The 57671-nt window shown below is 42.6% G+C and carries 48 protein-coding genes and 4 pseudogenes (2 of these 52 only partly in view); 18 read left to right on the top strand and 34 right to left on the bottom strand.

Going from position 1 to position 57671, the window contains the following annotated elements; translation table 11 throughout:
- A pseudogene (locus tag R3O62_RS14675) lies at positions 1–6 on the top strand (GyrI-like domain-containing protein); its annotated part reaches 171 nt to the left of the window's first position; the annotation flags it as partial.
- Positions 3–131, top strand: a pseudogene (locus R3O62_RS14670) (epoxyqueuosine reductase); the annotation flags it as partial. The pseudogenes R3O62_RS14675 and R3O62_RS14670, both read left to right, overlap by 4 nt.
- Here the strand turns inward: R3O62_RS14670 and R3O62_RS14665 are convergent.
- Positions 116–478: pseudogene (locus tag R3O62_RS14665) on the bottom strand (phage integrase SAM-like domain-containing protein); the annotation flags it as partial. The pseudogenes R3O62_RS14670 and R3O62_RS14665 overlap by 16 nt on opposite strands.
- Positions 479–1021: 543 nt before the next feature.
- On the opposite strand from R3O62_RS14665, the gene R3O62_RS14660 reads away from it, so the two are divergent.
- Both R3O62_RS14660 and R3O62_RS14655 read left to right on the top strand, forming a co-directional pair.
- Entirely contained in the window at positions 1022–2149 is a 1128-nt protein-coding gene (locus R3O62_RS14660; protein ID WP_005777585.1) for a GyrI-like domain-containing protein, read from the top strand.
- Positions 2146–2847 (top strand): epoxyqueuosine reductase, encoded by a 702-nt coding sequence (locus tag R3O62_RS14655; RefSeq protein WP_317472561.1) that lies wholly within the window; start codon positions 2146–2148, stop codon positions 2845–2847. Before R3O62_RS14660 ends, R3O62_RS14655 begins: the two co-directional genes overlap by 4 nt.
- Positions 2848–2952: 105 nt before the next feature.
- Here the strand turns inward: R3O62_RS14655 and R3O62_RS14650 are convergent, their stop codons facing one another.
- From R3O62_RS14650 to R3O62_RS14640, 3 genes are read right to left on the bottom strand one after another with little or no spacing between them, the layout of a single operon-like run.
- On the bottom strand, positions 2953–3474 hold the full coding sequence (locus tag R3O62_RS14650; protein WP_005805932.1) for a DapH/DapD/GlmU-related protein: 522 nt from the start codon (positions 3472–3474) through the stop codon (positions 2953–2955).
- A 15-nt stretch (positions 3475–3489) separates the two neighbouring features.
- Positions 3490–4050: a flavin reductase family protein gene (locus tag R3O62_RS14645; RefSeq protein ID WP_005820162.1), complete on the bottom strand. Its 561-nt coding sequence runs from the start codon at positions 4048–4050 to the stop codon at positions 3490–3492.
- A gap of 6 nt (positions 4051–4056) precedes the next feature.
- Positions 4057–4593 carry a flavodoxin gene (locus tag R3O62_RS14640; RefSeq protein ID WP_233484126.1) on the bottom strand — a complete coding sequence of 179 codons (537 nt, stop codon included), beginning with the start codon at positions 4591–4593 and terminating at the stop codon, positions 4057–4059.
- Positions 4594–5058: 465 nt separating this feature from the next.
- On the opposite strand from R3O62_RS14640, the gene R3O62_RS14635 reads away from it, so the two are divergent.
- The 7 genes and pseudogenes from R3O62_RS14635 to R3O62_RS14605 all read left to right on the top strand — a co-directional run bounded on the left by R3O62_RS14635 (position 5059) and on the right by R3O62_RS14605 (position 13233).
- The gene (locus tag R3O62_RS14635) at positions 5059–7167 is read left to right on the top strand and encodes an AAA family ATPase (RefSeq protein WP_122143319.1); all 2109 of its coding nucleotides are present in this window, start codon (positions 5059–5061) and stop codon (positions 7165–7167) included.
- The gene (locus tag R3O62_RS14630; RefSeq protein WP_269109756.1) at positions 7164–8264 is read left to right on the top strand and encodes a hypothetical protein; all 1101 of its coding nucleotides are present in this window, start codon (positions 7164–7166) and stop codon (positions 8262–8264) included. Before R3O62_RS14635 ends, R3O62_RS14630 begins: the two co-directional genes overlap by 4 nt.
- An 843-nt stretch (positions 8265–9107) precedes the next feature.
- Entirely contained in the window at positions 9108–10685 is a 1578-nt protein-coding gene (locus R3O62_RS14625; RefSeq protein ID WP_317472562.1) for a sensor histidine kinase, read from the top strand.
- Positions 10682–11377, top strand: a complete 696-nt coding sequence (locus R3O62_RS14620) for a response regulator transcription factor (protein ID WP_005805762.1) — start codon at positions 10682–10684, stop codon at positions 11375–11377. Before R3O62_RS14625 ends, R3O62_RS14620 begins: the two co-directional genes overlap by 4 nt.
- Positions 11378–11519: 142 nt before the next feature.
- A pseudogene (locus R3O62_RS14615) lies at positions 11520–11744 on the top strand (hypothetical protein); the annotation flags it as partial.
- Positions 11745–11806: 62 nt separating this feature from the next.
- On the top strand, positions 11807–12328 hold the full coding sequence (locus tag R3O62_RS14610; protein ID WP_005805756.1) for a hypothetical protein: 522 nt from the start codon (positions 11807–11809) through the stop codon (positions 12326–12328).
- An 11-nt stretch (positions 12329–12339) separates the two neighbouring features.
- Entirely contained in the window at positions 12340–13233 is an 894-nt protein-coding gene (locus R3O62_RS14605) for an SDR family oxidoreductase (RefSeq protein ID WP_269111584.1), read from the top strand.
- 126 nt (positions 13234–13359) lie between these two features.
- Here the strand turns inward: R3O62_RS14605 and R3O62_RS14600 are convergent, their stop codons facing one another.
- Genes R3O62_RS14600 through R3O62_RS14590 form a run of 3 tightly spaced genes read right to left on the bottom strand, consistent with a single transcriptional unit; the run spans position 13360 to position 16563 of the window.
- On the bottom strand, positions 13360–14364 hold the full coding sequence (locus tag R3O62_RS14600) for an ABC transporter ATP-binding protein (protein ID WP_005777567.1): 1005 nt from the start codon (positions 14362–14364) through the stop codon (positions 13360–13362).
- A gap of 4 nt (positions 14365–14368) precedes the next feature.
- Positions 14369–15406, bottom strand: a complete 1038-nt coding sequence (locus R3O62_RS14595; RefSeq protein ID WP_022012794.1) for an iron ABC transporter permease — start codon at positions 15404–15406, stop codon at positions 14369–14371.
- A gap of 8 nt (positions 15407–15414) precedes the next feature.
- Positions 15415–16563: an ABC transporter substrate-binding protein gene (locus R3O62_RS14590; RefSeq protein WP_217737147.1), complete on the bottom strand. Its 1149-nt coding sequence runs from the start codon at positions 16561–16563 to the stop codon at positions 15415–15417.
- Positions 16564–16676: 113 nt separating this feature from the next.
- Here R3O62_RS14590 and R3O62_RS14585 point away from each other — a divergent pair, with 113 nt between their 5' ends.
- Both R3O62_RS14585 and R3O62_RS14580 read left to right on the top strand, forming a co-directional pair.
- Positions 16677–17381: a precorrin-2 C(20)-methyltransferase gene (locus tag R3O62_RS14585; RefSeq protein WP_005777562.1), complete on the top strand. Its 705-nt coding sequence runs from the start codon at positions 16677–16679 to the stop codon at positions 17379–17381.
- A 742-nt stretch (positions 17382–18123) separates the two neighbouring features.
- Positions 18124–19869, top strand: a complete 1746-nt coding sequence (locus R3O62_RS14580) for an SGNH/GDSL hydrolase family protein (RefSeq protein ID WP_005805745.1) — start codon at positions 18124–18126, stop codon at positions 19867–19869.
- 43 nt (positions 19870–19912) lie between these two features.
- Here the strand turns inward: R3O62_RS14580 and R3O62_RS14575 are convergent, their stop codons facing one another.
- The 6 genes from R3O62_RS14575 to R3O62_RS14550 all read right to left on the bottom strand — a co-directional run bounded on the left by R3O62_RS14575 (position 19913) and on the right by R3O62_RS14550 (position 28336).
- The gene (locus R3O62_RS14575) at positions 19913–20587 is read right to left on the bottom strand and encodes a MarC family protein (protein ID WP_005805743.1); all 675 of its coding nucleotides are present in this window, start codon (positions 20585–20587) and stop codon (positions 19913–19915) included.
- A 181-nt stretch (positions 20588–20768) separates the two neighbouring features.
- Positions 20769–22106: a HAMP domain-containing sensor histidine kinase gene (locus R3O62_RS14570; protein WP_317472563.1), complete on the bottom strand. Its 1338-nt coding sequence runs from the start codon at positions 22104–22106 to the stop codon at positions 20769–20771.
- Between the two features lie 17 nt (positions 22107–22123).
- Positions 22124–22798 (bottom strand): response regulator transcription factor, encoded by a 675-nt coding sequence (locus R3O62_RS14565; protein WP_005777552.1) that lies wholly within the window; start codon positions 22796–22798, stop codon positions 22124–22126.
- A 33-nt stretch (positions 22799–22831) separates the two neighbouring features.
- Positions 22832–25957, bottom strand: a complete 3126-nt coding sequence (locus tag R3O62_RS14560) for a CusA/CzcA family heavy metal efflux RND transporter (RefSeq protein ID WP_317472564.1) — start codon at positions 25955–25957, stop codon at positions 22832–22834.
- Between the two features lie 14 nt (positions 25958–25971).
- On the bottom strand, positions 25972–27060 hold the full coding sequence (locus R3O62_RS14555; protein WP_005805737.1) for an efflux RND transporter periplasmic adaptor subunit: 1089 nt from the start codon (positions 27058–27060) through the stop codon (positions 25972–25974).
- A 13-nt stretch (positions 27061–27073) separates the two neighbouring features.
- Positions 27074–28336, bottom strand: coding sequence for a TolC family protein (locus R3O62_RS14550; protein WP_005805735.1), 1263 nt, complete (start codon positions 28334–28336; stop codon positions 27074–27076).
- Between the two features lie 231 nt (positions 28337–28567).
- Between R3O62_RS14550 and R3O62_RS14545 the strand changes: the two genes are divergently transcribed.
- Positions 28568–28924 (top strand): thioredoxin family protein, encoded by a 357-nt coding sequence (locus tag R3O62_RS14545; protein WP_005777545.1) that lies wholly within the window; start codon positions 28568–28570, stop codon positions 28922–28924.
- Positions 28925–28992: 68 nt separating this feature from the next.
- Here the strand turns inward: R3O62_RS14545 and R3O62_RS14540 are convergent, their stop codons facing one another.
- The 11 genes from R3O62_RS14540 to purT all read right to left on the bottom strand — a co-directional run bounded on the left by R3O62_RS14540 (position 28993) and on the right by purT (position 40650).
- On the bottom strand, positions 28993–31533 hold the full coding sequence (locus R3O62_RS14540) for a helix-turn-helix domain-containing protein (RefSeq protein WP_317472565.1): 2541 nt from the start codon (positions 31531–31533) through the stop codon (positions 28993–28995).
- A 159-nt stretch (positions 31534–31692) separates the two neighbouring features.
- A complete protein-coding gene (locus R3O62_RS14535) occupies positions 31693–32565 on the bottom strand; it encodes a F0F1 ATP synthase subunit gamma (protein ID WP_022011735.1) in 873 nt (290 codons plus the stop codon).
- A gap of 18 nt (positions 32566–32583) precedes the next feature.
- Positions 32584–34167, bottom strand: a complete 1584-nt coding sequence (gene atpA, locus R3O62_RS14530) for a F0F1 ATP synthase subunit alpha (protein ID WP_005777536.1) — start codon at positions 34165–34167, stop codon at positions 32584–32586.
- 13 nt (positions 34168–34180) lie between these two features.
- Positions 34181–34741 carry a F0F1 ATP synthase subunit delta gene (locus tag R3O62_RS14525; protein WP_005777534.1) on the bottom strand — a complete coding sequence of 187 codons (561 nt, stop codon included), beginning with the start codon at positions 34739–34741 and terminating at the stop codon, positions 34181–34183.
- A 6-nt stretch (positions 34742–34747) separates the two neighbouring features.
- Positions 34748–35245, bottom strand: coding sequence for a F0F1 ATP synthase subunit B (atpF, locus tag R3O62_RS14520; RefSeq protein WP_005777532.1), 498 nt, complete (start codon positions 35243–35245; stop codon positions 34748–34750).
- Between the two features lie 15 nt (positions 35246–35260).
- Positions 35261–35518 carry an ATP synthase F0 subunit C gene (gene atpE, locus R3O62_RS14515; RefSeq protein WP_005777530.1) on the bottom strand — a complete coding sequence of 86 codons (258 nt, stop codon included), beginning with the start codon at positions 35516–35518 and terminating at the stop codon, positions 35261–35263.
- A 26-nt stretch (positions 35519–35544) separates the two neighbouring features.
- Positions 35545–36696, bottom strand: a complete 1152-nt coding sequence (atpB, locus tag R3O62_RS14510) for a F0F1 ATP synthase subunit A (protein WP_005805725.1) — start codon at positions 36694–36696, stop codon at positions 35545–35547.
- Complete coding sequence (locus R3O62_RS14505; RefSeq protein ID WP_005777520.1) at positions 36680–37108, bottom strand: hypothetical protein; 429 nt, start codon at positions 37106–37108, stop codon at positions 36680–36682. The genes atpB and R3O62_RS14505 overlap by 17 nt, the downstream gene beginning before the upstream one ends.
- Positions 37109–37138: 30 nt before the next feature.
- On the bottom strand, positions 37139–37384 hold the full coding sequence (gene atpC / locus R3O62_RS14500) for an ATP synthase F1 subunit epsilon (protein ID WP_005805723.1): 246 nt from the start codon (positions 37382–37384) through the stop codon (positions 37139–37141).
- An 11-nt stretch (positions 37385–37395) separates the two neighbouring features.
- A complete protein-coding gene (gene atpD / locus R3O62_RS14495) occupies positions 37396–38913 on the bottom strand; it encodes a F0F1 ATP synthase subunit beta (RefSeq protein WP_005777517.1) in 1518 nt (505 codons plus the stop codon).
- 570 nt (positions 38914–39483) lie between these two features.
- A complete protein-coding gene (gene purT / locus R3O62_RS14490; RefSeq protein ID WP_122143336.1) occupies positions 39484–40650 on the bottom strand; it encodes a formate-dependent phosphoribosylglycinamide formyltransferase in 1167 nt (388 codons plus the stop codon).
- 646 nt (positions 40651–41296) lie between these two features.
- Here purT and R3O62_RS14485 point away from each other — a divergent pair.
- Positions 41297–41542, top strand: coding sequence for an RNA recognition motif domain-containing protein (locus tag R3O62_RS14485; RefSeq protein WP_005805721.1), 246 nt, complete (start codon positions 41297–41299; stop codon positions 41540–41542).
- A 65-nt stretch (positions 41543–41607) separates the two neighbouring features.
- Here R3O62_RS14485 and R3O62_RS14480 read toward each other — a convergent pair whose 3' ends face one another.
- Entirely contained in the window at positions 41608–43125 is a 1518-nt protein-coding gene (locus tag R3O62_RS14480) for a DUF4301 family protein (protein ID WP_005777505.1), read from the bottom strand.
- Positions 43126–43232: 107 nt separating this feature from the next.
- Between R3O62_RS14480 and R3O62_RS14475 the strand changes: the two genes are divergently transcribed.
- Both R3O62_RS14475 and R3O62_RS14470 read left to right on the top strand, forming a co-directional pair.
- Positions 43233–45446, top strand: a complete 2214-nt coding sequence (locus R3O62_RS14475; RefSeq protein ID WP_005805717.1) for a RelA/SpoT family protein — start codon at positions 43233–43235, stop codon at positions 45444–45446.
- A gap of 2 nt (positions 45447–45448) precedes the next feature.
- Complete coding sequence (locus R3O62_RS14470; protein WP_005777501.1) at positions 45449–45835, top strand: diacylglycerol kinase family protein; 387 nt, start codon at positions 45449–45451, stop codon at positions 45833–45835.
- Between the two features lie 80 nt (positions 45836–45915).
- Here R3O62_RS14470 and R3O62_RS14465 read toward each other — a convergent pair whose 3' ends face one another.
- From R3O62_RS14465 to R3O62_RS14445, 5 genes are all read right to left on the bottom strand, one after another.
- Entirely contained in the window at positions 45916–47082 is a 1167-nt protein-coding gene (locus R3O62_RS14465) for an MFS transporter (protein ID WP_005777500.1), read from the bottom strand.
- A gap of 7 nt (positions 47083–47089) precedes the next feature.
- Positions 47090–47911 (bottom strand): 3-methyl-2-oxobutanoate hydroxymethyltransferase, encoded by an 822-nt coding sequence (gene panB / locus R3O62_RS14460; RefSeq protein ID WP_005777498.1) that lies wholly within the window; start codon positions 47909–47911, stop codon positions 47090–47092.
- A 91-nt stretch (positions 47912–48002) separates the two neighbouring features.
- Complete coding sequence (locus tag R3O62_RS14455) at positions 48003–48731, bottom strand: alpha/beta hydrolase (RefSeq protein ID WP_032536053.1); 729 nt, start codon at positions 48729–48731, stop codon at positions 48003–48005.
- A gap of 14 nt (positions 48732–48745) precedes the next feature.
- Positions 48746–49741, bottom strand: coding sequence for a quinone-dependent dihydroorotate dehydrogenase (locus R3O62_RS14450; protein WP_317472566.1), 996 nt, complete (start codon positions 49739–49741; stop codon positions 48746–48748).
- 72 nt (positions 49742–49813) lie between these two features.
- Positions 49814–50476 (bottom strand): HAD family hydrolase, encoded by a 663-nt coding sequence (locus R3O62_RS14445; protein WP_080546188.1) that lies wholly within the window; start codon positions 50474–50476, stop codon positions 49814–49816.
- Positions 50477–50583: 107 nt separating this feature from the next.
- Here R3O62_RS14445 and R3O62_RS14440 point away from each other — a divergent pair, with 107 nt between their 5' ends.
- On the top strand, positions 50584–51948 hold the full coding sequence (locus R3O62_RS14440) for an MATE family efflux transporter (RefSeq protein ID WP_022011727.1): 1365 nt from the start codon (positions 50584–50586) through the stop codon (positions 51946–51948).
- Positions 51949–52031: 83 nt separating this feature from the next.
- Here the strand turns inward: R3O62_RS14440 and R3O62_RS14435 are convergent, their stop codons facing one another.
- The 4 genes in view from R3O62_RS14435 to R3O62_RS14420 are tightly spaced (at most 23 nt apart) and all read right to left on the bottom strand, a layout consistent with a single transcriptional unit that may run on beyond the window.
- On the bottom strand, positions 52032–54341 hold the full coding sequence (locus R3O62_RS14435; RefSeq protein WP_317472567.1) for an ABC transporter permease: 2310 nt from the start codon (positions 54339–54341) through the stop codon (positions 52032–52034).
- 11 nt (positions 54342–54352) lie between these two features.
- Positions 54353–55027, bottom strand: a complete 675-nt coding sequence (locus tag R3O62_RS14430; RefSeq protein ID WP_005805698.1) for an ABC transporter ATP-binding protein — start codon at positions 55025–55027, stop codon at positions 54353–54355.
- A 15-nt stretch (positions 55028–55042) separates the two neighbouring features.
- On the bottom strand, positions 55043–57337 hold the full coding sequence (locus tag R3O62_RS14425) for an ABC transporter permease (protein WP_317472568.1): 2295 nt from the start codon (positions 57335–57337) through the stop codon (positions 55043–55045).
- A 23-nt stretch (positions 57338–57360) separates the two neighbouring features.
- Positions 57361–57671 carry the end of an ABC transporter permease gene (locus R3O62_RS14420; protein WP_269109742.1) on the bottom strand. 1999 nt of this gene lie beyond the right edge of the window, so only the last 311 of its 2310 coding nucleotides appear in the window; the start codon falls outside the window, past its right edge; the stop codon is at positions 57361–57363.

The raw sequence follows: 57671 nt of genomic DNA, 5'->3' as shown, positions 1-57671 counted from the left end.
ACATGAAATACTTAAACCAAGAAATAGAAAATGAATTAAAAAATCATGGAGTAGGACTGGTTCGCTTTGTCGGCATATCGCATTTGGACGAAAGGCAAAACAGACAACTCCCGAACCGATTGTACACCGCCTTCAAATCACGCATGTAGGTAGAGATGGTATTGAGGCTCAACCCTTTCGGCCCCCTATCTATCTTTTGCGCCCCTTCCTTGCCGGAGCTTCTCTTTCGCGCCCCTTCCAGTTTCATCCATTCCTCATACTCCTTCAACCTGCCCGGAGTGAAAACTTCACCCACCGGCATCGGTGTTCCTTCACCCCCGTAAAACTCCGTAACAGACTTCAGCGCATACGTGTACGTATGTACCGCCGAACGTTTCTTGTCCGCTTCCAACTGTCCGATCACCGACTGCATGTAACATGCCAGATCCGGTAAGTTCGTGGTTAGCGTCCCTCCTACATTCCTTTCTTTTTCATCCATAATACTCTGATTTTTAGTTCCGCATCGCGCGTATGTCCTGAAACAGGCACGACGACGGGAAAGTTTTGGGATGCAAAGTAAAGAATGTGAGGAAGTGATAAAGAACACAAAAGGGGAAATAAAAGAACCCGGCAAATATTCAATTTCAGGCGTAGGCTGTATAATTTATCTATTCCGGATGTCCAGGTTGGACACCGAAATAACCACCAACTTTATCCGCCGCTGTTCTTTCACTTATCACGATAAAACGATCTGTTTTTGCTTCTTCTCCTAACACAGAGATAAGAGCAAGTTTGGTTAAGTGATGCAAGGGAAAATCAATAATGCTAATTTATAGTTAAGGGGTACCCTCAAATTATTAAATAGAATCCTAACAGAAAGAAATTTTACACTAATGAAAATATAATCACCCATTTCTATATGTAAAGTATTGAATCTATAATTATATTAAGGCATTCCCTATTTTCTTTTAAAAGAAGACTACTTATGGTAACCTTTAGCACAATCTATTGATTAACTTTGCACCCCAAGAACAAGAAATATATGAAAATCAATGCTGAAACAAAATATTGCCAAACGTGTGGAATCCCATTAGACATAGATTATACCAATCTTAAAGCAAACCAAAATGTGGAGTATTGCGACTATTGTTTGCACAACGGGGTTAAACTCTATGATTTCTCAATGGATTATCTCATTTATCTTTGGGGGCTTTTCCCCGAAGAATATTATAAAGAGACAGGAGTCAATCTCACTTCGGAAGAATTGAGAGCGGAAATGTCCAAACGACTTCCGAATATCAAGAGGTGGAAACAAAAGATCAATACGGCTCATGTGCAATATGATTTGATTATAAGAGTTCAGGAGTATATCAACCGCCATTTGTTTGACGACCTTGATTCCGAAAAGCTATCGCATGTTGCAGGTATCTCCAAATATTATTTTCGCAGGCTTTTCAAAGCAGTTTGTGGCGAAAATATGGGAATGTACATTCAACGACTGAGATTAGAGTACATTGCATTTAAGCTAATAACAACTGATATAAGTGTCCCGAAACTTCTCGGGCAAATCAATTATCAGAACAAGCATACACTTTCGAGGGCATTCAAGAGTTATTTCAATTGTTCCATTCCGGAATTTCGCAAAAAGCATTCAAACGTCAATCCTGAAAGAAAGAATCCGATACGAATTGAACCAAGTATTGAAAAAATATCTGGTATCCGAATCGCATACTTGAAATTGGAAAGAACAAATAATGTCATCCATAGCTTCTCTGTTTTGTGGAAGCAGTTGCTACAATTTTCCGAAAAATATGAATTGTCTTCAAAAGGATGTAAATACATAAGTTTGACTCTCGATTATCCGTATATCACGCCCGAAGAACAAAGCCGTTTTATGATTGGGGTAATATTGCCCAAATCATTTGAAACGCCGAAAGGCTTTGGCGTTTATGAGATTCATGCGGGAGAATATGCAATCTTTCGTTTCAAAGGGTTTTATCATGAACTGAATAAGGTGTACCGCCATATTTACCTTGACTGGTTGCCGACAAGCGATTATACCCTGCGAGAACAGCTCACCTTTGAGACTTACATCAACACTCCCGAAAAAACTCCGGCTTCGGAGCTTATAACAGATATTTATATCCCTATTACAAAAAAAGAAACATGAAATACTTAAACCCAGAGATAGAAAACGAATTAAAAAATCAAGGAGCAGAACTGATTCGCTTTGTCGGCATATCACATTTGGATGAAAAGCAAAACAGACAACTCCCGACCGCCATCGTTTTTGCACTTCCGCTAACCGCAGAATATGCTAAAATGGTATTTAATATTCCCGACTACGTACAAGCACGGATAGCGGATAATTACAATTTCGATGATGATGAATATTCGCAAACCGAACATAAGGCGGGAGAAATAGCAGACGAATTAGCCAAGTTCATCACCGGAAAGGGGTATAAAGCCATATCGCAATCCGATACAGGATTAGTGGCTGACGGCGTATTCAATTTTGAAACAAAAGAATCAATATTGCCCCATAAAACCGTTGCACTACTTGGCGGATTAGGGTGGATTGGGAAAAACAACCTGTTAATTACTCCTGAATATGGTGCAGCACAATGTCTCGGTACGGTTTTAACTGATGCTCCACTGGAAACGGTATTGCATGAACCTCTAACTCCAAAATGCGGAAATTGCATTACTTGTGTCAATATCTGCGAGAGAAAGGTCCTTAAAGGTAAAGTTTGGAGTAGATCTGTTTCAAGAGATGAAATCGTTAACATACATGGATGTAGTACCTGTTTGAAATGCCTTGTGCATTGTCCCAGAACACAAACATATATAAAGAGGAATATTGTCTGAATCTCCACAAGCAACAAACGAAGGTTCACAAGAATAAAAACGGAAGAGAAATCAATCCCTTCCGTTTTCATTCTTATATTTTTCCATAACCAATAATCGAAAAATCTAAATCCTTCGAATTACCCTGGCGGGGTTACCTGCCACAATCGTGTTCGGTTCTACATCGCTGGTCACAACACTACCCGCTCCTACAACACTATTCTCACCGATTGTAACTCCCGGAAGGATCGTAGCCCCTGCTCCTATCCATGCCCTGCTACAAATATGTACCGGTCTACAAGTAATAATCGAGCGATTGTCAAGATCATGATTATTCGATATCAGTTGTACGTTGGCAGCTATCTGAGCATCATCGTCAATCGTAATACCACCGGCAGACATCATCAGGCAACCATTCATAATAATGACATGGCGGCCAATCTTCACCTCATGGGGACGAACGACAGTAAGCGGAGTATTCACACGACTGCCTTCCCCCATATCCGGAAAAAGACGATGAAGCAGCTCATCATATTCGTCCGTCATCGGCATAGTATGGTTCAGGCGGAATACCAATTGTGCCTGTTCTTTCGCCAAAGCAAGTTCCGCCTCACTCTGGTGTGCGCAGTCTATTCTTATTTCTTTCATATATAATGCTACTCCTTATTTCAATCTCTTCCCATCCGAAAAGGCGTTACCTACCTTTTTACCCACTTCCAGGTAATCGTTATTGAACGGATCGAATATAATAGGAGACACTTTGGATACATCCACCTTACCATTTTCGTCGAGAACACGTTCATCTACACTTACGTTTATTATCTCACCACGCAAAATGCAGGTTTCAGGATTATAATCCTTCAACTTACATTCCAGCACTACAGATAATTCGTCGATCAACGGTGCATCTACAAACTCCGAACGAGTAGCATGGAAACCTGCACGAGCAAATTTATCCGAAACCTTATTGCCGGAAACAATACCCACGTAATCACAGGCAACCACCTGTCCGACCTCTGCCATACTTACGGTAAAAGCCTTACGCTTCAGTATATTGGCTGTCGTTTTATGTCCCTCACTAATACAAATACTAATTTCATGCATCTCGCTGATACCACCCCAAGCCGCATTCATAGCATTGGGAGTACCATTTTCATCATAAGCAGCGATAATAAACACCGGCTGCGGATAAGTAAAGGGCTTTGCCCCAAAATTCTTTCTCATAACAATTTATTTTTTAGTCCATTTCTTAATATCTTCTTTCGTCGCACCATTCAGAAGTTGACCCTTCTGCCATTTCATATCAGGATAGGTTTCCTGCAACTCTTTTTCCGCATTAGAAATACTACTGCTACCCGATGTAGCAAACGGAATAATCATTTTACCTGCAAAATCACCGCTTTCAATAAAAGTATTGATGATTCTCGGAACTGAATTCCACCAAATAGGGAAACCAATATAAATGATATCGTAATCTGCAAGATTCTCCGGTTTAGATTTTAATGCAGGGCGTGATTTAGCATTTGACATCTCCACACTGCTACGTGAAGACTTGTCATGCCAATCCAAATCAGCAGTGACATATTCCTTTTCAGGTTGTATCTCGTAGAGCGTACCACCTGTAACTTCTACAATCAACTTCGCTGCTTTTTCCGTCGTTCCTGTTGCCGAGAAATAAGCCACCAATGTTTTATTACTCTGTTCCTGTGCATTTATAGTGATACATAACATCATGATCACTACCGTAATCATACTTTTACTCTTCATTGCCCTTTATAGTTTTAGTTTCTATTATCATGGTACAAAATTACAAAATAGCACCCATCATAAAGGTATATAAATCACTGATTATCTAACCAAAATCACTGATAAAACAGAAAGCCAAAGCAGAATAAATCATTTATAGAATATGGATGTATATGTAAGATGATTATTTCTGTGATAATTTTAAATTGGTGGAGAAACTGGTATGTGTAAGTTGCAACCCTATAATTTTGTCATAGCAGAATAGCAGGTGCAAAGCTCAATCCTTATTTATCAATATAAAGTTGCTCTTACACCTAGAATATACACAAACTTTTTTTCTATATTTGTGGTCATATAGATTAAGATGCCAAGAAAATGTATTTTTGAGAAGATGTGATCCAAGCCACATATTAATTGAACCCTAATGGTGAAAGTTCAAAAACACATTATTATGAACAAAATAACTCATATTAAAAATAGTGCCGTATGTTTACCTTTAATAGCATCCGATTTTATGAAGGATGCAAATATTTGAAAAACCTTCATGTAGGAATAGATTATTCAATTAAGCACAAACTGGACAAAGACTTCTTTGCACCAAATATCTGCATTTCAGCAATCGTTGGTCAAAATGGTGCTGGAAAGTCTTCCCTGCTGGATATGATTTTCCGTGTCGTGAATAACTTGAGTTATTGTCTTTTCAACAAAGTAGAAAGAGAAGCTTCCTCCCCTTTAAGTTATATCATCGGGATTCAGGCAGACTTAACGTATTTCGTCAATGATAAGATTGGCGCAGTTCGCGTTCGGGATGGAATACTTGGCTTTGATTTTGGAAAATTGAAATGTAAATTCACAATCTATAAGTTGGAAAATCAAAGCAGCTCAGAGGTTGACGATATATTTCGTGAGTATAAAGATTATACAAATTTAGACTTCATCCAGCAGAAAGAAGTAGCTAAGGCATTTTTCTATACTGTGGCAACCAACTATTCTATGCAGTCCTTCATTGCACAAGATTATTCTAACGAAACTGCAATTTATACGATAGATAAGGATGACCCAAAGAATATTATTTATTCGAAATCATGGCTAAATAGTCTGTTCCACAAAAATGATGGTTATTTGAGCCCAATCGTCTTGAATCCTTACCGTGAGAACGGAAGTGTTGATATGAGTAATGAGGAACATCTTACCACATCAAGACTGGCTGCTCTGTTGATTGAAGAAAATCCTGAACAGTCATTACTTGATGGTTACAGTTTTGAAGGCATGAATTTTCATTGGAAACCTCGTAGGCTGCAGGCAAAGTTCACATCAATTGTAGATGATAGAGTAAAACTGTACCCAAGTAAGGAAGAGGTAGAGGAACATAACCGCTATAATATCGAAGAGAAGGACCATTTGATTTATAAGGAAAATGCGGACTTGGAAAATTTTCGGGATTTGGCTTTGGAAAAAGATTCATTTGCTCATATCATTTTAGCTGCGTTAAGATGCAGCGTGACCCCTACAATGAATCACCTACAGCTTTATGTGAGAATGTACGTGGTGTACAAAGTGCTGAGTGTCGCTGAGAAATATCCAAGTTATACCTATTTTAAAAAGAACTTTGGGAATATCAACTACACATTCCATTCTATTCCCATAGAGAACAGAAAAGCAGTGATAGCCCAACTTCAAAAGTTAGCCAAGATGGTGAAATGCGACCCGTCTCATATAGGTTTGAAACTGAGACAAGCACTAAACTTCATCACAAAAGGTAAAAATCTGACGGATGTGGATTTAGCAGAGGGAATAACCTATGAACAATATGCAAAACTGTTAGGTATTACTCCGAAAGGTATGTCCATTAAGAAGCGTATGGAATGGTTGCCACCTGGTATTTTCAATTCAGAGACATGTTTAAAGGACAAAAACACGAATGCAAAAATCCCTTTGAATCAGTTGAGTAGTGGCGAGCGTCAGTTTATCTATCTAACAAGTACTTTGCTTTATCATGCAATGAACTTGAATTCTATTCCGAAGAATGGCACGAGAGTGCGTTACAACAAGCTGAATTTTATTCTTGATGAAGTGGAAATTTGTTTTCATCCAGAATATCAGAGGCGGTTTGTCAAAAAGCTGCGAGATCTGTTAGTAAGAGTAGAGTTAAATAAAAGTTTTGATATAAATGTACTGATAACAACCCATTCACCTTTCATTTTAAGTGATATCCCTAAAGATAATATTTTGTGTATGGATAAAGGAAAGGTGTGCGAAGGTGTGTTGAAACAGACGTTCTGCTCTAATGTCTATGACTTACTAAATAATCAATTTTTTATGAGTCAATTTGTTGGCGACATAGCTACCGAAAAACTTGATAATTTGGTTCATAAGATTAATGAGTTGTCGGAAAAATATAATGCTAACCCCATTAGTGAAAAGACAATTAAACGCCTGCGAAACAATATTGACATGATAGGTGACGACTTTATCAGAATGAAACTTCTGGAACAGTTAAAAGCACTGACGGAGGATGATCCTTTGAAAGTGGAATATGAAATGCTGAAGGAACGTTTACGGATTGTTGAAGAAAAAATAAAGAAGACACGATGATACCGATAGAATATGACAACTCTAAATTGGATGAGTATAATGCTTTCATAGATAAATTTTTAGAAAATTTGGATCATTATCTCACTAATGGATATATAGGCAATCGTAAAAGCATTAAGGTTTTAGAAGCACGGAAGTTTTATAATAGTTTGTCCGCTTCACAAAAAAATATATTTAACAAATCGGCCAAACCTAGACATTGGGAGCGTTTGGGAGATAATGAAACTGTGCTTGTTCCCCTATCACCTATGGAAGACAATACAATTGCCTTTTTCACAGAAGTCAAGAATGAACTTAAAGACTGGATCAACTATCGGCCGAATGAAATAAAAAACTTATCAAATAGGATCAAAAGTTCTTACCCTGACTCTGATGATCAAACTTCCAGTTTATATGATGTAATCCATCACATGTTTATTGAGAATGGATATGAGAAAAATGGGGAACCCAAATTTCCGAAGGATAAGCTGATTGAAGCTGTCGGTACGGATGTTTGCCCCTATTGCAATCGAGTTTTCATCAAGAATGTAAATGCCGATGACGGAAAGCAAGTAAAGGGTCAGTTAGATCATTTTTACGATAAAGACAAATATCCTTATCTTGCTATTCTAAAATACAACCTAATTCCGAGTTGTCCTTTTTGTAATGGCCCTACCGGTAAACATACAAAGAATGCAGAAGACGAGGGATTGATAAGTCCATTTATGCTAGAGGATGCTAATGCAATGAAGTTCAGTACAGAAATTACTGGCGATGGTTTTACAAATATGGACACATGCGCAAAAGCTATTTCTCTGAAAGTGAATTACTATGAACCTAAGATGGAGAATAATGCTAGAGTTTTTCATCTAGAGGAGCTATATAAGACACATACAGACTATGCAGCTGAGATATACTTCAGACATCGTATGATGGGTTCAGAGGCTTATCAAGAGTTTGTTCAGAAAATGATTGGCGAAGGTTCTGTTATGTCGACAAATGATTGGAATCGTATGATACTTGGATTTACTAACAACCCCGAAGATTTGGGTAAAAAGCCAATTTCCAAGTTCTGTAAAGACCTCTTGGAGGATTTTGAGGATAAAGGAATAAAGTAAATACTTCTAAAAGAATAATCTGTAAAGTTTTTCTAGGACAAGATAAGAACTAGGTGCAACTCTATATCTATATATAGGTTGCACCTTGCACCTAAGCAAATAATTGATTATCAACACCATATCTTTAATAATTAAATTTACATTTATGAAACTCTCTACATATACGGACAAATCCGGTCAACCCACAACAACATAGGGGTCTCGTTTTCACTCCTTCTACAAGAATATTGAGATATAAAAAGGTCTCTATTATTCTTCTATAAACATCTGCAAAACAAAGCAGTACAGTGAAGCATATTCAAACAAAAGATTCGTTATCTATTCAAAATACATATTATGTAATATTCTCATTTATAGACAAATATCTTTATGTATCATTTTTTTAACTGATAACACTCTAATTACACAAAAAAGTTATCTCTTTGAAAATAGAGAGCTCTTTGAAAAACAAAGCAAGACCATGAAATGATTCCTAAAAATAAAATCGTTACTTACTCGTTACCTGTTTTTTATTCGAATTTCATAAATATCATTCTATCAAAACATTAGCTACACTATCGAGTACTCATTCGGGTTATCTACTGTTATTGATACAAATGAGAAAAATGAAGCGAAACAAAGACGATAAAGAGTTAACAACCTAATAATAAGCCAATTATTACGTTTAATAACGAAAGCAACAGGCATAAATTTATTTTTAGATTAAAATCGTTACTAACTCGTTACCTACTTTTTTTCAGTGTCTATAGGTATCTGTGTAACAGACTGTTAATTTCACTTTTCTGTGTTATTTAGTCTTATCAGATGTGATAATCCAGAAAGTTTACTATTATCTTTGTTTGCATGAAACTCCCCATAAAACATATTGCCATACTCGTAATAGCCTCTTTGATAGCTATTTTTGCCTACCAGACATATTGGTTGGTCAGCATGTACCATACCATGAAAACAGACATGGAGCATTCCATTACCGAGGCTATGCGCACATGTGATTATAATGAAATGATGCTACGCATAGAATGCATGCGCCGTGATGACAAAGATCATGGTGAGATCTCTGTCTCTGCCGGGTACAATGATGAAGGTGGAACACTGGTTCGCAGCAGCACTACAGTTCATAAAGAGAAGGTTCCCAAAGGTATGGATGTACAACAGGACACCATTCTTAGAACCGAAAAAAAACTGGACACCCTGATCGTAGTCCGTAATGATCAGAGGGAAATAAAAGTAATCCCCCAGGACTCTACTTCGCAGGAAGTGAAAGCTGCCATGCTACAAACGAAAGGTGGTCTGGACCTATTATTGAAAGATCAGAGTAGCATGCTCGAACTGGCTACTTATTTTCAAAGGGGATTACATTCGGGACTTGACATAATCATGGATCCCGACTTTCAGTCCTACGACAGCCTGCTGACACTAAGCCTGCAAGAAAGGGGAATAACACTTCCATATCGGATAGAATATCTGCGTTTCAGCCACACTCTCGATTCTACTCAATTTTTTACCGATACATTGGGAGTTGCCGGTACAGCGGACTACATCCCCGGACCGGATGCACATACTTACGACTATACTTTCGACATCCATTCACACTCGCTCTACCGCCTCCGGATGGATTCTGTAGCCGGAGTTATTGTCCGGCAGATGGCTGGTATACTTATTACTTCATTTATCATTTTGTTGATATTAGGATTCTCTTTCTGGTACTTGATCCGTACATTGCTGAAACAGAAAACACTGGAAGAAATGAAAAGTGATTTCACCAACAACATCACGCATGAATTAAAGACCCCTATAGCTGTGACATATGCCGCCAACGACGCATTGCTAAACTTCGGACAAGCTGATGAGAAAGAAAAGCGAGACAGATATCTAAATATCAGCCAGGAGCAACTGCAAAGACTCAGTGGGCTGGTCGAACAGATACTAACGATGAGTATGGAACAGCGTAAGACTTTCCGACTCCGCCCGGAAGAGATAACTCTTATCCCTTTGCTCGAAACATTAGCAGAGCAACACCGACTCAAAGCAAAGAAACCCGTCAGCATTGACTATAAAACAGAACCGGAAGATCTTACGGTATTTGCCGACCGGACTCATTTCAGCAATATTCTGAGTAATCTGATAGACAATGCCGTGAAATACTCACCAGAGAAAGCCGTTATCCATATCCGCTGTCGTGAAACAGAAGTTAACGGAAAAGTAGAAATCTCAGTCACCGATGAGGGAATAGGTATCGCACAAGAGAAACAAAAACATATATTCGACAAATTTTACCGTGTACCGACCGGAAATCTCCACAACGTAAAAGGATACGGTCTGGGACTCTACTATGTGAAAACAATGATTGAGAAGCATGGAGGCACAGTTTGTGTAGAAAGCGAACCAGGACACGGTAGTACATTCACCATTATGTTATGAAAGAGAAAATTAAAGTATTATTAGTGGAAGACGAACTGACCCTCGCCATGATTATCAAGGATACACTTGAAGAGAATGACTTCACCCTCACCATTGCTGCCAACGGTGAAGAGGGATTGCGTATGTTTTTCGACATACGTCCGGATGTACTGGTAGCCGACGTAATGATGCCACGTATGGATGGCTTTGAGATGGTAAGACGTATCCGCCAGACCGATAAACAGACCCCGGTACTTTTCCTGACAGCCCGTTCGGCCATCAATGACGTAGTAGAAGGTTTTGAATTGGGCGCCAATGATTACCTGAAAAAGCCATTCGGAATGCAGGAACTGATCATCCGTATTAAAGCATTGGTAGGTAAGGCATTCAGTTTTGCAGAAGAAAAGAAAATAACCACACGGTTTGAGATAGGCAACTATTTGTTCGATACCCTTGCACAAACACTGACACATGCCGGATTGAAACAAGAGCTCTCCCATCGGGAAACAGAAATTCTAAAACGGCTTTGCGAAAATCAGAATCAGGTAGTCAACACACAGAATGTACTACTCGACCTTTGGGGAGACGATAGCTTTTTCAATTCACGGAGCTTACATGTTTTCATCACTAAACTCCGACATAAATTATCGGCTGACGAACGTATACGCATCGTAAATGTCAGAGGAATCGGATACAAATTGATATTAAACTAAAAAAACAGCATGATAACCTCAAAGATATACAGCACATTTATACTGGCAATCATGTCTACGATAGCCTTTGCACAAACGGAACAACCGCAAGACAGCGTCACAGGTCATCGCAGGACTGTGCCCGAAATCCGTCAGGAATTCCTTGAACGTATTCGGACAATATTCACTTAATGGCCAACGTAACTCTAAAATGGGGTATATGGTTCCCGATCTCTATATGCAGAGCCATTTCGAAGGTACACTCGACTACATGTTCAATGATAAATTCGGTATTACCGGGGGAGCTGTCCATGAATTTAATCCAATAAAAGGGCACTGGGAAACCACCCCTGTTTTCGGTCCCGTAATTCATCTAAAAAAGAAATAAAGGATTCACGGCAAGCTGATTATTTTCATATCTTTGCGACACTAAAGATAAACCCAACGGATATGAAGAAGCTGATATTCTTTTTGCTGCTGTTACTGAGTACGGCCTCACTTTCTGCACAGTCGGAATTACCGTCCGACAGCATCCGGCATTTGCCCTCTACCGTCAAACAATACGGAGACTTCCTGATCGACATGGGACTGTTTATGGCAGCTCCTCCCAAACTACCGGAATATAAATTCGAGCTGCCCGATGCGAGCAAAGATTATAGCCGAATATTCAGTCTAAATCCCGACATTATAATGACACAAGGGTTATCCAATGTATTCACGCCCTCTCTTTCATACGGATTTGGTGGTTTCTTCTCGTCTCCACAACAACTCCAGATGGGATCGTTTAAACTGAAAAACGGCATGCGCCTGAATACATACGGAGAATATAATGCCAAAGGCCAGAAGGTGCCTAACCATGGTGCCATGCCATGGGAAAAGAATAACTTCAAAGGTGCTTTTGAAATGAAATCTTCCGATGGTAATTTCGGTATCCGCATCGAGGTTCAACAAGGACGCTACTATCCATATTAAAAAAGAAAGAAATGAAAAACATACTGATTATCGGTGCAAACGGATTTACGGGCCGCCGGATACTGAACGATTTGTCGGCTAAATCTATCTACAATGTCACCGGATGTTCTTTAAGAGATGATATCTGCCCCGGAAAGGGTTACCGTTTTGTACGTACAGACATTCAGGACACAGATGCCGTACAAAGGTTATTCAATGAATCCCAACCGGACATTGTAATCAATACTTCTGCCCTTTCGGTGCCGGATTATTGTGAAACTCACCATGCAGAAGCTGAAGCCACGAATGTAACGGCTGTTGAAACCATTTCACATGCCTGTGAACAGTATGGCAGCCGTTTCATCCATCTGTCAACTGATTTTGTATTTGATGGTAAAAGCAATCAACTCTACAAAGAAGAAGATGAAGCCTCTCCGGTCAATTATTACGGAGTTACGAAACTGAAAGCTGAAAAAGTGGTGGCTGATTGCTGCAGCAATTATGCAATAGTGCGTGTAGTTGTTGTTTATGGAAAGGCTCTCACGGGGCAGCATGGCAACATTCTTCAGTTAGTTGCCAACCGGTTGAGAAAAGGGGAAACAATTCGTGTTGTATCCGACCAATGGCGTACACCGACTTTTGTAGGAGATATTTCGGAAGGAGTAGAAAAACTGATGTTTCACTCCTCCAACGGAATCTATCACATTTGCGGGAATGAATGTCTCACGATTGCCGAAATCGCCTACCGGGTAGCCGATTTTCTGAAACTGGACCGTTCTTTGATTGAGCCCGTCACTACCGAAGAAATGCAAGAGGCTACTCCCCGTCCCCGCTTTAGCGGATTGAGCATTGAAAAAGCTAAAACTGAAATCGGATACAACCCACACACATTGGAAGAAGGAATGGCAGCCTGCTTGTCTGAATAGTATCGACACTTATATTTTTTCACCACAGAGGAGACACAGAGGGCACAGAGTTTTAATGTTCTTATTTGACGTATTCGCAAAATCAGATATTAATCCTCTGTGTCCTCTGTGGTGAAAAAGCGGGCTTCATCCTAACTTCTCCAACAATTCTTCAATACTCCCCACCGTCACCACTTCTCCTTCCTGCAGATGCATAATGAATCCATTACCCTCTTTCAAATCACCGGTTTCGATATAAATATCGGACTCAATGTTACGATTTGCCAGAATTCCATTACGCTGCAAGGCTTTACGTACCATGGCATATTTCTGTCCGTGCCCTACCAGACGTATTCGTGATGTATATTCATTATCTACCCGGAACAAACCGGTCTCCAGATCGAATACAATACCTTTACGAGCGAAGAAACTACTCAATTTACCACTTAGGGAAAGATCCTCGGGAGTGCCGATAGTCACTCCATTCATCTTATCCATCAGCCATATTTTATCGGCAATCTGTAAAGCCAACTCTAAGTCGTGGGTAGAAAGAAAAATCGTTTTGTTGGTCTGCCGGCTCAGTTGGTGGAGCAATTGCATCATCTCCACTTTACTGGGAAAGTCGAGAAAGGCTGTCGGTTCATCCAGAAAAATCACCGGGGTTTCTTGTGCCAGTGCTTTGGCAATCATTGCTTTCTGGCGCTCACCATCACTCAGGGTATGTACCATGCGGTGTGCCAGATTCTCAATCTTTACCAGAGCAATAGAACGTTCAACCACCTCTTTGTCTTCTCCACGAAGTGTCCCCCAAAAACCGGTATACGGACTCCGGCCTAAACCTACAAGCTCGTGTACCGTCATATTGCGTATGTCACATTTCTCGGTGAGCACCACACTAATCACAGTCGACAACTCCTTGTCGGTATACGCATCGATTTCCTTACCCACAATCTCTATCTTGCCTCCCAGTTTAGGCTGAAAAGCCGAAAGCGTACGCAACAAAGTAGACTTCCCCACTCCATTAGCGCCCAGTAAGCAAGTCAATTCGCCACAGTTAATGCCGGCATTGATGCGGTCGGCCACCACTTTGACATCGGTCTTACCCAGATAGCCTATCGAAAGGTTCTCTATATGAATGGTCTTCTGCTTCATATCTTTATTCACTTAATTCACTTTTACGTTTACGGAACAACACAGATGCCACGACCGGCGCACCGACCAATGCTGTCACGGAGTTGACGGGAAGTGCCCCCTCGAACCCCGGCATACGGGCCACCAGATTACACACCAAAGCCAGTGACGCCCCCGCCAGCAAAGTAGCCGGCATCAGGATGCGGTGATCTGAAGTGTGAAAGATGGCACGGCAAAGGTGGGGAACCGCCAAACCGATAAACATGATCGGACCACAATAAGCCGTCACAATGGCGACAAGCACTCCCGAACAAGAGATTACCAAAAGCCGGGCACGCTTTATGTTCAATCCCAGGTTACGGGCATATCCATCGCCAAGCAACATCAGGTTCATGGTTTTAATCAACAGGAAAGAGAGCGGAATCAGTACGACCATAATGCAGACAAACAAAGTCATCTGATCTCCGGAGACACGGGCAAAACTTCCCAGTCCCCAGATCACATAGGCACGGATATCTTCTTCCACACTAAAATATTTGAGTACACCGATGATAGCACTTGCCACATACCCAATCATCACACCGATTATCAACAGTGTGACGTTCCCTTTCACTTTTTGCGACACATATACAATAAGTGCCATAACCGACAAGGCTCCGATAACAGCCGCTAACGAAAGTGCCACTTCACCCATATATCCCAGTTTGCTAAGTGCCACACCTCCCAACGCACCGGACAGCAATACGACAAAAGCTACCCCCAGACTGGCACCGGAACTGATTCCAAGTACGGAAGGTCCCGCCAGCGGATTACGGAATACGGTTTGCATCTGCAAACCACTGATGGAAAGCCCGGCACCGGCCACTAAAGCTGTCAGGGCCTGTGGCACACGTGATTTCCAGATTATATTCTGCCAGATAATGGACTCATCTGTCCCTCCCCAAAGTATGTTCCATACCGAACCGATAGGGATGGAAACCGAACCCAAAAGAAGGTTCAACAGGAAAAAGATAAAAATAGATGCCGCTATAAGCAACATAAGAGGTACTGTCGGTCGTTTCATCAGGCAGATCAATTGAGGCGTTCGTAATAAACAGGAGTATAATCGGGCAACAAATCCGGATGAAAAGCTTTAATCAAATCCTCCAGTACAACTTCCGGCTGGGTAGGCATACTTTCATAAAACGGCTTCTCCCGCATATTGCAATAAATCACCCCTTTATCACGGAAAGCCCGGAAATCGGCATATCTCGGATCTTCGCTTTTCAGTGCATCATAAGAAAAGGCTCCGTCGAAACTATTGACGATGCGCCAATAATCGGCATTCTCTGCCTGGCTATACACCGTTTCAAAATCGAGCGTGACACCTCCTGAACGGGGATCGTCTTTCAAGAAATAGTCGGCTCCTGCGTCACGGAAAAGTTGTGCCAGAAAACTCTTACCTCCTACAGCATACCAGTTGCCTCCCCGGATTTCTCCACTGAAAACTACCGGACGCTTTTCTACATGGGCAACCCGCTCTTTCAGTTCGTTATAATGCTTTTCAATAGCCGCAAACTTCCGGTTGGCCGCTTCTTCTTCACCTATAAAAAGTCCGATAAACTTAATCCACTCGGCCTGCCCCAACGGAGTCATCTCTTTGTAACCCAGATGCGGAACCAGCGGAATACCTACTTCACGCATGGCATCGTATCCGCCTCGTTTGAATGGTGAGATGAAAATGACATCGGGATTTACACTCATGATTACTTCGTTATCGAAATTCCCCTCAATACCTATCTTAGCTGTTTTCCCTTGCTTCAGACGTTCGTTCATCTCTTTGTTGAAAAGATGGCGGGTGCTCGTAATACCTACCACATGACTTAAAGCATCCAGTTTAATGAAATTTGATAACTGCAAGGAGGTCATACAGATAACACTTTTAACAGGCGTTTCTATGACCGTATAGTCAGCAGGAATATTTTCGGATTTCACGCCTCTGGGTACAAGCGCATAATGAAAAGACTCGCCGCCTTCCTTCTGAGGATCACTGATATCGACCAAACGGCACGTAGGTGTATAAGTCACTCTGAATCCTTTGGCATAAACAGGTGTGATACGGATGGAAGAAGTATCGGCCGCCTCACAGGTTACAGTTGTTACGTTCTGGTTGTTCTTCGGACGGCAACCGGCAAAAGAAATACAGGCCAGCAGTGCGCATCCAATCAGGAATTGTTTCATCGGTATTCGTCTTTTAATTCAGATTATAGCGGTCAAAGATACTTAATAATTCTTGTTTCATAGGGATATTTTCCTCACTTTTGCAGAACATTAAGATGATAAACCGATAGCAAATGACAACATCACACCCCATACGTTTCGTATCTTTAGGACCGGGTGAACCGGACCTGATAACGCTGAAAGGATTCAAAGCCCTGCAAACGGCCGACTGTATCTTTTGTCCTGCCACCATGACCCGCGACGGGAAATCTTCGTCACGAGCACTTTCCATTCTGGATACTCTCGGATTCTCGGACACCGTACAATGTTTCCGGCTTCCAATGGACAAAGATCGGACACAAGCTCTAAAAGCCTACGAAGCTGTATACGAAAGCAGCAAAACACTCCGTGCGGAAGGAAAAAACATTGTAATTGTGGCGGAAGGAGATGCAGGTCTCTACTCTTCCATCCATTATATTTACGACAAGTTGCGGGAAGACGGTATCCCTGTAGAACAGATTGCAGGTATTCCCGCTTTTATAGCTTCCGGAGCAATGGCAGGCATGCACATCGTCAGCCGGGAAGAACGGCTGATTATACTACCCGGACTTGTCACAACCAAAGAGCTGGAAAATTACCTGAAGCAACAAACCGTAGTGGTCATTATGAAACTCTCGCAATGTGTAGAAGAAGTACACCAATGCATAAACAGCCATCCGGAATATCAGTATCACTATTTTGAGAATGTAGGAACAGAGAAGGAATACTACTCTTGCTCCAACGAAGAACTCCGTGAGAAGAGATTCCCCTATTTTTCAGTAATGATTATCAGGTTCTGACCGGACTTTATCCGGTGAAGGTCTTGAACTACCTATAGACGAGTTGTGTACCCCGGCATATACCGGTTGTACAACTCGTCATGGACCAGTTGTGTAACTCGCACGAATCTTTCATACCCTGCCTTCCTCTCATACAAAAAGCGCGTTTCGATCTTCCATCTTCCACCTTTTAGAGTGCATATCGTTGATTGTGAGATGTATAGATTGGTGGAAGATGCGGTTTTTATGCCATTTATCTTCCACCCCCATCTTCCATCTTCCACCCGCTGTTTTAGGGGATATTTCAATAGTAACGATTTGGAAAACAAATGGATATGTCCAATTTCTTATCCGTTTATCTCTCTAAAAGCATTTCATTTCCCTTACTCTCTTTAGTGCAAATGGTCGGATCTTTATCTCAGCTCGGGCATGCGGGCTCATCGGCCCGGGTATGCGGGCTCATCAGCCCGGGTATGCGGGCTCGTCAGCCCAGGTACGCGGGCTGGGATAAAGAGTTGTATGACAATGGTTAATCTACTACACTTCTCCGGTAATAGTCGGCCGGATTCTTTCTTAAAAAAGAAACAACGAAGCGCTGTTTCCACATCGCTGTGTGCGAATGGAAGGTTTTGTGGGGAGGGACAAGGGAGGAAGACGGTTGTTAGATGAAAAAGCCGTGTGTAACTCGTCTATTATTGGTCAGGACGATTGCATATTTGAGATGGAATAATTACCTTTACATGCCCCTAATACGATGATGATTATGAAAACAACCAAACTCCAACTTTCCCTTTTAGCCCTTTTCCTGGGATGTGTTTCTCTGCAAGCACAATACAAATGGGCAAATCCATTAAACCAAGATATCCATGTGGTGCGCGGACAAGCATGGCAGAGCGAATTAAAAGATTCATATGCCCGACTGCCTCTACGGGCCCGGGATAAAGTGCACAAGCCTTTATGGGATTTGGCGCAGCAAAGTGCAGGACTGTCTGTTGCGTTCCGTTCCAATGCACCGGAAATAAAGATTCGTTATGTGGTGAAAGGCGGACTCTCTATGCCACACATGCCGGCAACCGGAGTTTCGGGTGTAGACTTATACGCTACGGACAACAACGGACGGGAACGATGGTGTGCCGGACGATACTCCATGGGTGACACGATAACCTACAGTTTCAGCGGACTTTCATATGCAGCCAAATCCGGTAACGGGTTCGAATATCAATTATTTTTGCCGTTATACAATAAAGTATCGTGGATGGAAATAGGAGTTCCTGCCGATGCCTCTTTCCGTTTTCTACCGGTCTCACAAGAAAAACCACTGGTTATATACGGTACTTCTATTGCACAAGGAGCTTGCGCTTCCCGCCCGGGCATGGCATGGGGAAATATTTTAAACCGGAAATTGGGACATCCGGTCATCAATCTTGGTTTCTCCGGCAATGGAAAGCTGGAAGAAGCGCTCTTTGATCTATTGTCTGAAATCGATGCGCAATTGTATATCATCGATTGCATGCCCAATCTGTCGGGAAAGAAAGAATCCGCCGTTGTATACGAGCGCACTCTGAAAGGAGTGAAAAAGCTGCGTGAAAAGAGCCGGACCCCTATCTTGCTGGTAGAACACGACGGTTATAGTAACGAATATAGTTCCGAAAGTGCGGAAGAATCTTATCGTGTAGCCAATGCAGAACTGCGCAAGGCATATGAAACGTTACAAAAAGAGCAGGTTCCGGCTGTATACTATCTGACCAAGGAAGAGATCGGTATCCCGATGGATGCCATGGTAGATGGTGTTCACTCCACCGACCTGGGTATGCAACAATACGCTGACAGCTACCAGAAGAAAATACGTGAAATTTTGCGTGAAGACAATCAAGGACCTGCTTCGTGCATCCCATGCAAACAACAAAGAGATCCGTATGATTGGTACGGCCGTCACGAAGAAATCTTGAAACTGAACAAACAAAGTGCTCCTGAAATAGTGATGATCGGCAACTCGATAACACACTTCTGGGGAGGCGAACCCATCGCGCATAACCAGTTTGGCAAAGAATCCTGGGAGAAATTATTCAAAGGGAGAAGTGTACGCAACCTCGGATTCGGCTGGGACAAAACAGAGAATGTACTATGGCGCATCTATCACGGAGAACTGGACGGTTTCCAGGCTCGCAATATATTTCTGCTGATAGGTACCAATAATCTGTTATTCAACAGTGATGAAGAAATTATAGAAGGTATCTGCCGGATCGCAAAAGCCATTCATGAACGTCAGCCGCAGGCAAAACTCTGTATCATGGGCATCCTGCCAAGAAAAGGGATGGAAGCCCGCATTGCCGGAATCGATGCGGAATTACAAAAACAACTGGCAGGCAAAGACTGTACTTACATTGACCTTGCTCCGCAACTGACGCAAAAAGACGGATCGATAGACTCTTCTCTGTTCCGTGACGGACTGCATCCGAATGCAGAAGGATACAAACGGATCGCAAAGGTGCTGAAAGGGTATCTATAAGCAGAGATCCGGTTGCTGATAAATACATATCAACCTTTCATCATTACAAGATATTCAGATGAAAGATCTGAGATATACCTGTTACCGAAATCTGTATGCCGATGCAAAATGTAAAAAAGGCTACGAGCTTATTTATAATCTGATTGCCTACAGGCCCGAGTTTCTGAATAATCCTCTGCCCCTGTGAGAGGAAAACATACAGTATCGCAGCCATACAGATGATGACAAGTGCGATAACAAAATAGTTGATTCCGGTCTGCAGTAGTTTCCCTTTGACACTGGCAGAGGCCATCAAAGTGAATATGACAGATATACTGCCGGGACCGATGCTGATGGGGAATGTGATGGGGTAAAATATCTTTTGTTCTATATTCTTCCATTTAAAGCTATCCAGATTCTGGTTAGACTCTCCCTTATCAGAAGAACCGGAATCGGCAAGCAATTCCATTGCCGTTTTACAAATCAGTATGCCGCCTCCAAGCTGAATCACAGGAATGGCCAGACCGAAAATCAACAAAAACAGATGCCCTATCACCAAAGTACCGACACCGATCATTATAAAGTTGAAAATCAGCTTCTGAATGGCAGTCTTTCGCTGTTTTGGGTCCAGGTCTGTAAAAAAGCCATTTACGACAAAACCGTTTCCCAAAGGGTTTACTACGGGAAACAAAGCCATAAAGGAGGATGAAAATATGATTAGCAGATTACTCAACGACATAGTTCTTGCTTTTTAAAACACTTTATTAAGAATGCAACACTCATCTACAAACACAGATTGCCTCTTATTGATGTTATAAATGTAAGAAACATCTTCTTATTGTGATATTTTAACAGTCCGTCATATACGTGCCAAAGCATATGCTAACGTACGTACCCCACTTAGAAATCCGGATGATGCGTCACCCGAAAATGACCTTCACTTCCGTCCCCTTCACTTCCTCGGAAGCAATCTCTATTTTTCCTCCGTAAACAGAAAATATTTTCGCTGAAAGGCTGAGTCCAACCCCCTGACCTGTATATTCTCTCGTATTACTTCCCCGGTAGAACGACTGGAAGATATGTTCTATCTCGTCCTTGGGAATTCCGATTCCGGAGTCCCCGACCGCTATTCCCCATCGTTCCCCCTCTTTGTAAAGCCGCACAATCACCTCTTCTTGCGAATACTTGCAGGCATTGTCTATAATGTTCTGCAAGGCTATCTTAAACAAATAGGGATTTGCATCGACCACAGCACTCTTTACGCCCTCCTCCGGATATTGCAACCGGAGGCGGGGAACAGCAGTACTCATCTCCTGTAATAAGTCTGCCAGATAAATCTTTTCGACGTTGTTTTTCCGGATATCCTCTTCCTGCCTCGACAAAAACATCAAATGCCTGATCAAGTTAGAGAGACGTTTGCTTTCCCCGGCAATTCGTTGAAGGGCTTCGACATATTCCTCCGTGCTACGCTCCTTTAACAAACTGATTTCACACTCACCCTGAATGGCGGTAATGGGATTATTCAATTCGTGGGAAGCATGGCTGACAAACGATTTTTCTGCTTTGAACGCAGTGTCGATACGGTCGAGCATACTGTTTAATGCTTCTATCAAATGATCCAGTTCATCTTTATTGCCGGTAGTCTTCAGTCGGCGGTTCAGGCTATTGCCCCGTATCCGCTGCAGCTGCAATAAAATATGTTGTAAGGGGATTAGTATTCTCGTAGAATAAAGTTGCCCCATGAAGAAGATCAATACTGAACTGCTGAGTATCAGGAAGGTAGATAATACCAGCAAATGTTCCTGTATTTTAACCCCATAGCCATTATGCGACATTACGATTACGATAAAGTTTCCCTCATTGTCAGGATAGTACAAAGCAACTCCCAGCATATCTTTATGGACAAAAGATACCGATGACATCTCCTTTGAATCAAGGAGCAGTTTTTGTTGCCCGGCAGAAAGATATTTATTCAACGTATCACGTACCACGACGTCACTGTCCATATTCAGCAAAATCTCTTTGGCCTCCGGCAACAGTTCATCATACTTCCGTTGAATGGCCAGATAGCTTTGTTCGTCCACCTCATCCCGTTCCCAATGTTTCTGGGCAGTCAGAAAAGCTTTTTCCCGAAGATACGACTGATACAATCCGTCGATATACCTCGAACTGAAGAGATAAAACACTCCAATGACGATCATGGTGGTCAACACTGTTATCAACGTATAAAAGAGGGCAATCTTACGTCCGATTTTCATAGTCAGGTGTTTTTTAGTCAGGCATACATGATATATCCGGAACCAACTACAGTATGAATCAGTTTCTTACTAAAGTCTTTATCAATCTTACCACGAAGGTAGTTTACGTATACATCCACTACATTGGTATTCGTATCAAAATTCTTATCCCATACATCTCTCAATAATGTCAGGCGCGAAAGTACCAATCCCTGATGGGTCATAAAATATTCCAGTAAACGGTATTCCTTGACGGTGAGGTCTATCTCCGCTTCTCCACGTCTGGCACGGCGGCTGTTACAGTTAAGCACCAAATCATCACATACCAACTGCCGGGCGGAATCTTCTCTTCCTCTACGCAGGATGGCCTTGATCCGGGCTTCCAGTTCCTGAAAGCTGAAAGGCTTCACCAAGTAGTCGTCAGCTCCCGCATCCAATCCTTTTACGATATCCTCCGTCGTACCCAGCGCAGTCAACATAATCACCGGAACCAGATAACCATACTGACGGCGATAGAGACGGCAAAGCTCCAAGCCATTCATTCCGGGCATAATAATATCTATGATCAGCAGATCGAATACTTCCTGCCGGATCAGTTCCCATCCGGAATTACCGTCATTGGCAACTGACACTGTATGTCCGAACTCCTTCAGTCCCCGTTCTATGAACGAAGCTATATTCACTTCATCTTCTACCAATAATATCTTTGCCATAACTTTTGAGTTTTAAAGTGACAAATATACGGTTTACACTCGTCTTTGCCGCAGCTTTCCATCTTTATCAAACAAAGTTTTACCATAAATAGCCTCTACAATCAGCGGAAAAATAAAAAGCGTAAAGAAAGTATCACACAATACGCCACCGATAATAACAATGGCAAGCGGACGCTGCGACTCGGAGCCGATACCATGGCTCATGGCTGCCGGCATCAGTCCGATAGCAGCCATAGTAGCCGTCATCACAACCGGCCGGACCCGCGAATGAACCGTACTCTTCACTGCTTCGGCCAAAGACATGTGCGAATGCACATTCGACTTAATACCCGAAATCATAATCACTCCGTTCTGAATGCAGATGCCGAACAAGGCTATAAAACCAATCCCGGCAGAAATTGAGAAGTTGAAGTGAGTGATCAACAGGGCAATGATACCGCCGGCCGCCGCAAATGGGACATTCAACAATACCAGTCCTGCATCCCGGGCATTGGAAAACAGGATGAAGAGGATAACGAATATAATGGCAATACTGACGGGAACAACCTGTGCAAGGCGTTTGCTGGCACGTTGCTGATTCTCAAAATCTCCGGTCCATTTCAGTGTATATCCGTCCGGAAGATGTACCGAAGCTTCCACTTTCTTTTGTGCTTCGGCAACGGCAGACCCCATGGCACGACCACGTACAGAGAACTTAACAGCACAAAAACGGGTATGGCTGTCACGGAATATAAGCAATGGTCCTGTAATGGTCCGGATATCTGCCAATTCCTTGATCGGGATCATCGCACCATCCATCGCTGGTACCAGAATCTTACCTATCTGCTCTTCGTTCTGGCGGAACTCTTCATTATAACGAACCATGATATTGAACTTACGCTCGTCTTCATAGAGCAATGAAGCAGATTTACCTCCGATGGCCATCTCAATAATAGATTGTACATTTTCTTTCGATACACCATAACGGGCAAGCTGTTTTTCGTTCAACTCGATGCGAAGTTCCGGCTGACCTATATTCCGGATCACTCCCAGATCTTCAATACCCGCTACGGTTCCCAACACTTTGTTTATCTGTACAGCCAGTTTCTCTGCCTCATATAAATCCTTCCCGAAAACCTTAACGGCAATAGAACCTTTTACACCCGAAGCGGCTTCCTCCACGTTGTCGGTAATCGGTTGTGAGAAATTGAAATCGGTACCGGGATAGAGAGCAAGGGCAGATTGCATTTTTTCAATCAACTGTTCTTTACTGAGTCCGCTCTCCCACTCTTTCTCCGGATAAATATCAACATGAAATTCCACATTGTAAAAACCGGTAGCATCAGTCCCATCATTCGGGCGCCCGGTTTGCGAGAGCACCTGCTTTACTTCGGGAAAAGCCAACAGCTCTCTACGCATTCTGTTGGCAAGTGAAACTGACTCATCCAGAGAAATGCTTTGCGGAAGGGTAGCACGAATATAGATGGCTCCTTCATTCAACTGCGGCAGAAACTCCATCCCCAGAAAAGAGTAAAGAAACAGCCCGGCTCCTCCGACCAAAGAAGCTAATCCGATGGACAGCTTACGATGAGCATGAAAAATGGCAAATAAGGCCGAACTTTTCTCTCTAATAAAACTCACCAAAAAATTACTTTTCTCACTCACATTTTTCCTTAACAGGATGGATGACATGACCGGAACCAGGGTCAAAGTAAAAATCAAGGCCCCCAGTAAAGCAAACCCCAATGTATAAGCCAAAGGAGAAAACATTTTCCCTTCCACCTTTTGAAACGAGAATATGGGGATTAACGCCGTAATAATAATCAGCTTGGAGAAAAAGACCGCTTTGGCCTTTTCTTTGGCAGTATTCCGGATCAGCCCCATCTTCGACATCCGGTTGAAAACGGGCATCCCCACTTCTCTCGCTTTCCGATCGAGAGCAACGAATATACCTTCTACCATCACTACGGCCCCGTCTATTATGATCCCAAAGTCAATGGCTCCCATAGAAAGCAGATTGGCGTACATCCCCATTACATGCAAGCAGATAAAAGCAAACAACAGGGATAAAGGGATAATGACAGCTACCACTACCGTTGTCCGCCAGTCCGCCATAAAGATGAATACAATGAAAGTTACCAATAGTATGCCTTCCACCAGATTGTGCGTTACTGTATGTACAGCAAGATCCACCAGGTCTTCCCGATCATAAAAAGGTACAATCTTTACATCCGTCGGTAAGATGCTTTCGTTCAATTCATCTATTTTCATCTTCAGCCCGGATATCACTTCACCCGGGTTCTCTCCCTTGCGCATCACTACAATACCTTCCACGACATCATCCTCGTCCATTCGCCCTACCTGTCCCAGACGAGGTAAACAAGATTCACGGACATCAGCCAGATTCCTCACCAGAATGGGAGTACCATTGATATTTTTCACTACAATGTTCCGCAACTCCTCCAAATCGTTAATCAGCCCTATACCTCTTACGACATAAGCCTGGGAGCTTTTGGTTATTACATCTCCGCCCACATTAATATTACTCTTCGAAATGGCATCATAAAGTTCCAGCGAGGTGATGCCATAATTGATTAACTGGTTTGGGTTGACACTTACTTCACAGGTTTTTACTTCACCACCGAAACTGACAATATCCGCCACACCCGATACGGCACGCAGATTGCGATCGATCACCCAATCCTGAATCGTTTTCAGTTCGCGTACACTCCGTTTGTCACTTCGCAGGGTATAGCGGTAAATCTCTCCTGTAGGTCCGTAGAGAGGCTGCACCTCAGGAGTTACTCCTTCCGGCAGATCGGCATCATTCAATAAATTATATACCTGTTGACGAGCAACAAAATCATCCACATGATCCTCAAACAGCACATTGATGACTGACAACCCAAACAAGGTTGTCGAACGGATATCTGTCTTCTTCTGTACCGAATTCATGGCTATCTCCACCGGAATCGTAATAAACTTCTCTACCTCTTCGGCACTGCGTCCCGGCCACTGGGTAATGATGGTCACTTTCGTATTCGTCACATCGGGAAATGCATCGATCGGAGTGTGTCTGAATGAAACCACACCGGCGATGATGGCAATCACCGTACAAAAAAAGACGAAAAACTTATTCTTCAACGAAAAAGCCACAATATTGTCTATAAACTTATGCATAGTTTTTTTCGCTTTTAGTCTGCATTCAAAGCATTGTAGACCAATAATACATTTTGATTCAACACTCTGTCACCTTCTGAAAGTCCGGAACGGACATAACATTCCTTACTCAGCTGTTTGTAAACATCAATCTCCTTAATCGATAAACGGTGGTCCGTAGCCACTGCCACAACATAGTTTTTCCCTCCTTCGAATATCAGGGCATGTGCATCGATCCGGGGCATTTGTTTCCCGGACGACTTACACTCCACACCGACATTGGTAAACATACCCGGCTTCAGCAAGTAATCTTCATTACACAATTTAATGCGCACATTCATCGTCTTACTTTCGGTATCCAGCATGTGATAGACTTTATCGATACTTCCGGAAAAGACCTTATCGGGATAAGCCAAGGTAGTGATATGTACGGGTGCTCCTTCAACTACTCTGCTAATATCACTTTCATAAACATCTGCCATCACCCATACATTTTCCAGGCCGGAAACAGTGAATATCTCCTCACTCTGATCGGAGCGGAGTTGCATGTCTTTACTCACCTTTTTGTCTACAATAAAACCGGAAACCGGAGATTTGATTTCGTAAAATGATCGACCGCTGAAATGGTTGATGGAAAAGATTTCTTTGATGCGGTTCTCTTCCGCCTCTGCATTAGCCAATTCCTGTCGCACCTGCAATACGTCTTTATCAGACGCCAAGCCTGAATCGAACATATCCTGAGTAGCATCCATATTTCTACGGGCAATGATAACCTGCTGGTTTGCTTCCTTCATTTGTTTCTCGTAGTCAGCCACTTCACCGCTACGGATCACCGCAAGTATATCTCCTTTTCGTACGTAATCCCCTACTTCGGCATGAAGCTCCGCCACAGTACCGCCAAACATAGGATAAATGTGCGCTACCTGCTCCTGATTGAAAGTCACACGCCCGTTTAGAACCAGTTCATCCGTCACATCATGCAGATGTACCGTATCGACAGAGACTATTTTCAGTAAACTATCTGTCAGACATAAATTTGTATGCACCTCAGATTGCTTCATCTTTGATGAACAACCTCCCAACCCCAGAATCAATATACATGGAAAGTATTTTGTCCAATTCATAAATTATATGGATTTAATTATTAAAGACATGTTGCCCGACTACTGCATTCAGATTCTCAATGCCGAGAAATACGTTTTTCTTTATATCATAAAGCTGAATGCAGGTCTCTTTATAGCTATCGTAAAAATCGATAAACTCTAAAAGACTGATATTACGTTTGATAAAGTTTTCATTGGCTCCGGCTATCAGTTTCTCAAAGTTATGTTCCAATCCCCTATCTACTGACCGATAAAGCCTGAACGCTTTATCTAAGGCAGTATAGGCAGCATACAGTTCTGTCTCAGCTTTACTGCGAATATATTCCTGCTCCCGGCCTGCCTTCAGGAGATTGAAGCGTGCCATCTTGATATTCCCTTGGTTACGGTTAAAGATAGGAACAGACATACTAAACCCGATAGCGAAATAATTATTAATAAAATTACCTTGACGATCATAGTTACCTTTCACTGAAAATTCAGGAAAGGCCAACGATTTCTGTAATTTCAGATCGGCTTGCGAAGCAATGATATTACTACGTGCCATCTTTTGGTCAGGCCTCACGGATACCATCTCTTGTAAACCGGCATAAGACAATCCATTTATGGTCAGACGTTTAAGCGAACCTTCATCTACTATTGGCTCAGTGCGAAAATCAATGGGCAAGTTCAATAATAAATTCAACTCTCCCCGCCGTGATAGATAATGGCTCTCACATTCGCTCATATCCTTTTTCAAGGAGAACAGCATTGACTCGAGACGGGTCATCTCCATTAAAGAAACATTCCCCTTCACATGCTGTTCCTTAATTCCTGCCAACAAATGTTCAAGCGAACTGACCTCTTTATCATAAACCGATAATGACTTTGACAGATAGTAAACTTCGATAAAAGCTTCCCCAAGCTCCTGACGTAAAGTCCGCATTACCTCCTCAAACTGATAGCCGGCAATTTCCCGGTTTATTTTCTCCAACCGTATTTGCTTATTCCGTTGTCCGGCAAGACGGATCACCTGTTCTATCTCTACAACAGATTCACCGCTCTTACCAAAATCAAAATAAGTGCCATTAAGCCGGTTGTAAACATTTTGTTCGAATGAGATCACCGGGTTATCAAATAATCGAGCTTGAAGCAACCTGGCTTGTGCCATATCTATATTGTAGCGTTCGGCCAATAGGGATAAATTACATTTCAGGAAACGTTGCTCGGCCTCTTTCAGCGTCAAGCTCCCGGAGGGTTGCTGTGCTCCGGCAATTCCGAAAAATCCAAGAAAAAAGAGAATAAAAAACTTTCTGGTCATAGTCCTTGTTATTTTGATGACAAAAGTACAATTCACACTTCACGCAGACCGTTTGAAAGCAATTATAAGATACTCAGATGAGATTAGAAAGTTATTAGAAAGCGGAAAAAGCAGGACAAGGAAGAATTGCTAATACAATAGGAGAAATAGCTATCTGCCAATAACTCCGATCTTCCTATCTTTGCAACATCAAAGAAACAAACAAGTAGTAACCCTTTAAAAAATAGAAATATGAAAGTCATCGATTTAACCAAAGAAAGTTTTGTAGAAAAAGTTGCAGATTATCAAGGATATCCGAAAGAATGGAAGTTTAAAGGCAACAAGCCCTGCCTGGTAGATTTTCATGCTCCCTGGTGTGTATATTGCAAAGCACTGTCACCCATACTGGATCAACTGGCTGTAGAATATAATGGTAAAATAGATATTTATAAAGTGGATGTAGATCAGGAACCGGAATTGGAAGCGGCTTTTGCCATTCGTACAATCCCTAATCTGCTGCTTTGTCCTGTTGGAGGAGAACCGACCATGAAATTAGGAACCATGAATAAAACGCAACTAAAAGCGTTAATAGAAGAGGCACTATTATAATTTACCTGACTAAGCATTGGGTACGTCAGTCAACCACGGTAAAACGTAAGCTGACTGACGTACAAATCTTATGATTCTTTTTTTTCGGCAGCAAGTACCAGCCTTATATCTGCATATGAAACCTCATCACCCAAAGCAGCTTTAATTGCCGTAAGTCCTTTGTCACTTCCATTAGCTTGCACATAACGGGTAATTTTCATAATCTTTTCTTTCGTAACGAGCTGCTCTATCTTAACTGCTCCCAAGCGTACATAATGCTCCAGATGTCCGGCTATAGTCCCTGAAACCAACTCACGTTCCTTGGCTATCTCTTCGATATTTTTCCCCTGCCTGAAAAGACGATAGGTTATCTCTTTGGTGTCAAGTTTTGGCTCCTTCACGGGTTTAGTTTCTTTTAGAGGCTTTGGCTCTTTCGGTTCCTTAGTTTCTTTTTTGAGGGTCAATGTTATTGCAGGCATTGGTGGACGTTCTATTCCCTGTTCCTTTACATACCGGCTCACCATTTCAAGCAAAACATCGCCGTACTTTTCGGCACCACGCTTCCCAAAATATGGAATACGCACTAACGAAGCCGTATCACAGGGCAATAAATTCACAATGCCCAGTATTGCTTTCTGTTGTATAACAGTGTAAACAGGAAGATTAGCTTTCGAAGCTTCTGAATTTCTCCATGCAATCAACTGTTTATACAGTTCCGGATGTAGGATATCGGTAGGAACTTCTATTTTTTCAGCAGTTCGGGGTTTACGTTCCGATCTTCCGGACGAGGATGTACTTTCTCCTCCGGAAACGGATAAGGTCAGGACAGCCTTATGTTTTAGAAAAGCTGATACGGTAAAACCTTCTTTTTCGGTATAATAGAGTGTTCCCAGCTTCACATGGAGTGTCGTCTTCAATGTATCTAACGCTTCGGAAAATTTCTTTTTCAGTTCTTTATTATCCGTTTCTACCTTTGTAGAAACCATCAGTGGGTTTAACAAATCCTCCAGGTGTTTACGGAAATAATGGGCACCGGCCACAATTCGTTCATTCAGTTTCGGATTTGCGTCATAGTCCTCCACCTCCATCAACAGAGTCGAATATTGCAACTTGAAAGTATCGGCAACCTTCATTATCTGAGCTTTATACAGATCGATCGTTTCTTTATACCGTTCCAGCAACTTTGGATAGAGTCGGTATAAGTGTTCATCGAGCAGACGCAGAACACGTGCGAAATGTTGCTCAAGAGGATGAAAATCGAATTGTTCACATAGCAACTCGTAGAAATAATGTTGACGCAGCAGAGCCAGCTTATGCTTATCAGGGGTCAGTTCTCCGGCATTACGGGTGAATTCGTCAATCGTGTCGTCACTGATAATAGACTCTCTCCTTAAAGGAGAACTGAGTACCAGTCCCTGAAGAGATTTACAACGACTCAGCGCAACATAAACCTGCCCATGAGCAAAAGAAGCGTTTGCATCAATGATGGCACGTTCAAAAGTCAAACCCTGACTTTTATGGATCGTTATAGCCCATGCCAAACGAATAGGATACTGCCGGAAAGTACCTTCAACCTCTTCCGTTATCTCTTTCGTCTGCGGATTCAGACTGTATTTACTATTTGTCCATTCTTCCGTTTCAAGTAAAAAGTCCTGCGATTCTCCATTTCCTTTCACCCGGATGCCATCTTTACCAACAGCCGTAACCAAACCGATCATTCCATTATAATATCGATGTTCCCCGGAAGAGTCGTTTTTAATAAACATAATCTGAGCCCCTTCCTTGACAGTGAGCATTTCATCCGCCGGATAAGCCGATTCCGGGAAAGTACCTTCTACCCTCGCCTGAAAGCTGAAAGCCCTGCCGGAAAGAGAAAGCAGCTGTCTGTCATTATATTGCTGGGCCTGATAATTATGTGTCGTCAGCCGGATGTACCCTTCTTCTTCTCTCGGACGAAACTCCGGAAGATAACGTTTATTCAATTCTTCCAGCACAGATTCGTCGGCCTCTTTGTCTCTGATTTTATTTAATAATCCGACAAAAGCCGTATCGCTCTGCCGATAGACTTTCTTCAACTCTATAGTGATATATTCAGTCTCTTTCAGTGAATGACTGCCAAAGAAAAATGCCGTGTCATAATAAGAGGTCAACAAATTCCAGTCTTCTTCCTTTACTACCGGAGCCAACTGCTGTAAATCGCCTATCATCAGAAGTTGAACACCTCCAAAAGGTTTCGAACGATCCCGATAACGACGCAACACTGAATCCACCGCATCAAGTTGATCGGCACGTACCATACTGATTTCATCGATCACCAACAGATCCATGCTGCGGATGATATTGATTTTTTCTTTCCCGAATTTATGGAAGCTTTGTTGGGCAGAATTGAATGTACTCTCCGGAATATAAGGCGCAAAGTTTAATTGGAAAAAAGAGTGTATGGTGACACCTCCGGCATTAATGGCAGCAATCCCCGTAGGAGCGACCACTACCATGCGTTTGGGAGTTAATTCCTTTAACCGACGAAGGAAGGTTGTTTTTCCGGTTCCGGCTTTTCCTGTCAGAAACAGATGGGTACCGGTATTTTCAATGACTTGCCAGGCTAATTCTAATTCGTGATTTTCTTCCATGAAATAATACTTTGCTACAAAGTTATAGCAAAAGAAAGAAGAAACCAATATAATAATAAGTTATTTTGCCACAGAAGATACAAAGGCTACGGACGATGATTAGTTGTCAGTTTCTTCATTGATAACAACTCCGCAACCTTTGTGCCCCCTGTGGAAAGTTTAAGCCATACTACCGCCCACAATATCAAGCAACTCGTTTGTAATGGCTTGCTGGCGGGTCTTATTATACTGCTTTGTCAGTTCCTGAATCAGTTCATTGGCATTATCCGTTGCTATTTGCATAGCTAAAGTACGTGCGGCATGTTCGGATGCATTAGAATCGAGAGCAGCCGTAAAGATCTTTTGACTCAAAACCTGCGGAATCAGATCTGCTATCAACTGGGCTGCGGAAGGTTCTATGATATAGTCATTTACCATTCCGGTTTTCCCGTCTTCATTCTGAACGGCAGACAGATCAATCGGCAAGTATCTTTCACGCAACAGCTCCTGTATTCCCATCGATCTGAAATGATGATAAATCAACTCCACCCGGTCGATGTTCTTCTCCAGAAAAAGTTCCATCAACAATTTGGCCAACGTAGCAGCTTCATCGTACGAAGGCTTATCTGCCAGTCTCTGATAGCTCCCTTGAGAAAAAAATCCTAATTTTTTCACAGCTTCCTCTATTTTCTTGCCAACCGGATAGATCAGGATATTATCCTGCCCCAGCTCACGATATTCTCCAACCGTCTGCAAAAACATCTTTAGTACGTTCGCATTGAAAGCACCACATAAAGAGCTGTTGGAAGAGAAAGCTACAATAGCAATACGCTTGACAGGGCGTTCCGCACAGAATGGAGACTCTACCGGAAGGTCAGCACTCAGAAAGTTGGTCAATATCTTATTCAGTTTCCTCTGATAAGGCAGCATGTTTTCAATGGCTCCCTGTGCCTTGTGTAACTTGGCAGAAGCCACCATCTTCATTGCTGAAGTGATTTTTCGGGTACTCTGTACCGAATTTATTCTGGTTTTTACTTCTTTTAGTGAAGCCATAGTCTTTATGGTTTATAATTAACTAAACTGTTTCGCAACCATCGTTGCTGTTTCCTCAATCGCTTTCGTTACTTCATCATTGATTACTCCTGTCTTCAATACGTCCAGTACATCCGACTGATGATCGAGAGCGAGTGTATTGAGAAATGCCGCCTCAAAGTCTTCTACCTTATCCAGTGGAACATTTCTCAGCAATCCGTTGATACCACAATAGAGAATCGCAATCTGCTTCTCTACCGGCATCGGAGAATATTGAGGTTGAACCAATAAACGGGCATTCTTTTGTCCTTTGTCAATGGTCAGTGCGGTAACCGGATCCATGTCTCCGCTAAATTTGGAGAATGCTTCCAGTTCACGATATTGCGCCTGGTCTATTTTTAACGTACCGGCCACTTTTTTCATAGCCTTAATCTGAGCATTACCTCCCACACGGGAAACTGAGATACCGACATTGATAGCCGGACGGTTACCTTGATTGAATAAATCCGTATCAAGGAATATCTGACCGTCTGTAATGGAAATCACATTAGTCGGAATATAGGCAGAAACGTCTCCGGCCTGTGTTTCGATAATAGGCAATGCTGTCAGTGAACCTCCGCCTTTCACTTTTCCTTTCAGACTCTCGGGCAAGTCGTTCATTTCACGAGCCACCTCTTCCTGATTGATAATCTTGGCTGCACGTTCCAGCAAACGGGAATGCAAATAGAAGATATCACCCGGATAAGCTTCACGACCGGAAGGACGACGGAGAATCAAAGATACTTCACGATAAGATACCGCCTGTTTGGACAAGTCATCATAAACCACCAACGCATGACGACCGGTATCACGGAAATACTCACCGATAGCAGCCCCTGCAAACGGAGCGAAATATTGAAGTGCAGCAGGATCTCCGGCTGTGGCAGCTACTACAATAGTGTAATCCATCGCACCATATTGGCGTAAAGTATTCACAATAGAAGCCACTGTAGATCCTTTCTGTCCGATAGCTACATAAATGCAATATACCGGATCGCCCGCTTCGTAATTACTACGCTGGTTTATTATCGTATCAATAGCTATCGATGTTTTTCCCGTCTGCCGGTCACCGATAATCAACTCACGCTGTCCACGACCGATAGGAATCATTGCATCAACTGCTTTCAGACCTGTTTGCAACGGCTGATTTACCGGCTGACGATAGATTACCCCCGGAGCTTTACGCTCCAAAGGCATTTCATAGAGTTCACCGCCGATCAATCCTTTTCCGTCCAACGGTTCTCCCAACGGATCGATAACGCGTCCCAACATACTTTCTCCCACACGGATAGAAGCGATTCGTTTGGTACGTTTCACTGTGAAACCTTCCTTGATCTTATCCGTAGGTCCGAGCAAGACGGCACCCACATTATCTTCTTCCAGGTTCATAACAATGGCCTTGATACCATTATCAAACTCAAGCAGTTCGTTGGCCTCGGCATTGCGCAGACCGTAAATACGTACCACACCATCACTCACCTGCAGCACCGTACCGATTTCATCAAGCTGCACCTTGGTCTCGATTCCTTCAAGCTGTTGGCGCAGAATCTCAGATACTTCGCTTACTCTTATATTTTCAGACATAATTTTTCACTAATTATACAATTCTTCGATTCTTATCAATGAACTGTTGTTTCACTTTCTTCAACTGTGTAGCAATACTGGCATCAAGTCGGTAATCGTTAATATCGAAAACAAAGCCACCTTCTATAGAAGGGTCGATCACTGTTTCCAACTCCATATACGCATGCAAAATATGTGCAGCAGTTTGTCGGATACGCTCTTCAGTAGCCTTATCTACCGGGACAGCAGTGATCAGTTTACCTACACCAATATGCTTCTTCTTCCGGTAAAGATCCAGATACATCAGACTCATGAATTGCAGATAAGTCTCCCTTCTCTCCTTGAGTACCAGACGGACAAAACGAATAAACTCTTCACTCGGTTTATTGTCTCCATCGGCTGCCGTACAGATCAGACTGAACTTTTCGTCAACAGAAACAATGGGATTATCAAGTACGGCACAAAATCCCTTCACTGTACGGAAACTGTGTGCCAGCGTGACAAGTTCATGATATAGCCTGTCTTCCGCTCCTCTCTCTTCCGCATAAGCCATCAGAGCTTTCGCATACCGCATTGAAATTATTCCGACTTCCATTTTCTCTTAGTTCTTCGTTAATACTTCATCAAGCATACGGTCTATCATTCCCATCTGCTCTTGTTTATCAGCCAGATTCTTACGAATAACTTTCTCAGCTATATCCACAGATAGAAGAGCTACCTGACGACGAATATCGCGTATGGCTTCTTCCTTTTCAATCTGAATCTGTCGTTTCACTTCGTCCAGTTCTTTCTGGGCAGCTATTTCAGCTTGTTTGCGGGCCTCGTAAATAATTTTCTCACGTTCCTGCATAGCCTCTTTCATGATACGTCCCTGTTCCTTATTAGCGGCAGCCACAATAGCTTCGCCCTCCTCTTTCAGTCGTGACAACTGGGCGTTTGCTTCTCTGGCTACCTCCAATGATTCGTCGATATAGGTTTTACGGCCTTCCACCATCTTAATGATGACGGGGAAGCCGTATTTAGCCAATACCGCGAATACAATTCCAAAAGAAAGGAGCATCCAGAATATCAGGCCACTATCGGGTAGTAACAATGACATAATCTTCTTTGTTTATTATAAGAAAAGTACTAACAGACAAACAACCAATGCCAACAATGCCACACCTTCTACCAAAGCAGCAGCAATAATCATATTCATACGAATATCTCCCGATGCCTCCGGTTGACGTGCAATACCTTCCATGGCCGAGCCACCAATCTTACCAATACCGATACCTGCTCCGATAACAGCTAAACCAGCTCCGAGGGCAGCTCCCAATTTACTCAATCCTACTCCTGCAGCAGCAGCTTGCAATAATACTGATAGTAACATAATTTTCAGTTTTAAAATGGTTTATATTATTCTTTTACTTCTTCTTTTTTACCGCCTTCCTGAGCCAGTCCGATAAATACAGCCGATAACATTGTAAACACATAGGCCTGAATAAAGGCAACCAACACTTCGAGCAAATTCATAAAGATGTTGAACAGCACCGAAGCCACCGTAAGCGAACCGTTAATGGCAGGCCCCATACTTGCCGATATAAATATCAAACAGGTAAGAACCAACATAGCCATGTGTCCGGACAACATATTGGCAAACAAACGGATCATCAATGCGAACGGTTTCGTAAATACACCGAAAAATTCGATAAATGGCATCATGGGTATAGGCACTTTCAGCCACCAGGGAACATCGGGCCAGAAAACATCTTTCCAGTAGTGTTTCGTCCCGAATATATTAACGATGACAAATGTAAATAAAGCCAATACCAGCGTTATAGCGATATTTCCGGTCACATTCGCTCCTCCCGGGAAAATCGGTATCAATCCCATGATGTTATTGATGAAAATAAAGAAAAAGGCTGTCAACAAATAAGGAGCGAACTTTTTATAGTTAGGCCCTACACAACTCTTAATCACATCATCATGGATCATCATAATAAACATCTCCATAAAACCGACAAATCCGCCAGGGGCATAAGCCCCCTGTTCACGCTTACGATACCAATGCGCCACACTAAGGATGATTATTAATAAGATAGCACTATTGATAAATAGAGATAAAGTAACCTTAGTAATAGAAATATCCCATGGTCGAACCTCTTCTCCCGCCGCATTACGTTCTACAATTTTGCCTTCGTACCTGCTTCCGGCAGGAGCGATATAGAATCCTTCATATTTACCGTCATTCTCTTCAAGGCGCGATGACAAAAAAGCATGCCAACCTGAAGTTTCGCTATATACGATAATCGGCAATGGAATACAGATAGAGGTTTTTCCTATATTTGTGATGTGCCATTCGTAGGAGTCGCCGATATGACCGAATACAATGCCTTTTACATCTACCTGATTTGCCTCCTGATTGATTGTGTCTTTCCCCACAATAATCTCTTGCTGTAAAGCAGTGGCGGTATCGCCCTCCACAGGCTCTTGTGCAGAGACCATAACAGGCAACATACCTCCTATCAGGATCAACATTCCGGTAACTATGTTACGCAACTGTTTCATATTTTTTTGATTTCTTTTTTAGTTTCTGATTCCATTCGAAAACGAAGAAAAACCAGCTTTCATATATAAGGTAGCCCAGATAGAATGCCAGAAATGTCAGCAGAAATTCCACAGCAGAATCGGGCACAGCCACACAGTAGATTATCAACAGAAAGACTGATATAATCATCTTCAGAACCTTTGCTACCAAAAAAAGCATCACCATCTTGTCCGGTGCATGACGCCTGCAGGCATCAAACATATAAATGTAAAATACACCGAATATATAAAAGTATACCGGTATCAACGGATAACCTCCGAAATAGTGTCCGGGCTCAAGATAATGCAAAACCAAAGCTCCCAACCCACCTCCGACAAGAGTCAAAATGGTAAGATAACTCAGGAAATTGCGTTTTGTAATGCTCATATTCATAGTAAAAACAGGTTCTTGTGTGGATCAAGGTCAGGATACACAAACGGAAGCTTCTCCGTTACTTAGCTCCACAAAACCGCTGTGAATATCCAACGTATGCTCTTCGCCATCCGTTGTCGTGTAACTGACTGTTCCTTCTTGCAGAGAAGAGACAATCGGCGCATGCTGCGCCAAAATGGAAAATACCCCACTGGTTCCCGGAAGAGTAACACTCTTCACTTCACCATCAAATACCTCCTTTTCCGGCGATACAATATTCAAATGCAGTTCTTTCATGATTCCTTATTTTATTTATTGGCTTGCTCAAGCAACTTCTTACCCTTTTCAATAGCTTCTTCTATCGTACCTACATTTAAGAATGCCGGTTCGGGCAGATAATCCACTTCACCGTCCAAAATCATCTTAAACCCTTTGATGGTGTCTTCAATAGAGACCATTGCTCCCGGCACACCGGTAAACTGTTCGGCTACAGTAAACGGCTGAGACAGGAAACGTTGTACCCTGCGCGCACGGTTCACAACCAAACGATCGGCATCGGACAGCTCCTCCATACCCAAGATGGAAATGATATCCTGCAATTCCTTGTTTCGTTGCAGAATCTGCTTCACACGCTGAGCCACATCATAATGCTCTTGCCCCACAATATGTGGGTCAAGGATACGAGAAGTAGATTCCAACGGGTCTACAGCCGGATAAATTCCGAGTTCAGTGATTTTTCGGCTCAATACAGTTGTTGCATCCAAGTGAGTAAAAGTGGTTGCCGGTGCAGGGTCGGTCAAGTCGTCAGCCGGCACATATACAGCCTGCACCGAAGTGATGGAGCCCGTCTTGGTTGAAGTGATTCGCTCTTGCATAGCACCCATTTCCGTAGCTAATGTAGGTTGATAACCTACGGCAGAAGGCATACGTCCTAACAAAGCTGAGACCTCGGATCCTGCCTGAGTAAAACGGAAAATATTATCAATGAAAAACAAGATATCCCTGGCACCCGACTTGGCCCCCATATCCCGGAAAGATTCGGCAACAGTCAGTCCCGACAGCGCAACCGAAGCACGTGCACCGGGAGGTTCATTCATTTGTCCGAACACCAATGTAGCCTGCGATTTCTCTACTTCGTTATAATCTACTTTCGAAAGGTCCCAGTGTCCTTTTTCCATACTTTCTTTAAAAGCCTCTCCATAACGGATTACACCCGATTCAATCATTTCACGAAGCAAGTCATTACCTTCACGGGTACGTTCTCCTACCCCGGCAAATACGGAAAAACCATTATGCTTCTTTGCAATGTTATTGATGAGTTCCATAATAAGTACCGTCTTACCTACTCCGGCACCACCAAACAGACCAATTTTACCTCCTTTTGAATAAGGTTCAAGCAGGTCGATCACCTTTATTCCGGTGAACAACACTTCCTGTACGGTGGTTAAATCTTCAAATTTTGGGGGATCACGGTGAATGGAATAAGCACCCTCACGATTGAGTTCTTTCATTCCGTCAATAGAATCGCCGACTACGTTCATCAAACGTCCTTTGATTTGTTCACCTACCGGCATTGTGATAGGACCTCCTGTAGGAAATACCTTCATCCCGCGTTGTAAGCCGTCGGTACTATCCATGGCCACGGTACGAACAGTATTTTCACCAATGTGTTGTTGTACTTCTACAATCAGCTTTTTGCCGTTGTGCCTTTTTATCTCCAATGCGTCGTGGATACTTGGCAATATCAAGTCCGATTCTGTACCTTCAAAATACACATCGACCACAGGGCCAATTACCTGAGAGATATGTCCTATAATCTGTGACATAAGCAATCTTTTTATATATTATTCTTCTAATACTCTAAAGCGTTATAGCATGGTAAGTCGCGTTTTTACCAGTTTCACTATTAACATAACGTTCGATATTCGGTTTTGTTCACACAGATAGTTAAACAAACAACTTCGCAAATGTAGAAACTTTTTTTTCCCGTTGTACCATTTTTCTATATTTTCTCTTTAGATAACATTCATTAAACTTACAGCAGCGTGAAAATGAACATTATTAGTGCCCTTTTTACTGTTATACAAAGCATGTTCAGGCAAATAGGCACTGTTCTCAATCTAACAAGGCGACCTATCAAGTTTTCAAGTACCTATAGTGTTTTCAGTCAATTAGTCAAATGTTAGATAGTACAACATGCAACGAGTTTTATATTGATAAAAGAGAGTTGTGTTTGAGAGTCATTTTTCGGTCTCTGCAGACTTAACCGGGCAGAGTATTAACAATTGCAAAAGAGCAGAAAAAGACAGAGGCATAGACTAATAAAAAGACAGGTCTCTGCCACCTCTTAAGCGACAAAGACCTGTTATTGGATTTTCAGAAAGAAACCTCCGTATTTAATATACCTCTACTTTATCAGCTATTCGTTTTGCCTTATCACGCAAAGCATCCAGATCAGAACCGTTCGGAGCATAACAGAGTACTACCCCCATACGGCGATTCACACGTGTATATGGCTTACCAAATATACGCAGATAGGTGTCCTCTTCTATGGTAACTTCCTCCATGCCTCTATACTGCGGACGTTCCTGGCTGGCAATCGGTGAAAGAATAACAGCACTCGCTCCTATTCTCTCCTGCTTTATACCCGGAATGGGTAATCCTAATACGGCACGTAAGTGAAGTTCAAATTCATTCAGGTTTTGTGTTCCCGCCAATGTTACCATTCCTGTATCGTGCGGACGCGGAGACAGTTCTGAGAAGTAAACCCCATTTTCATGACTCAGGAAGAATTCAACTCCCCATAATCCGGCACCGGTCAATGCGCGGGTTACTTTTTCAGCCATCTCTTCCGCTTCCTTCAGATGTGCCGGGTCAATGTGTGCGGGCTGAAAACTTTCACGATAGTCTCCTCCCTTCTGTACATGTCCGATAGGCGGACAAAATAGTGTCGGACCATTCTTCTGAGTTACCGTGAGCAAAGTTATTTCACTATCGAATTTGATAAACTCTTCAATAATCAGTTCACGAATATCTCCGCGGCTGCCGCTACAACCATACTCCCAGGCATGCTCCAACTCAGCAGCACTTTTTACCAGCGACTGCCCTTTGCCCGATGATGACATTAAAGGCTTCACAACACAGGGAAAACCTATCTTCGCAGCAGCTTCCTTCAATTCCTCCAACGATTTGGCATAATAGTATTTCGCAGTTTTCAGCCCCAATTCCTTAGCGGCCAAATCACGGATGGCTTTGCGGTTCATGGTATAATTCACTGCACGGGCACTCGGCACTACCTGAATGCCTTCCTTCTCGAAATCGTATAAACGTTCCGTGCGGATGGCTTCAATTTCGGGGACGATAATATCCGGCCGGTGTTTCTTTACAGTACGCTCCAGTTCTTCACCGTTCAGCATATCGAAAACTTCGTATTCATCGGCTACTTGCATAGCAGGTGCTCCGGCATACGAATCACAAGCAATGGTGTACTGACCTTTACGTTGAGCAGAAATTACAAATTCCTTTCCCAGTTCGCCCGATCCGAGTAAAAGTATTTTCTTCATGATTGAATATTTTAAGATATAATGACGCAAAAATACTACTTTTCTTCCAATAAATCCCGAACGAGCTACTAAATGATTGCAATAAAGGAAAGAAAAAGGGAACAGTATAAAAAATGATTAACAAGTAAAAGGTCTGCAAAACATATTCAAGAGAAAACTCTCCTCCTAAAAGAAGAATGGAGTATTTCCACTTCATAGAACATCACTGATTTTCAACCACTTAAAGCACACATAGAAAGGGATTATACGAAGTTAATATCGTATTTGCAGGAAGTTAACTTCTCGACTTTACGATATTAACTTCGTATAATTACGTTATTAACATCGTATACAACAGGATGTTAACTTCATAAACGGCATAAAATAATTTCTAATATAGAGACAAATACAAGAATGGGTGGCCAAAACAAAGTGTTAATTATTGGTCTAATTACACAAAAAAGAATATTTAAAAGGATGAAAAGAACCTAATATAGCATATTATCCGGAATTAATGCCTTACTTTGCAAAACCAAACAATAAGAGTTTTTTATTGGTCTAACTCTCACATGTATTTCCTCAATGTTCGCATTGAGAACTTTCATTTCTGATTTACACTTCCTAAAGCTTTATTGTTATTTTATTAATTTTTTATTTTTGTATATTTATGAATATGTACATTGGAAATCTTAGCTATAATGTTAAGGAGTCAGATTTGAGACAAGTTATGGAAGAGTATGGAACAGTAGAATCAGTAAAACTGATCACAGATCGCGAAACAAGAAGATCTAAAGGTTTTGCTTTTGTTGAAATGCCGGAATCTTCAGAAGCCAGCAATGCCATTAAAGAATTGAACGGAGCAGAATATGCCGGTCGTCCGATGGTAGTAAAAGAAGCTTTACCAAGAAACTGATCTGATAAGCAATAGAATAAGAGAAAAGGGATGTCAATTGACATCCCTTTTTATTTCTCCCTCGACTATTGGTGTTGTTCACGCAACAGATCATTTACCGTCTTCACCGGATTAAATGTAGAAAGCGGAACTTCCACAAATACCGTACTCCAATCACTCATGGCACCATTCCACAAGCCGGGAAGCTCAAGAGCTTTCAAGTCTTTACCACTCTTCGACTTATAAGATATGAAGCCTGTGGCTTTATCCACGTATCTTACCAGATCAAACTTATGTCCTTTGTAATCACGTACCGCACAAACCAAATCTACCGGATTGAAGTGGGTACCTTTCTCAAACATTTCTTTAGCTTCCGGATTATTCATATCGATCTGTGAACTTTCAAGGATTTGCAATGAAATCGTTCCGTCACTGTTATAAGCAAGGAACGGACCGCCACCCGGTTCACCCACATTCTTCACCATACCACAAACACGCATCGGGCGGTTCAATTTATTCTTCAGATAGATGACCAATTCAGCATCTTCCAGATCCTTCGTTTCTGGATTCTTGCAGAAAAGTTTCTTCTGCACAAATTGCAGAATATCCATTACCTGTTCGTGTGTGTAGCGGCCGCTATCCAAAAGTTCCAAATATTCAAAAGCCTGCTTCTGGAGGGATACCAGTACACCGGCAATCAATTTCTTATAAAGCACCGTATCACCTTTTAATCTGTCCGGAACGACATTGTCTATATTCTTAATAAAAATCACATCCGCATCCAAATCGTTCAGGTTCTCAATCAGTGCTCCATGACCACCGGGGCGGAACAAAAGCTTGCCATTATCGCGGAAAGGCTGGTTTTCCATATCAGCGGCAATCGTATCGGTACTTGGTTTCTGCTCGGAAAAACTAATATTATAATCTACTCCATAACGTTTGGCAAAGGCATCGGCTTTTTCGGCTACCAATGATTTAAAGAGTTCACGATGTTCGGTTGAAACAGTAAAGTGGACATTCACCTTTCCACTTTTACCGGCAGCGTACATAGCACCCTCCGCCAAATGTTCTTCAAGCGGAGTACGTGAGCCTTCTTCGTACTTATGGAACTTGAGCAAACCTTTCGGAAGTGCACCATAGTTTAATCCCGCTACGTTCAGCAATCCTGAAACAACTGCCTTGTAGTCGCCATCTGCAATCAAACCAGGAATATCTTTACCTTCTATCCTCATACAAGCAGTATTCAGATCATCATAGAAAGCAAATTTCTCAATTGAGGCAAAGAACGTTTGTTCGAACTTTGTAGTCGGCTCAGCATAGTCAGCATCCAGAAATTCAAAAAGATTTTTGAACATACGGCTGGCAGCACCCGAAGCGGGTACAAACTTTACAATCGTTTTGTCAGAATTGGTATAAGCATCCCAGGCTGCGAGATAAGCTTTCTGTTCTTCGGCATCGGGAGCCAAAATACCTTTTTCTACAGATGCGGCAGCATCTAATTTCAAATAAGGAAAGCCTTTTTGGAAACAAGTCAACTGTTCAGCGATTTGTACTTCCGAAATGCCTTTTTGGGCAAGCAATTCTTTGTCTTCAGGTGTTATCATACTATCTAATTTTATTAATTCATGCCCAAAAATACAAAAAAAGGAAGAGGACACCCTACAAAACCCGGAAAAAAACTATCTTTACCGACGATAAATTTGAGCTGCTTATGGAAAGAGATGAATTCTTTACGAAAGAAGAGAGAGAATTATTGTTCTCACTATACAAAAAACTACTGCGCCTCACCGGAGAAACCTTACAAAAAGGAGACTGCAGAAAGCTGAAAAAGCACCTTATCGACTCCACACAGAACAATGCGATGCAAAGGGACAGTTTCGGTCTGAATCCTGTCATCAAAGATATGCAGACTGCTGTAATCGTGGCCGAAGAAATCGGTATGAAACGGGCATCTATTCTGGGTATCATGTTACACACACCGGTGCGTTGTCACTCGTATACAATAGAATATATTCAACAGGAGTATGGCGAAGATGTAGCCGGAATTATCCGGGGACTCATTAAGATTAATGACCTTTACGATAAGAGTCCGACTATCGAATCGGAAAATTTCCGTAACCTGTTGTTGTCTTTTGCCGAAGACATGCGTGTGATCCTGATCATGATCGCCGACCGTGTAAACGTGATGCGGCAAATAAAGGATGCCGAGAATGACGAGGCCCGCAGACGAGTGGCTAATGAAGCCGCCTATCTGTACGCTCCGTTGGCTCACAAACTGGGATTGTATAAACTGAAATCGGAGCTGGAAGATTTGTCATTGAAGTACACCGAACATGACATTTATTACCACATCAAAGAGAAACTGAACGAGACGAAAAAGTCACGTGACCGTTATATTGCCAACTTCATCGCTCCGATACAACGGAAACTGGAGGAAGCGGGACTGCATTTTCACATGAAAGGACGCACCAAATCCATTCATTCCATCTATCAGAAAATGAAGAAACAGAAATGCCAGTTCGAAAACGTGTATGACTTATTTGCCATACGTATCATTCTGGAATCCCAGTTCGAAAAAGAAAAGCAGGAATGCTGGCAGGCTTACTCCATTGTGACGGATATGTATCAACCTAATCCGAAACGTCTGCGTGACTGGCTGTCGGTTCCCAAAAGCAATGGTTACGAATCATTGCACATTACTGTAATGGGGCCGGAAGGAAAATGGGTCGAAGTGCAAATCCGTACGGAACGTATGGACGAGATAGCCGAGCGCGGACTGGCCGCACATTGGAGATACAAAGGTGTGAAAGGTGAAAGCGGGCTGGACGAATGGCTGACTTCAATACGCGAAGCATTGGAGAATACAGAAAACGACCTGGAAATGATGGATCAGTTTAAACTGGATCTGTATGAAGACGAGGTATTTGTGTTTACGCCGAAAGGAGACCTCTTCAAACTGGCAAAAGGAGCTACGGTACTCGATTTCGCTTTCCACATTCACAGCAAATTGGGGTGTAAGTGCATCGGTGCAAAGGTAAACGGTAAAAATGTACAGCTGAGACAAAAGTTGAATAGCGGAGACCAGGTAGAGATTATGACATCGAACACACAGACTCCGAAACAGGACTGGCTGAACATTGTCACTACCTCAAAAGCCCGTACGAAGATCCGCCAGGCCCTGAAGGAAATGGTAGCACGCCAACACGATTTCGCCAAAGAAACATTGGAACGGAAATTCAAAAACCGGAAGATGGAATATGACGAAGCAGTAATGATGCGTCTGATCAAACGCCTGGGATTCAAGAATGTGACAGAGTTTTATCAGAATATTGCCGACGAAGTGCTTGACGTGAACGACATTCTGGATAAATACATCGAACAACAGAAACGGGACGGTGAACGTGATGAAGTGATCTACCGCAGTGCCGAAGAATACAACTTGCAAAACCAGATAGACGAAACCACTGTCACTAAAGAGGATGTACTCGTCATTGACCAAAACCTGAAAGGACTGGACTTCAAGTTGGCCAAATGTTGCAACCCCATATATGGAGACGACGTATTCGGATTTGTCACTGTATCCGGGGGGATCAAGATTCACCGCAACGACTGCCCCAATGCGGGACAGATGCGCGAACGCTTCGGATACCGTATTGTCAAAGCACGCTGGGCCGGAAAATCGGAAGGTACTCAATATCCGATCACACTCCGTGTAGTGGGTCATGATGACATCGGTATTGTGACCAATATCACCTCTATCATATCAAAAGAGAATGGCATCTCACTGCGTTCCATTGGAATTGATTCGAACGACGGACTCTTCTCGGGCACGCTGACCATTATGGTGAGTGACACCGGACGACTGGAGGCACTGATTAAAAAGCTACGCACAGTGAAAGGTGTAAAACAGGTTAGCAGAAACTGAGAATGGAAAAATTCAGTATAAAAAAAAGGATACAGAGCTTCGGATATGCCTGGAAAGGCATTCGGAGTTTTGTAAGCAAAGAGCATAATGCCTGGATACACTGTGTGGCAATCATCACAGTAACAATCGCCGGATTTTACTTCGGTATCACCCGGAACGAATGGATAGCCATCATACTTTGTTTCGGAATGGTATTGGCAGCGGAGGGATTCAATACAGCTATAGAAAGATTAGTCAACCTCGTATCCCCGGAACACAATCCGATTGCAGGTGATGTGAAAGATATTGCGGCAGGTGCAGTGCTGATATGTGCCATAGTTGCCGTCATCATAGGAGTCATTATCTTCATGCCTTATGTGCTTGCGGTTTTATTGTGCAACATGGGATAGACAATAAAAACGAACTCCGTAGTTTTGCGACAATTCATCACCAAACTACGGAGTCTGTTTTTCAGATATACATATATCGTTTATCTCACCTTCTTCCTTTTAAAATAAGGATATGTAATCAGGACAAAGAAAGCCAGAGCCACGATTGCCGCCAACAATCCTACCCGACAAACCACATGTTCATTAGCTGTGAGATGTAAGTGACAGGCAGATGCAATACCTAAGCCGACTCCAAGTTCCCATGCAAGTAAATGAGTCGTATTGGCCGTGCCACGCTGGCAATGTTGAGACAGCTTGACAAACATCATCAAGAATTCCGGAGTAACCAATCCAAGTCCTAATCCCATCAATATCGCTGCCGGGACATTCCAACCGGTTTCAGGAGAAAACAACAAAGCCATCGCTCCGATCATAGTTATCAACCCGGTGACTATCTGCAGCCATATCTTGTTATCATAACGGAAAAACAGTCTCACCACCATTACTGACAAGAGAAAACCGACTCCGGCCAAAGCAAAGAAAGGTATCAGTTCACCTCCTACCGGCACATCACTTGGCGCACCGGCAAGCACAGGAAGCAACAATCCGGGCACAAAAGCGATCAACATCAGGTTAAATGCCGGAATAAATCCACGGGGAAGCAGAAAACGGTCCATCGAACAAACTTTCATCCCTATTGGTGCACGGAAAGGTACATATACCCTCGACACAAACAGCATTCCCAAGGCTCCCGATGCGACAGAAACATATAACAGAGTTTCAAAGCCATGTGTCCGGAATAAAAACACTCCCAACGCTGTCCCTATAATCATCCCCAGACGTGCTGCCCAAGAAAAGACTACATTGCCGGCACTGCGAAAAGTGGAATTGGTGACATCAATGGCCAATGTAATGCCTGCCGTAGCAGCCATTCCAAAGGAGATTCCCTGTACCAAGCAAAGCAACAACAGATGTGTGGCACTTTGCACAAGTGTGTAACCGGCAGTCGCCGCTACCATTATCCCAAACGAAAGCATACATATATATTTTCGCTTATAGACATCGACCAGATACGCATGAAACGGGCCGATAAAAAACATGGCAAGCGTAAAAAGTATATATATTCCCCCCGTCTGACTGACTGGCACGCCCAAACGTGAAGCCATCACTACCGGAAGCACAGGGTACAACAGGTACAGGGATATGAACAACAATAAATTAGCAAGGCATATCCGCATAAAATGCAATGTCCATAATTTAGTTGCCATACGACAATTAATATTGTTCTTTCTCGTTCGGGAAATCGCAGTTCTTTACGTCCGAAACATAGTGGCTGATTGCATCAGTCATCACCGTATAGAGGTCGGCATAACGACGAAGGAAACGGGGACGGAAACCATTGTTCATACCCAACATGTCCTGAATAACCAATACCTGTCCGTCTACATCGCCACCGGCACCAATGCCGATAACCGGAATAGTCAGTTCGCTTGCAACGCGGGCAGCCAATGCTGCGGGAATTTTCTCAAGCACAAGCCCGAAACATCCGGCTTCTTCAAGCAGATGTGCATCACGAATCAGCTTCTCTGCTTCTGCATCATCTTTGGCACGAACGGTATATGTACCGTATTTATTGATAGATTGCGGCATCAGTCCGAGATGTCCCATCACCGGAATACCGGCACTCAGGATACGCTTTACAGTGTCGAGAATCTCTTCGCCGCCTTCCAGTTTCAAAGCATCAGCGTGGCTCTCTTTCATAATACGGATAGCCGAAGCAAGCCCTTCCATCTCATTTCCCTGATAAGAACCAAAAGGCATGTCAACTACTACCATTGCACGCTTCACACCGCGCACAACCGATTTACCATGATAAATCATTTGATCGAGAGTAATAGGAAGTGTAGTTACATTGCCTGCCATCACATTTGATGCAGAATCGCCTACAAGGATAACATCGATACCGGCACCGTCTACAATCTGCGCCATAGTATAGTCATACGAAGTAAGCATAGATATTTTTTCGCCTCTTTGCTTCATTTCGATCAGGCGATGAGTCGTCACTTTTCTTGTGTCATCTGATATATAACCAGCCATATCCAATCTTTTTAAATTAAAAATCGGGCGCAAAGGTATAACTTTTAATTCATACCATACAAGTAAAAGCGAATAAATTAGCGCGTCCGCATTAAAAGGTCAGCAACCATTTTTGCAGTTCATCAGTCCATAACTTCTTATATATGAAGCTATCACGAAATCCGAAGCTATGTCCGCCTTCCGGATAAATATGCAGTCCGGCAGAAACCCCATGTTTCAATAATGCTGTATAATAGACAATACTGTTGAGAGGAGATACCGCCTGATCATCCTCAGCCAAAACAATGAATGTACGAGGAGTATCGGCTGTGACATGAAGTTCAAGAGATAATGTCTCTTTCAGACTTTCCGGAATAGTTTCTCCCAACATACGTCCGCGTGAAGGCAAATGGGTCAGTCGGTCGTTCATGCTGATAACAGGATAAAGCAATACCTGAAAGTCGGGGCGGTCGGTCCCGGTATAAAGAGTTGCGGCAGTAGCAGCAATATAGCCTCCGATAGAAGCTCCCATAACACCCAGTTGATGGATTCCCCACTCTGCCGACTGGCGGCGGATCAGGCGAATCGCTTCACGAATATCTTCACGAATCACTTCAACATCACCATGAGGCATGCGATAATTCAGTACGGCATATGTGATACCCAGATTATTAAACCATACGGCAAAATCGCGACCTTCATGATCTGAAGCTACTTGATTGAATCCGCCACCGGGACACATAATAATGGCTTTACCTCCTGGCTTACGAGCCGGATAAACCCAAAGAGTAGCCGAAAAAGCATCTTTTCCTAATGAATATTCAATAAAACTCTGTTCCATAACTTTATTCCTTATTATTTAATTTCCTGAATCATCTTTTTCACTATGCCCGGCCCTTCGTAAATAAACGAAGAATAGATTTGTATCAGATTGGCCCCCGCATCCAACATTCGACGGGCATCGGGGGGAGTAATAATTCCGCCTGCCCCTACTATCAAAAGGCTTTTTCCGGCATGGGCACGCAAATAGCCGATGGCTTTTAATGACTTCTCCCCTATCCCGCGTCCACTGACTCCACCGGCTCCGATCTTCTGCAATTGTGCAGGCGAATAACCTTTTAAACAAGTACGCTCCATGGTCGGCCCGGTAGCTATCACTCCATCTACCCGGTACAGACGAGTACAGTCGATCACATCATCCATTCCTTCTTCTGTTATATCGGCAGGAAGTTTGAGAAGTACCGGAACATGTATATTCTGTTCCAGACGAAAAGCAGCCAGCGTTTTGAGTACCCGCTTCATCAGAGCAATATCCACCGATCCCCAATTAAGCGTGAAATAGCCGGCATAAGGATATAACTCTTTGTATAAATGCAAAAAGTCCGCCACAGCTTGTTCGCCTTCCGAAGAGGGATTCTTATTGATATTTACACCTAAAACATATGAACCGTGTTTCTGTTCAAGACGGCGTTTAATAATATCCAATCCAGGATTATTGAAACCTGTACGGGAAATTAAAGATTCACACTGAGGTAAGCGAAAAATACGGGGACGGGGATTTCCATCCTGGGCATCGGGAGTGACAGTACCGACTTCAATAAATCCGAAACCATAATCGGCCAATTCATCAAAAACCTCGGCACCTTTATCGAAACCGGCCGACAGGCCGATACGGTTTCGGAAAGTAAGATGGTTCCATATCAACTGTTTGTCGGAACAAGTATAGAGATGACGTATCCAGCATTTGCACCATGGCAAATGCCGGTAACATTTTAGGAAGGAAACCAACAAGGTGTGTACCTTTTCGGGTTCCATCAGAAATAAAACAGGGCGAATCGTTTGCTTATACATGATTTTCTCTCTTTTTTTAATACCATGCAAAGCTAAGGGATTCTTCCCTGAGATACTATTCAATCTTTCTTATCAGATATAACGTGAAGTTATAGTCAGCAGCTTTTCGTAAGTCATTCCTTTGAAATCGTCTATCACATAGTCTGCCTTATCAGCAATAGCTTCGCGTGGATTTGTAGTTGCCAATCCGACAACAGTGGCACCGGATGCTCTGCCGGCCTGTAAACCATGAAATGAATCTTCGAACACATAGGAATCTTTTGAATCGGAACCGAAAATCGTCATTCCCAATAAGAAACATTCCGGATCGGGTTTAGAACGTTTAAAACGCTCAGCAGTCAATATTTCATCAAAAAGGGATTTAAACTCGGGATGTGCACGATAAACATTCTCCATTTTAGCTGTATTGGAACTGGTGACCAAGGCTATTTTTACACCATGCTGACGCAGATCTGCTATAAACTCAACTATTCCGGGAACATAGTCATAACTCATTTCTATTTCAAAACGATTCAATGCCTCGGTTATGTCCCTTTGTTTCTCCGGTTCTCCTGCAAAGTATTTATCATAAATCTGTACCAGCGTCTGACCTTTAACCTTGGAACCGAAGTTTTCATCGTTTACGTACTTTTGTCCCATTTCATTCCAGAAAACAGTATATTGTCCTTCTGTATCGACAATTACACCATCACAATCGAATAATGCGGTAATCTTCTTTGTTGTATCCATAAACATTCTTTTACCTGTTTGTTAAACTCTGTGGGCAAAGTTCAGAATAATCATCGAATCAGGCAAATTATTTGTACCTTTGCCGCACTTAAAAATATGTAACGCTTCACTATATGGCACAACAAACCGATCCTCGTATACTGGGCACAGAACCTATTGGCAAACTTCTGTTACAATACTCCATCCCGGCCATCATCGGAATGACTATTACGTCACTTTATAATATCATCGACAGCATTTTCATCGGGCACGGTGTCGGTCCCATGGCTATCTCCGGACTGGCTATCACTTTTCCGCTAATGAATCTGGTCGTGGCCTTCTGCGTGCTGATCTCTGCAGGTGGCGCCACCATCTCCTCCATACGCCTGGGGCAAAAAGACATCAAGGGAGCAACCGATGTTTTGGGAAATACATTAATGCTTTGCCTGACGAATGCAGTGCTGTTCGGCGGACTGGCTTATCTGTTTCTGGACCCGATATTGTTTTTCTTCGGTGCCAGTAGCGGCACACTTCCCTATGCCCGCGATTTTATGCAGGTAATTCTTCTGGGAACTCCCATCACCTATACCATGATCGGACTTAACAACGTGATGCGTGCCACCGGATATCCGAGAAAGGCAATGCTGACATCATTGGTGACGGTTATAGCGAATGTTATCATCGCCCCTGTCTTCATTTTCCATTTCGGTTGGGGAATTCGGGGAGCTGCCATGGCCACAGTCCTGTCACAGTTTATCGGAATGATATGGGTAGTAAGCCACTTCCGTAACAAAGAGAGTTTCGTTCATTTTATGCCGGGCTTCTGGAAGATGAAGAAACGCATCATCGGCAGCATTTTCTCTATAGGAATGTCTCCCTTCGCCATGAATGTCACGGCATGTATCATCGTCATCCTCATTAATAATAGTTTGCAAAAATACGGTGGTGATATGGCTATCGGTGCCTACGGTATCATTAACCGACTACTGATGCTGTATGTGATGGTAGTTATGGGATTAACAATGGGAATGCAACCCATCGTCGGATACAATTATGGTGCACAGAAGATTGACCGCGTGAAACATACGCTCCGTCTGGGTATCATCGTCGGTGTATTGATTACGAGCAGCGGCTTCGTTATCTGTGAACTTTTTCCGCATACAGTTTCGGCTATCTTTACCGACAGCGATGAACTGATTGACATGGCATCGTCCGGACTACGCATTTGCACGTTGATGTTCCCGTTCGTAGGTGCACAAATCGTTATATCAAACTTCTTCCAGAGTATAGGGATGGCTAAGATCAGTATCTTCCTGTCACTCTCACGCCAGTTAGTATACCTGCTTCCGGGATTACTTTTGCTTCCCCCTTTATATGGTGTAAAGGGAGTATGGATCAGCATGCCTGTCTCTGACGGATTGGCTTTCATAACAGCGGTAGTGATTTTGATGGTATATATTAAAAAGGTAAAAGAGAAAGCATCCGGACAGAGCCTCTAACCCTATGAAACAGAGGCTTGGTATAGATACGACAGAGGCTCAGTTTCAGTGAAACCGAGCCTCTGTCGTATAGTCTTGAAACATTACTCAGATTTAATGCTGTTCACCGGATTTTCGTTGGCCACTTTCCATGCCCGTAGCATTACGCTGACAACAATCAACAGCAACACAACCAATGCTATGCTGAGGTACAACCAGACACTGGGGACAATGGCATCGCTAAACTGCTCAAGCCATTTACCACCGACAAACCAGGCTGCTGCTGCACCCAATAGTACAGCAGGCAAGGCTGTCCAGAAAATATCTCTTGAAAGAAGTTGCAAAACATCTCCGGCCTCAGCCCCATTTACTTTACGGATCGCAATCTCTTTACTACGACGACTGACTTCATCGTTAGTATAGCCGAAAAGTCCCATCAAGGTAATCAGCAGGATGGAAATAGAAGCAATGATTACCGAATCGCGGAAACGACGAATCGCTTCGTATTGCTGATCGATTATTTCCTGCAAAGGGATAAACACAATATCCTTCGTAGTAAACAGTTCTCCCATCTTTTGATTGAGAGCTTTCAAATTTTGATCGAATGGTTCTTTCAAACGTACATGGGGAGCTCCGGAAGCAAAGGGACTGCTGATATACATCACTATATCCTGAGGAGTATATGCACTTCGTATCGGAAAATCCTTTGCGACTCCCACAACAGGAAGAGAAGTCCCAATATTGACCTGTTTACCTACCGCACTGTCTTCCCAATGCATCTTCCGCACAAATTCTTCATTTACAATAGCCTGTTTGGGAGAATCAAAATTTTTACCATCAATAAGCTGAACTCCCATCATTGACAAAAAATGGTAATCGCACATTGAAGTATGTGCATCGAAAAGCAACTTTCCTGTACTGTTGTAGACACTGAAACCACTATAGTAATCGGAAATAGGAAACCAGGCAAAAGCAACATCTTCTACCATCGGCAAACGACGTATATCAGAACGGGCATTATCAACTTCGTCATCGCTGAAGTAACACCTCGCAACAGCTATCCGTTCAGGATTATAATTCAACTCACGATTCATCACACTATAGTATTGAAACAATACAACTGCCAATAAACCAAAGACAAAAGGTACTCCGGCAAACTGAACAAAAAGTAACGGGCGCTTCCAGGTTGTCTTCCGTTCGGTATAACGACGAAAAACCTGACTCACCGGAATAGACGAAAACATATATCCGGGTATCACTCCTGCCACGAAAAAAACAACTGCTATCACAAGCAAAGGCACCCATAAGGTCTCCCAAGTGAAAAGTGCACCGACCGAGGCGTTCAGCGTATCCTGAATCAGTTCCCTAAGATTCAGAATCAACAGGCCGACCAATACGAGTGCAGACAATATAATAAACATGGTTTCCCATAAAAACATACCGAATATGTTACCATCACTGGCCCCACTGCATTTATGGACTCCCACTGCTTTTGCACGACGTGCCAATGACGATACGGAAATCAATACATAGTTCAAAGCAGCTATCAATAAAATGGCAAAAGCAAGAACCGACATGATAAGCACCATTTTTCTTACATCCGGCTGACTACTGTGGTACTCAGATATAGGTTGAAAAGAATACTCTTCAGAAAAACCATCCTTCCCCTGCGGAAGATACTTTTTCTGCATTTCCGGTAACCGTCCGGCAACCCTCTCAGGAGCTTCCGTATCATTATGGAAACGAACCACCCCCATGTAACTGATATCATATCCCCAACCGGCACGATCCTCTCCCATCCGCTTATACAAAGTGGCAAACGATACGATTACATCATATTTCAGGTCTGTATTCTCCGGCTGATCGGCAAATACTCCCCGTACAGTGACCAGATAGTTCTTTTCCCATAACATGGTTTGCCCGATAGGGTCTGCATCACCAAAGACACGTCGTGCCAATGATTCATTAATGAAAATAGCGTCGGGAGCCACTAAATCAGCTTTGTTCCCTTTCAACACTTCTACCCCCATAGTTGGGAGGAAGTGATCGTCTGCATAAATAGTCTGCTGTTGATCAAAACGTTCGTTTCCTTTAAAAAATATTTGCTGACCAACATTACGCAGCACAGTAGCCTCTTCCACCTCATCAGGAAAGTTCTCCCGGATAGCAGCAGGCATTGCACCATAAATATAAGGACTTGGCTTCTCCTGCTTTCCTTCATAGGAGTAAGAAGCCTGTATCAGAAACAGGTTTCTTGACTCCGGATAAAAATGGTCATAACTCAGTTCAAACGCGACCCGGGCAAACAGTAGAAGTCCGACAAACAGTCCCAAAGTTAACGAAATAATCTTAATGACATTTGAACTGCGTCCACGGACTAAGGTCCGAATGGTATAATATATGTGTCTTAGCATATTGATCTTTATTAAGCCTTTACACTTGCCACCACGCTACCGTCAAACAGATGCACCGTGCGATGGGCAAATGAAGCATCATGTTGGGAGTGGGTCACCATAATAATTGTTGTTCCCTCTTTATTCAATTCGGTCAACAGATTCATTACCTCCGCACCATTCTTGGAATCAAGGTTACCCGTCGGTTCGTCAGCAAGAATCAATTTCGGGTTAGTCACAACTGCACGGGCTATAGCCACGCGTTGTTGTTGTCCACCGGAGAGTTGCTGTGGGAAATGCTTGGCACGATGACTAATATTCATCCGGCGCAGCATATCTTCTACCATCTGACGCCGTTCAGAAGATTTTATACCCAAATAAGTGAGAGGAAGTTCCACATTCTCGTAAACATTCAATTCATCTATCAAATTGAAACTCTGGAAGACAAAGCCCAGTTTACCCTTACGTACCCGCGTACGCTCCTTCTCCTGAAGAGTAGCTACCTCCTGCCCCATCAACTGATAAGAACCTTCTGTCGGGTTATCAAGTAATCCCAAAATATTGAGCAACGTAGACTTGCCGCAACCGGAAGGTCCCATAATGGCAACAAACTCGCCCTCCTCTATATCCAGGCTCACATGGTTTAACGCTACGGTTTCTACTTCAGAAGTACGAAAGACTTTACTAATGTCATTAATCTGTATCATAATTTATTTTATTTGTTATTCACTCTTAATACTATTCACCGGATTTTCATTGGCGATGTGCCAGGATTTCCCAATAATGCATATAATGATAAAAGCCAGTAGGCAAATAGCTATTGCTACATACCAGCCTATACTTATACATACCGTATCCCGAAATTGGCTTATCCATATTTGACTTACTAAGTAAGCTCCATATGTACCGATAGCAATTGAAGGAATAGCTACCCAGAAGATATCTTTAGATAACAAAAGCAAAACAGAACTTACTTCGGCGCCATTTATTTTACGAATAGCTATCTCTTTACCACGTCTGCGAACTTCATCATTCGTATACCCGATCAATCCCATCAAAGTGATAAACAGAATCGTTATAAAAGCCAATATAGTAGTATCACGAAATATCATTGTAGGACGATAGCCCCTTTCCAAATCCCGCTCCAAAGAGGTGAACTCTATTTCTTCTTGTGGATATATCTTTTTCATTTCATTATTCAACATACGCAGATTATCTGCAAAAGGTTCTTTAAGACGTACATGCATATTTACTAAATTAGTCCCCCATTCAATTTCTATGGGTTCATAGTCAGGTGGAAGCGTACCAAAACAGCAAGGAGCGAGTATTCCTACCACTGTTCCTCGATTAGGGATTATTTCACCAACGCCACTACCTGTCCAACCCATCTTTTCTACATAGGGTTGATTGACCAGAAACTGCCTTTCGCCAGTGAGGTTTTGCCCGACCTTAAGCCGAAGCCCCATAAGTGGGACAAAATCTTTGTCAAATATACCACAACGGGGAGTAAAAAGAGCATTCCCGTTCTCATCAGTCACCTGTCGGTTCCCAAGCCACATCATACCTCCCTCAGCAGTGGCTACCCCTTCTACATAAGGCAACGATTTCAAATTATTACGTGCATTATCCGGCTCAGCAAACTTATGCCAACAAGATGCTATACGTTCCGGTCGATACCCCATATCTCTATTTGTAATATAATGGAACTGAAAAAAAGTCACACACATCAATCCAAAAATAAAAGCTACTCCTGCAAATTCTATAAATAGAAGTGTCCGCTTCCAACCCATATTCCCTTTAGTGTAATGATGGAAAACCTGCGTTACCGGAATTGAAGAGAAAACTTTTCCCGGCAATACACCTCCAATAATAAACAAAAAGGCAACTACCGACAATGGAGCCCATAGATTGTGCCAAGTGAAAAGAGATGATAACGACACTCCCGCCAATTCTTCAATTTTTTCCTGGAACTGGAATAAAAGTACTACCATGAAAAGCAGAGAGATCCCTATAATCAAAGCTGTTTCATATATAAACATCGAAAGTATAGCCCTATCAGACGCACCATTACACTTGTGAACACCGATTCCTTTTGCCCGCTGAGAAAGTGAAGAAATAGAAATAAGTACATAGTTCATAGTGGCGGCAAAAAGAATGGCAAATCCTAATAAAGACATTATTAAAATTGTCTTCCGCACATTAGATTGCTCCAAATGAATAGTACGTAAAGGTACTACAAACATATGTAAATGCAGATTCATTTCAGGAGGAATGTGCTTTGCAATCACCTTATCAATACCGGCATTGATAGCATCAGCGCTTCTTTCTCCGTCTTTTAAGCGGATAAAAGCATTATAATTACCACCACTCGTCCAGCCCGAACGTCCCCAACCATATTTATTATGGCTGGCAAAAGAAAGAACCATTTCGTGACGTTCCAGCGATACATTATCCGGAAGATCGGCATAAACTCCTCTCACCAAAGCTTCAACTTGAGTGCCCCAAACCATCAGATGTAAGGTTTTTCCTATAGGATCCTCTTCACCAAATACTTCTCGTGCAACAGACTGTGACAAAAAAACCACATCTGGGTTGGTCAAATCATGCGGATTGCCATTAATAACTTCTATCCCCATAGTACGAAAATAAAGAGAGTCAGATAAAATGAAAGACCGATTCAACTTTCGGTTGCCTATCTTTAAAGTAGTTCCGAAAGACAAACTCGAAAAAGCTGCACTTTCTACCTCTTCCGGAAATTCCTCAGCAATGGTAGAGGCTACCGGAATCAATGTATATACTCCGGCATTCCCTTTAATCACTCCATTCTCAACCCACTCCGTTTTTACGATGTAAAGATCATCCACATCCTGAAAAAAGTTATCATAACTAAGCTCAAAAGCAACTCGAGAGAATAAAATAATAGAAACTAATAACCCCAATGTCAGAGATATTACTTTAATGACATTACTTCCGCGTCCGCGAATCAATGTCAGAATGGTATAATAGAATTGTTTCATCGTTTTTACATATTAAATCATCACTATTCATTTTTTATGCTATTCACCGGATTCTCATCAGCAATATGCCAAGATTTGCCAGTGACACTTCCTACAATCAATAACGATATTAATAAAAGAAGCAAAAGAAAATGCCATGCGCTGAGACTAATTTGATCGGTAAATTGCTCCAACCATTTGTTTCCAACGACATAGGCCAATACAATCCCAATAAAAATGGATGGTAAAGCAATCCAGAAAATATTCTGATTCAAAAGATTAACAATATCCCACGACTTAGCCCCATTCACCTTACGGATGGCAATTTCTTTACTGCGGCGTTGCACTTCATCAT

This window comes from Bacteroides hominis (genome assembly GCF_033042785.2).
Lineage (GTDB): Bacteria > Bacteroidota > Bacteroidia > Bacteroidales > Bacteroidaceae > Bacteroides > Bacteroides hominis.
Note: the sequence above shows the minus strand (reverse complement) of the source record. Positions and strands in the feature narration are given on the sequence as shown.

Coding starts and splice junctions, on each gene's coding strand:
- R3O62_RS14660 (WP_005777585.1), top strand. CDS start 1,022: ATGAAAATCAATGCTGAAACAAAATATTGCCAAACGTGTGGAATCCCA.
- R3O62_RS14655 (WP_317472561.1), top strand. CDS start 2,146: ATGAAATACTTAAACCCAGAGATAGAAAACGAATTAAAAAATCAAGGA.
- R3O62_RS14650 (WP_005805932.1), bottom strand. CDS start 3,474: ATGAAAGAAATAAGAATAGACTGCGCACACCAGAGTGAGGCGGAACTT.
- R3O62_RS14645 (WP_005820162.1), bottom strand. CDS start 4,050: ATGAGAAAGAATTTTGGGGCAAAGCCCTTTACTTATCCGCAGCCGGTG.
- R3O62_RS14640 (WP_233484126.1), bottom strand. CDS start 4,593: ATGAAGAGTAAAAGTATGATTACGGTAGTGATCATGATGTTATGTATC.
- R3O62_RS14635 (WP_122143319.1), top strand. CDS start 5,059: ATGTTTACCTTTAATAGCATCCGATTTTATGAAGGATGCAAATATTTG.
- R3O62_RS14630 (WP_269109756.1), top strand. CDS start 7,164: ATGATACCGATAGAATATGACAACTCTAAATTGGATGAGTATAATGCT.
- R3O62_RS14625 (WP_317472562.1), top strand. CDS start 9,108: ATGAAACTCCCCATAAAACATATTGCCATACTCGTAATAGCCTCTTTG.
- R3O62_RS14620 (WP_005805762.1), top strand. CDS start 10,682: ATGAAAGAGAAAATTAAAGTATTATTAGTGGAAGACGAACTGACCCTC.
- R3O62_RS14610 (WP_005805756.1), top strand. CDS start 11,807: ATGAAGAAGCTGATATTCTTTTTGCTGCTGTTACTGAGTACGGCCTCA.
- R3O62_RS14605 (WP_269111584.1), top strand. CDS start 12,340: ATGAAAAACATACTGATTATCGGTGCAAACGGATTTACGGGCCGCCGG.
- R3O62_RS14600 (WP_005777567.1), bottom strand. CDS start 14,364: ATGAAGCAGAAGACCATTCATATAGAGAACCTTTCGATAGGCTATCTG.
- R3O62_RS14595 (WP_022012794.1), bottom strand. CDS start 15,406: ATGAAACGACCGACAGTACCTCTTATGTTGCTTATAGCGGCATCTATT.
- R3O62_RS14590 (WP_217737147.1), bottom strand. CDS start 16,563: ATGAAACAATTCCTGATTGGATGCGCACTGCTGGCCTGTATTTCTTTT.
- R3O62_RS14585 (WP_005777562.1), top strand. CDS start 16,677: ATGACAACATCACACCCCATACGTTTCGTATCTTTAGGACCGGGTGAA.
- R3O62_RS14580 (WP_005805745.1), top strand. CDS start 18,124: ATGAAAACAACCAAACTCCAACTTTCCCTTTTAGCCCTTTTCCTGGGA.
- R3O62_RS14575 (WP_005805743.1), bottom strand. CDS start 20,587: ATGTCGTTGAGTAATCTGCTAATCATATTTTCATCCTCCTTTATGGCT.
- R3O62_RS14570 (WP_317472563.1), bottom strand. CDS start 22,106: ATGAAAATCGGACGTAAGATTGCCCTCTTTTATACGTTGATAACAGTG.
- R3O62_RS14565 (WP_005777552.1), bottom strand. CDS start 22,798: ATGGCAAAGATATTATTGGTAGAAGATGAAGTGAATATAGCTTCGTTC.
- R3O62_RS14560 (WP_317472564.1), bottom strand. CDS start 25,957: ATGCATAAGTTTATAGACAATATTGTGGCTTTTTCGTTGAAGAATAAG.
- R3O62_RS14555 (WP_005805737.1), bottom strand. CDS start 27,060: ATGAATTGGACAAAATACTTTCCATGTATATTGATTCTGGGGTTGGGA.
- R3O62_RS14550 (WP_005805735.1), bottom strand. CDS start 28,336: ATGACCAGAAAGTTTTTTATTCTCTTTTTTCTTGGATTTTTCGGAATT.
- R3O62_RS14545 (WP_005777545.1), top strand. CDS start 28,568: ATGAAAGTCATCGATTTAACCAAAGAAAGTTTTGTAGAAAAAGTTGCA.
- R3O62_RS14540 (WP_317472565.1), bottom strand. CDS start 31,533: ATGGAAGAAAATCACGAATTAGAATTAGCCTGGCAAGTCATTGAAAAT.
- R3O62_RS14535 (WP_022011735.1), bottom strand. CDS start 32,565: ATGGCTTCACTAAAAGAAGTAAAAACCAGAATAAATTCGGTACAGAGT.
- atpA (WP_005777536.1), bottom strand. CDS start 34,167: ATGTCTGAAAATATAAGAGTAAGCGAAGTATCTGAGATTCTGCGCCAA.
- R3O62_RS14525 (WP_005777534.1), bottom strand. CDS start 34,741: ATGGAAGTCGGAATAATTTCAATGCGGTATGCGAAAGCTCTGATGGCT.
- atpF (WP_005777532.1), bottom strand. CDS start 35,245: ATGTCATTGTTACTACCCGATAGTGGCCTGATATTCTGGATGCTCCTT.
- atpE (WP_005777530.1), bottom strand. CDS start 35,518: ATGTTACTATCAGTATTATTGCAAGCTGCTGCTGCAGGAGTAGGATTG.
- atpB (WP_005805725.1), bottom strand. CDS start 36,696: ATGAAACAGTTGCGTAACATAGTTACCGGAATGTTGATCCTGATAGGA.
- R3O62_RS14505 (WP_005777520.1), bottom strand. CDS start 37,108: ATGAATATGAGCATTACAAAACGCAATTTCCTGAGTTATCTTACCATT.
- atpC (WP_005805723.1), bottom strand. CDS start 37,384: ATGAAAGAACTGCATTTGAATATTGTATCGCCGGAAAAGGAGGTATTT.
- atpD (WP_005777517.1), bottom strand. CDS start 38,913: ATGTCACAGATTATAGGACATATCTCTCAGGTAATTGGCCCTGTGGTC.
- purT (WP_122143336.1), bottom strand. CDS start 40,650: ATGAAGAAAATACTTTTACTCGGATCGGGCGAACTGGGAAAGGAATTT.
- R3O62_RS14485 (WP_005805721.1), top strand. CDS start 41,297: ATGAATATGTACATTGGAAATCTTAGCTATAATGTTAAGGAGTCAGAT.
- R3O62_RS14480 (WP_005777505.1), bottom strand. CDS start 43,125: ATGATAACACCTGAAGACAAAGAATTGCTTGCCCAAAAAGGCATTTCG.
- R3O62_RS14475 (WP_005805717.1), top strand. CDS start 43,233: ATGGAAAGAGATGAATTCTTTACGAAAGAAGAGAGAGAATTATTGTTC.
- R3O62_RS14470 (WP_005777501.1), top strand. CDS start 45,449: ATGGAAAAATTCAGTATAAAAAAAAGGATACAGAGCTTCGGATATGCC.
- R3O62_RS14465 (WP_005777500.1), bottom strand. CDS start 47,082: ATGGCAACTAAATTATGGACATTGCATTTTATGCGGATATGCCTTGCT.
- panB (WP_005777498.1), bottom strand. CDS start 47,911: ATGGCTGGTTATATATCAGATGACACAAGAAAAGTGACGACTCATCGC.
- R3O62_RS14455 (WP_032536053.1), bottom strand. CDS start 48,731: ATGGAACAGAGTTTTATTGAATATTCATTAGGAAAAGATGCTTTTTCG.
- R3O62_RS14450 (WP_317472566.1), bottom strand. CDS start 49,741: ATGTATAAGCAAACGATTCGCCCTGTTTTATTTCTGATGGAACCCGAA.
- R3O62_RS14445 (WP_080546188.1), bottom strand. CDS start 50,476: ATGTTTATGGATACAACAAAGAAGATTACCGCATTATTCGATTGTGAT.
- R3O62_RS14440 (WP_022011727.1), top strand. CDS start 50,584: ATGGCACAACAAACCGATCCTCGTATACTGGGCACAGAACCTATTGGC.
- R3O62_RS14435 (WP_317472567.1), bottom strand. CDS start 54,341: ATGCTAAGACACATATATTATACCATTCGGACCTTAGTCCGTGGACGC.
- R3O62_RS14430 (WP_005805698.1), bottom strand. CDS start 55,027: ATGATACAGATTAATGACATTAGTAAAGTCTTTCGTACTTCTGAAGTA.
- R3O62_RS14425 (WP_317472568.1), bottom strand. CDS start 57,337: ATGAAACAATTCTATTATACCATTCTGACATTGATTCGCGGACGCGGA.